The 57,671-nt window shown below is 39.0% G+C and carries 51 protein-coding genes and 1 pseudogene (1 of these 52 running past the window's edge); 32 read left to right on the top strand and 20 right to left on the bottom strand.

Annotated elements, in window-relative coordinates; genetic code table 11:
- Positions 1–396: 396 nt before the first annotated feature.
- Positions 397–1,497, bottom strand: coding sequence for a DNA polymerase IV (gene dinB, locus ACQ86H_RS25395; RefSeq protein WP_431292900.1), 1,101 nt, complete (start codon positions 1,495–1,497; stop codon positions 397–399).
- A gap of 64 nt (positions 1,498–1,561) precedes the next feature.
- On the opposite strand from dinB, the gene ACQ86H_RS25390 reads away from it, so the two are divergent.
- Entirely contained in the window at positions 1,562–1,915 is a 354-nt protein-coding gene (locus ACQ86H_RS25390; RefSeq protein WP_138819862.1) for a DUF6717 family protein, read from the top strand.
- Between the two features lie 108 nt (positions 1,916–2,023).
- Here ACQ86H_RS25390 and ACQ86H_RS25385 read toward each other — a convergent pair whose 3' ends face one another.
- Entirely contained in the window at positions 2,024–2,383 is a 360-nt protein-coding gene (locus tag ACQ86H_RS25385; RefSeq protein ID WP_138819864.1) for a response regulator, read from the bottom strand.
- Positions 2,384–2,668: 285 nt separating this feature from the next.
- Here ACQ86H_RS25385 and ACQ86H_RS25380 point away from each other — a divergent pair, with 285 nt between their 5' ends.
- The 20 genes from ACQ86H_RS25380 to ACQ86H_RS25285 all read left to right on the top strand — a co-directional run bounded on the left by ACQ86H_RS25380 (position 2,669) and on the right by ACQ86H_RS25285 (position 31,153).
- Positions 2,669–3,679 carry a LacI family DNA-binding transcriptional regulator gene (locus ACQ86H_RS25380; RefSeq protein WP_138819866.1) on the top strand — a complete coding sequence of 337 codons (1,011 nt, stop codon included), beginning with the start codon at positions 2,669–2,671 and terminating at the stop codon, positions 3,677–3,679.
- 435 nt (positions 3,680–4,114) lie between these two features.
- On the top strand, positions 4,115–7,090 hold the full coding sequence (locus tag ACQ86H_RS25375) for a SusC/RagA family TonB-linked outer membrane protein (RefSeq protein ID WP_138819868.1): 2,976 nt from the start codon (positions 4,115–4,117) through the stop codon (positions 7,088–7,090).
- Between the two features lie 73 nt (positions 7,091–7,163).
- The gene (locus ACQ86H_RS25370) at positions 7,164–8,693 is read left to right on the top strand and encodes a RagB/SusD family nutrient uptake outer membrane protein (protein ID WP_431292899.1); all 1,530 of its coding nucleotides are present in this window, start codon (positions 7,164–7,166) and stop codon (positions 8,691–8,693) included.
- A gap of 20 nt (positions 8,694–8,713) precedes the next feature.
- Positions 8,714–9,730 carry a SusE domain-containing protein gene (locus ACQ86H_RS25365; RefSeq protein ID WP_431292898.1) on the top strand — a complete coding sequence of 339 codons (1,017 nt, stop codon included), beginning with the start codon at positions 8,714–8,716 and terminating at the stop codon, positions 9,728–9,730.
- A 63-nt stretch (positions 9,731–9,793) separates the two neighbouring features.
- The gene (locus tag ACQ86H_RS25360) at positions 9,794–11,710 is read left to right on the top strand and encodes a glycoside hydrolase family 13 protein (protein WP_431292897.1); all 1,917 of its coding nucleotides are present in this window, start codon (positions 9,794–9,796) and stop codon (positions 11,708–11,710) included.
- A gap of 89 nt (positions 11,711–11,799) precedes the next feature.
- Entirely contained in the window at positions 11,800–12,450 is a 651-nt protein-coding gene (gene pgmB, locus ACQ86H_RS25355) for a beta-phosphoglucomutase (protein ID WP_431292896.1), read from the top strand.
- Positions 12,451–12,597: 147 nt separating this feature from the next.
- On the top strand, positions 12,598–14,916 hold the full coding sequence (locus ACQ86H_RS25350) for a glycoside hydrolase family 65 protein (RefSeq protein WP_431292895.1): 2,319 nt from the start codon (positions 12,598–12,600) through the stop codon (positions 14,914–14,916).
- Between the two features lie 181 nt (positions 14,917–15,097).
- Positions 15,098–16,246, top strand: a complete 1,149-nt coding sequence (locus tag ACQ86H_RS25345; RefSeq protein WP_431292894.1) for an alpha-amylase family glycosyl hydrolase — start codon at positions 15,098–15,100, stop codon at positions 16,244–16,246.
- On the top strand, positions 16,168–16,776 hold the full coding sequence (locus tag ACQ86H_RS25340; protein WP_431292893.1) for a hypothetical protein: 609 nt from the start codon (positions 16,168–16,170) through the stop codon (positions 16,774–16,776). The genes ACQ86H_RS25345 and ACQ86H_RS25340 overlap by 79 nt, the downstream gene beginning before the upstream one ends.
- A 124-nt stretch (positions 16,777–16,900) precedes the next feature.
- Positions 16,901–18,277 carry an MFS transporter gene (locus tag ACQ86H_RS25335; RefSeq protein ID WP_431292892.1) on the top strand — a complete coding sequence of 459 codons (1,377 nt, stop codon included), beginning with the start codon at positions 16,901–16,903 and terminating at the stop codon, positions 18,275–18,277.
- Positions 18,278–18,427: 150 nt separating this feature from the next.
- A complete protein-coding gene (locus ACQ86H_RS25330; RefSeq protein ID WP_431292891.1) occupies positions 18,428–19,252 on the top strand; it encodes a hypothetical protein in 825 nt (274 codons plus the stop codon).
- A complete protein-coding gene (locus tag ACQ86H_RS25325; protein ID WP_431295474.1) occupies positions 19,213–20,358 on the top strand; it encodes an alpha-amylase family glycosyl hydrolase in 1,146 nt (381 codons plus the stop codon). Before ACQ86H_RS25330 ends, ACQ86H_RS25325 begins: the two co-directional genes overlap by 40 nt.
- 179 nt (positions 20,359–20,537) lie before the next feature.
- Positions 20,538–21,092, top strand: coding sequence for an RNA polymerase sigma factor (locus ACQ86H_RS25320; protein WP_138819882.1), 555 nt, complete (start codon positions 20,538–20,540; stop codon positions 21,090–21,092).
- A 613-nt stretch (positions 21,093–21,705) separates the two neighbouring features.
- On the top strand, positions 21,706–22,779 hold the full coding sequence (locus tag ACQ86H_RS25315) for a FecR family protein (protein WP_431292890.1): 1,074 nt from the start codon (positions 21,706–21,708) through the stop codon (positions 22,777–22,779).
- 186 nt (positions 22,780–22,965) lie between these two features.
- Entirely contained in the window at positions 22,966–24,078 is a 1,113-nt protein-coding gene (locus ACQ86H_RS25310; protein WP_431292889.1) for a carboxypeptidase-like regulatory domain-containing protein, read from the top strand.
- Between the two features lie 61 nt (positions 24,079–24,139).
- A complete protein-coding gene (locus ACQ86H_RS25305) occupies positions 24,140–24,340 on the top strand; it encodes a hypothetical protein (protein ID WP_431292888.1) in 201 nt (66 codons plus the stop codon).
- A 31-nt stretch (positions 24,341–24,371) separates the two neighbouring features.
- Positions 24,372–26,225, top strand: coding sequence for a hypothetical protein (locus ACQ86H_RS25300; protein WP_431292887.1), 1,854 nt, complete (start codon positions 24,372–24,374; stop codon positions 26,223–26,225).
- Between the two features lie 39 nt (positions 26,226–26,264).
- A complete protein-coding gene (locus ACQ86H_RS25295) occupies positions 26,265–27,860 on the top strand; it encodes a SusD/RagB family nutrient-binding outer membrane lipoprotein (protein WP_431292886.1) in 1,596 nt (531 codons plus the stop codon).
- Between the two features lie 328 nt (positions 27,861–28,188).
- Positions 28,189–29,748 carry a S10 family peptidase gene (locus ACQ86H_RS25290; protein ID WP_431292885.1) on the top strand — a complete coding sequence of 520 codons (1,560 nt, stop codon included), beginning with the start codon at positions 28,189–28,191 and terminating at the stop codon, positions 29,746–29,748.
- A gap of 442 nt (positions 29,749–30,190) precedes the next feature.
- Positions 30,191–31,153, top strand: a complete 963-nt coding sequence (locus ACQ86H_RS25285; RefSeq protein ID WP_431292884.1) for an acetyl-CoA carboxylase carboxyltransferase subunit alpha — start codon at positions 30,191–30,193, stop codon at positions 31,151–31,153.
- Between the two features lie 197 nt (positions 31,154–31,350).
- On the opposite strand, the gene ACQ86H_RS25280 is transcribed toward ACQ86H_RS25285, so the two are convergent.
- The 5 genes from ACQ86H_RS25280 to ACQ86H_RS25260 form a co-directional block, all read right to left on the bottom strand.
- On the bottom strand, positions 31,351–31,905 hold the full coding sequence (locus ACQ86H_RS25280) for an REP-associated tyrosine transposase (RefSeq protein ID WP_431292883.1): 555 nt from the start codon (positions 31,903–31,905) through the stop codon (positions 31,351–31,353).
- 227 nt (positions 31,906–32,132) lie between these two features.
- Positions 32,133–34,859: a DUF2723 domain-containing protein gene (locus tag ACQ86H_RS25275; protein WP_431292882.1), complete on the bottom strand. Its 2,727-nt coding sequence runs from the start codon at positions 34,857–34,859 to the stop codon at positions 32,133–32,135.
- Complete coding sequence (locus ACQ86H_RS25270; protein WP_431292881.1) at positions 34,853–35,170, bottom strand: glycosyltransferase family 117 protein; 318 nt, start codon at positions 35,168–35,170, stop codon at positions 34,853–34,855. Before ACQ86H_RS25270 ends, ACQ86H_RS25275 begins: the two co-directional genes overlap by 7 nt.
- A gap of 214 nt (positions 35,171–35,384) precedes the next feature.
- Positions 35,385–38,114, bottom strand: a complete 2,730-nt coding sequence (locus ACQ86H_RS25265) for a glycosyltransferase family 117 protein (protein ID WP_431292880.1) — start codon at positions 38,112–38,114, stop codon at positions 35,385–35,387.
- A complete protein-coding gene (locus ACQ86H_RS25260; RefSeq protein ID WP_431292879.1) occupies positions 38,092–38,412 on the bottom strand; it encodes a protein O-mannosyl-transferase family in 321 nt (106 codons plus the stop codon). Before ACQ86H_RS25260 ends, ACQ86H_RS25265 begins: the two co-directional genes overlap by 23 nt.
- Before the next feature lie 369 nt (positions 38,413–38,781).
- Between ACQ86H_RS25260 and ACQ86H_RS25255 the strand changes: the two genes are divergently transcribed.
- The 3 genes from ACQ86H_RS25255 to pth all read left to right on the top strand — a co-directional run bounded on the left by ACQ86H_RS25255 (position 38,782) and on the right by pth (position 41,233).
- Positions 38,782–39,723 (top strand): ribose-phosphate pyrophosphokinase, encoded by a 942-nt coding sequence (locus tag ACQ86H_RS25255; RefSeq protein WP_029278327.1) that lies wholly within the window; start codon positions 38,782–38,784, stop codon positions 39,721–39,723.
- Between the two features lie 146 nt (positions 39,724–39,869).
- Positions 39,870–40,454: a 50S ribosomal protein L25/general stress protein Ctc gene (locus ACQ86H_RS25250; RefSeq protein WP_138819897.1), complete on the top strand. Its 585-nt coding sequence runs from the start codon at positions 39,870–39,872 to the stop codon at positions 40,452–40,454.
- A 218-nt stretch (positions 40,455–40,672) separates the two neighbouring features.
- Positions 40,673–41,233 carry an aminoacyl-tRNA hydrolase gene (pth, locus tag ACQ86H_RS25245; protein WP_121287706.1) on the top strand — a complete coding sequence of 187 codons (561 nt, stop codon included), beginning with the start codon at positions 40,673–40,675 and terminating at the stop codon, positions 41,231–41,233.
- A gap of 554 nt (positions 41,234–41,787) precedes the next feature.
- On the opposite strand, the gene ACQ86H_RS25240 is transcribed toward pth, so the two are convergent.
- Positions 41,788–42,453: a tetratricopeptide repeat protein gene (locus ACQ86H_RS25240; RefSeq protein ID WP_121287707.1), complete on the bottom strand. Its 666-nt coding sequence runs from the start codon at positions 42,451–42,453 to the stop codon at positions 41,788–41,790.
- 123 nt (positions 42,454–42,576) lie between these two features.
- A complete protein-coding gene (locus ACQ86H_RS25235) occupies positions 42,577–42,798 on the bottom strand; it encodes a hypothetical protein (protein WP_431292878.1) in 222 nt (73 codons plus the stop codon).
- A 292-nt stretch (positions 42,799–43,090) separates the two neighbouring features.
- Here ACQ86H_RS25235 and recF point away from each other — a divergent pair, with 292 nt between their 5' ends.
- On the top strand, positions 43,091–44,194 hold the full coding sequence (gene recF, locus ACQ86H_RS25230; protein WP_138819901.1) for a DNA replication/repair protein RecF: 1,104 nt from the start codon (positions 43,091–43,093) through the stop codon (positions 44,192–44,194).
- Positions 44,187–44,477 carry a DUF721 domain-containing protein gene (locus ACQ86H_RS25225; protein ID WP_090504909.1) on the top strand — a complete coding sequence of 97 codons (291 nt, stop codon included), beginning with the start codon at positions 44,187–44,189 and terminating at the stop codon, positions 44,475–44,477. Before recF ends, ACQ86H_RS25225 begins: the two co-directional genes overlap by 8 nt.
- Before the next feature lie 98 nt (positions 44,478–44,575).
- Here ACQ86H_RS25225 and ACQ86H_RS25220 read toward each other — a convergent pair whose 3' ends face one another.
- The 3 genes from ACQ86H_RS25220 to ACQ86H_RS25210 form a co-directional block, all read right to left on the bottom strand.
- Positions 44,576–44,752 (bottom strand): hypothetical protein, encoded by a 177-nt coding sequence (locus ACQ86H_RS25220; protein ID WP_168202555.1) that lies wholly within the window; start codon positions 44,750–44,752, stop codon positions 44,576–44,578.
- Positions 44,753–45,014: 262 nt separating this feature from the next.
- Positions 45,015–45,788, bottom strand: a complete 774-nt coding sequence (locus ACQ86H_RS25215; protein WP_138819904.1) for an FKBP-type peptidyl-prolyl cis-trans isomerase — start codon at positions 45,786–45,788, stop codon at positions 45,015–45,017.
- A gap of 133 nt (positions 45,789–45,921) precedes the next feature.
- A complete protein-coding gene (locus ACQ86H_RS25210) occupies positions 45,922–46,341 on the bottom strand; it encodes a nucleoside-diphosphate kinase (RefSeq protein ID WP_025144153.1) in 420 nt (139 codons plus the stop codon).
- Positions 46,342–46,583: 242 nt separating this feature from the next.
- Here ACQ86H_RS25210 and ACQ86H_RS25205 point away from each other — a divergent pair, with 242 nt between their 5' ends.
- The 6 genes from ACQ86H_RS25205 (at position 46,584) to ACQ86H_RS25180 (ending at position 49,800) form a co-directional block, all read left to right on the top strand.
- Positions 46,584–47,594 (top strand): DHH family phosphoesterase, encoded by a 1,011-nt coding sequence (locus ACQ86H_RS25205; protein ID WP_138819906.1) that lies wholly within the window; start codon positions 46,584–46,586, stop codon positions 47,592–47,594.
- Positions 47,595–47,640: 46 nt separating this feature from the next.
- Complete coding sequence (locus ACQ86H_RS25200) at positions 47,641–48,141, top strand: FKBP-type peptidyl-prolyl cis-trans isomerase (RefSeq protein WP_431292877.1); 501 nt, start codon at positions 47,641–47,643, stop codon at positions 48,139–48,141.
- Positions 48,142–48,178: 37 nt separating this feature from the next.
- On the top strand, positions 48,179–48,634 hold the full coding sequence (locus tag ACQ86H_RS25195) for an FKBP-type peptidyl-prolyl cis-trans isomerase (protein ID WP_431295473.1): 456 nt from the start codon (positions 48,179–48,181) through the stop codon (positions 48,632–48,634).
- Positions 48,635–48,833: 199 nt separating this feature from the next.
- A complete protein-coding gene (locus ACQ86H_RS25190) occupies positions 48,834–49,097 on the top strand; it encodes a hypothetical protein (RefSeq protein WP_431292876.1) in 264 nt (87 codons plus the stop codon).
- Positions 49,079–49,318, top strand: coding sequence for a hypothetical protein (locus tag ACQ86H_RS25185; RefSeq protein WP_431292875.1), 240 nt, complete (start codon positions 49,079–49,081; stop codon positions 49,316–49,318). Before ACQ86H_RS25190 ends, ACQ86H_RS25185 begins: the two co-directional genes overlap by 19 nt.
- 149 nt (positions 49,319–49,467) lie before the next feature.
- Positions 49,468–49,800 (top strand): FKBP-type peptidyl-prolyl cis-trans isomerase, encoded by a 333-nt coding sequence (locus ACQ86H_RS25180; protein WP_431292874.1) that lies wholly within the window; start codon positions 49,468–49,470, stop codon positions 49,798–49,800.
- 53 nt (positions 49,801–49,853) lie between these two features.
- Here the strand turns inward: ACQ86H_RS25180 and ACQ86H_RS25175 are convergent, their stop codons facing one another.
- The 8 genes and pseudogenes from ACQ86H_RS25175 to ACQ86H_RS25140 all read right to left on the bottom strand — a co-directional run.
- Positions 49,854–50,324, bottom strand: a complete 471-nt coding sequence (locus ACQ86H_RS25175) for a CYTH domain-containing protein (protein WP_138819912.1) — start codon at positions 50,322–50,324, stop codon at positions 49,854–49,856.
- Between the two features lie 50 nt (positions 50,325–50,374).
- Complete coding sequence (locus tag ACQ86H_RS25170) at positions 50,375–52,324, bottom strand: beta-N-acetylhexosaminidase (protein ID WP_138819914.1); 1,950 nt, start codon at positions 52,322–52,324, stop codon at positions 50,375–50,377.
- Positions 52,325–53,396: 1,072 nt separating this feature from the next.
- Positions 53,397–53,786: an STAS/SEC14 domain-containing protein gene (locus ACQ86H_RS25165; RefSeq protein ID WP_138819916.1), complete on the bottom strand. Its 390-nt coding sequence runs from the start codon at positions 53,784–53,786 to the stop codon at positions 53,397–53,399.
- Between the two features lie 2 nt (positions 53,787–53,788).
- Positions 53,789–55,153: an aldehyde dehydrogenase family protein gene (locus tag ACQ86H_RS25160; protein WP_431292873.1), complete on the bottom strand. Its 1,365-nt coding sequence runs from the start codon at positions 55,151–55,153 to the stop codon at positions 53,789–53,791.
- 81 nt (positions 55,154–55,234) lie between these two features.
- Entirely contained in the window at positions 55,235–55,948 is a 714-nt protein-coding gene (locus ACQ86H_RS25155; protein ID WP_431292872.1) for a gamma-glutamyl-gamma-aminobutyrate hydrolase family protein, read from the bottom strand.
- A gap of 122 nt (positions 55,949–56,070) precedes the next feature.
- On the bottom strand, positions 56,071–57,219 hold the full coding sequence (locus ACQ86H_RS25150; RefSeq protein WP_431292871.1) for an iron-containing alcohol dehydrogenase: 1,149 nt from the start codon (positions 57,217–57,219) through the stop codon (positions 56,071–56,073).
- Positions 57,220–57,465: 246 nt separating this feature from the next.
- Positions 57,466–57,546, bottom strand: a complete 81-nt coding sequence (locus ACQ86H_RS25145; protein ID WP_431295472.1) for a hypothetical protein — start codon at positions 57,544–57,546, stop codon at positions 57,466–57,468.
- Positions 57,547–57,556: 10 nt separating this feature from the next.
- Positions 57,557–57,671: pseudogene (locus tag ACQ86H_RS25140) on the bottom strand (glutamine synthetase family protein); it runs 814 nt beyond the window's last position.

Here is a 57,671-nt window from a genome sequence, read left to right as displayed (position 1 = left end):
GGTGTCTCACCGACCGAAGTAAAAGATATCTTATTAGGAAATGAGTGACTTGTGGTTCCTGGCTGGTTTTGTCCCGCCATTCGCTATAGCTCCGATAGAAAACCTGTGAAACAGGCAAGCACACCAAAATATAACATAAATCGGTGCTTAATCGGATGCTGCCGCTGCTGTCGGGTTTAGGAACAATAGTTTCTGCACCCTGCAACCCCGAAAATGAAATACTATTTTGCCCAATAGCCCCGGTTGAAGCGGTACCCTGCAACGACCGAGGTACGAGGAAGTGAAGCGTACAAGCGTAAAACGGGAAGGCATTTATTGCTCTGCAGAGGCCTTGCGCTTCATATAATGGAAATAGGCACTTTTAAATTACGAAATTCATGTATTAAACATCAATCATTAAAACTCAAACTCCAGCTGATTACTTTCTGGCTTTTCTATCTCCACATCATCATAAAACCGCGATAAGGTAATACCCAACAACCTGACTTGTGTTACGCCAATAGCTGCCTCTTCCAGAAGTTTAATCGCCTCTGCATAAATTACCTCAGCTTTGTTTATCGGTATAGCAAAAGAACGGCTGCGCGTAATGAGTTTAAAATCGGCGAACTTGATTTTTAGGGTTACCGTTTTCCCACTTAGCTGGTATTTTTCCAAACGTTTGGCCACGGTTTCACTAATCTGTTTCAGCAGATCGTGCATCACCGAATCTTCATTGGTATCTTCTGAAAAGGTATCTTCTGCACCTACTGATTTGGTTTCGCGGTTTGACTGAACGGGGCGTTCATCAATGCCACGTACAATTTTATAATAAAACCTTCCCGATTTTCCGAACTGGGCAACAAGCTGGGCTTCAGTCAGTTTTTTTAAATCTGCACCCGTATTAATTTGCATGGCCTTCATTTTGGCGCCGGTAACTTTGCCTACACCAAAGAATTTCTCTACCGGGAGTTTTTCCATAAAAGCTTCAATCTTCGATGGACCAATGAAAGTCAAACCATCAGGTTTGTTCATGTCTGAAGCTACTTTAGCCACAAATTTATTGATCGATACACCTGCTGAAGCCGTTAGGTTTAACTCATTTTTAATTGCATCCTTAATCGATTGTGCTATATCAATGGCCGATCCAATTCCGAGTTTGTCTTCTGTTACATCAAGGTAAGCTTCATCCAGCGAAAGGGGTTCTATGACATCCGTATAGCGGCTAAAAATTTCCCTAAGCGCTTTCGAAACCGCAGTATAAGCATCAAAACGAGGATAGACGAAAATTGCTGTCGGACAAAGCTGGTAGGCTTTACTGCTCGACATCGCAGAGCGGATTCCATATTGCCTGGCTTCATAACTGGCTGTAGAAACGACACCACGACTATCTGGCTTACCACCAACCACTAAAGGCTTTCCACGGTATTCCGGAAAATCGCGTTGCTCTACAGATGCATAAAAAGCATCCATATCGATATGAATTATTTTTCTTAAAACTGGTGGAGTTGAATCAGACATGCAATGATCTAAATTTCGTGATTTTTATCAGGATTATTGATTTAGATTTTTTTCTTTACAAAATATGGAGAGAGCAATTCGTTTTTATAAAAATGCAAAACACGAATGGTATGCCGATATACCTGAATGGGGAGGGGCTATTGAAGATCTACAAATGGTAGAGGGTGCCGACGAACTGTTAAACTGGATAGCTGCTGCCGAAAATGAATGTAAATTATTAATGGCCGATGAGCAAATACAAAATGCCGAAATTTTAGATCTTGTTTATGCACGCGAAGAGAATTTAGGCGGGGGTGGCGACTATCTGTTAGAAAAATTTAGAGGAGAATTTAAGAACCATAAAATTTGGCTTTGCCATGTAACGGAGTTTGTTTTTAAACAATTGCCTGAAAGGATTTATTTTAAGGAAATTGAATAACAAGATTTTGAGCGAGGCTAAATTTATGGAGGCAGCGCTCTCCATTTCGCTTCAGTTGGTATAACGATCGTTCCGGAAAGCCATACATGCTAAACCTTATGCCTTTATCTAATCCAACAATGTTTCTACCCTATTCAGTAAAGAATCCATCTCAAATGGTTTTTCCATAAAATCATTTGCACCAGCATCCAGTGCAGATTGTCTGATGTCTCTGCTAGCCGAGATCATTAAGATAGGAATTTCCTTAAATTGAGGGTCGTTTTTAAGCTGCTTGCAGATATCTCTCCCATCATGACCGCTCATCCAGATATCGAGCAGAATCAAATCTGGCCTATTTTTTACCGCATCTATTACTGCTCCGCCATCATACGTAAAGTCAACATCATAACCCATCACTTCCAAAATCATTGTTATAGCATCAACAATCCCTTCGTCGTCATCGGCGATGAGTATTTTTTTGTTCCCCATTTTGTAATTTTATTTCAAATAGTTTTGTTTTTCAATCGGTTAATGAGAAGATGATTAATATCGATAGATTATTAATGCGGCAAAGATGCTTTTTGTTTTAAAAAAACGAATATTTATTTAAAGAATTTTATGGCAAATATTGACTATTGTCAATTGATAAAGTATAGCTGTTTTATTCCCGCAGTAGTGAATTAACTGATAATTTATTTTACATGCCAGATATTCGTACATTAATATTTTATATTTACAGCGTTTATTCAAATTAATTGGGTTTAATAGCCAAAAATGGATAGTATTAATATTAAGAAGTTAGCAGAGGCGTTAAATTTATCTACTTCTACAATTTCGAGGGCTTTTAGGGATAATAGCGACATTAATGGCGCTACGAAAGCGCTTATATTAGCCAAGGCGAAAGAGTTAAACTATCAGCCTAACCATTATGCCAGTAATTTAAGGGAGCAAAAAAGCAAAACTATTGCCGTTATTGTACCCGAGCTCGCCAATAATTATTTCTCGCAGGCCATTCATGGTATCGAACGTGTGGCAAGAGAAAATGGTTACCATATTTTGATTTACGTAACCGATGATGATTATCAAAAGGAAGTAACTTTCATTCGCCACTTACACAATGGCAGAGCCGATGGCATTATCATGTCCGTTTCCGGAGAAGCCAATGATCATAATTACCTCAATAAATTTGGCACTAAAAGGCTGCCGCTGGTATTTTTTGATCGTATTTATGAAGACATAGCTACCCCAAGGGTAATTACAAATGATTATAACAGCAGTTTTCTGGCAACGGAACACTTAATAGAGCAGGGTTGCAAAAGAATTGCTTACCTGGTGGTGAATAAAAGTTTATCTATTGGTAAAACCCGTATGCAGGGCTACCTTGATGCACTGGCCAAACATCAGATTCCTTTCGAAGAAAATTTGATTGTAGACTGCAGCAACAGTTACGAAGAAAACAGCATTATCATAAAACATGCTTTAATGCAATTGAAACCTGATGGTGTTTTTACCTCGGTAGAGCGTTTGGCCTTTGCCACCTATTATGCTTGTTACGATCTCCACATCAACATTCCCGGAGATTTAAAGGTGATCAGTTTCTCCAGTTTGGAAATTGCTCCTTTGTTAAATCCTTCACTTACCACCATCACCCAACCCGCAATTGAAATTGGAGAAGAAGCGGCTAAATTATTGTTTACTGTTTTGGATGATCATGCCGATAAAAACCAGGCAAATGAGGTGGTTTTAGAGTCCAAAATTATCAAGCGGAATTCGACCAATAAATAGGTGAAAAAAGGCCAGGAAAACCACCTTGTTTTTGGTCTTAAATTTTCAAAAAGATCTTCACTTAGTGTAAAATAAGCAGAATTGCGACTCATTTTCGGGAACGTTCCCGAAAATGGCTTAAATTTTTATACAATTTTTTCGGGAACGTTCCCGAAAAATACTCCAAAAAGGCTTAGTGTAATAATTACACTTTAAAATCAAATTTAATGTTTGTAATATATTTATAATCAATAAATTAAGTAATTAACAATTAATTAATGTGGTTTTTTAGGTTTGTCTAAAAGTCTGATTTTGCGAAGTTTTTGAAGCCCCGTTTTTTATCCGAAATATATTTTTTAAATAAATTTTGAAATATCATTAACAGCTGTAAATTAGGCCTATGTGTAAATCACTATAATATTTAACCAAATTTTTATACTTAAACGAGCTTCAAATATGAGAGTATTTTACCTGTTAAAACAGGGGCTTTTGGTGCTGTTAGTTTTTTCAGCATTAATGGTAAAAGCACAAACCGGATCGGTATCTGGTAAAGTGCTTGATGAAACCGGCCTGCCACTACCTGGCGCTTCTGTAGTTGTTAAAGGAACAACAAGAAGTACATCAACCGATGCCAATGGTAATTTTAAACTGGCAGGGTTATCGGATGGTTCGATAACGCTATCAGCAAGTTTTATCGGCTATCAAACCCTTGATAAAGCCGTAAGCATTTCAGCAAATGCTACTGTTAATTTTCAATTGGTGCCTGATGCACAAAAACTGAACGAAGTGGTGGTAATTGGTTACGGTACGGCTGAAAAGAAAAACCTAACCGGTTCTATCACTACCGTAAATTCGAAAGATTTTCAAAAGGGTACCATTACTACACCTGAACAATTGATTCAGGGTAAGGTAGCTGGCGTAAACATCATCTCAAATAGTGGTCAGCCAGGGGTAGGAAGTACCATCCGTATCCGTGGAGGTGCTTCACTTAATGCCAGTAACGATCCGCTTATCGTAATTGACGGGGTTCCCTTCAGTGGTAACTCTATTGGTAATGCGCCAAGTCCATTATCATTGGTTAACCCTAACGATATCGAAACCTTTACCGTTTTAAAGGATGCAAATGCAACAGCTATTTATGGTTCGAGGGCATCAAACGGGGTAATTTTAATCACCACCAAAAAAGGTGCGTCAGGTGCTCCGGTGTTTAACTTTAGCACCAACAATTCTATTGCTACGGTTGCTAAAAAGGTTGATATTCTTTCTTCAGGTCAGATCCGCGATTTCGTAAACGCGAACCCAAATGCAAGTTATGATGATGGTAAAAAATTCACCTCATTATTGGGCGGCTCGAATACCGATTGGCAGGATGAAATTTATCAGAATGCATTTTCTACTGATAATAGTTTAAGCATTGCAGGCTCGTTTAAAGGCGTTCCTTACCGTGTTTCTGCTGGTTATTTAGATCAACAAGGTCTTTTAATTAGCGATCATTTTTCTCGTGGTACCGGTGCAATCAGCATTTCGCCAAAATTATTCCAGGATCATTTAAAAATCGACTTAAACTTAAAAGGTGCTTTAACCCAGTCGCATTTTGCTAATGCTGGTGCTGTTGGCGCAGCTATTCAGTTCGATCCAACACAATCGGTAAACGCAAACAATAACTTTGGTAACTATTTTGAATGGTTAAGAAGCGATGGTACGGTAAACCCGAATGCACCGCGGAATCCGGTAGGTTTAATCAGGTTGAACGATAATAACGGTAATGCCGAAAGAAGTTTTGGTAATGCACGTTTCGATTACTCTTTCCACTTTTTACCAGAATTGCATGCCAATTTAAATTTAGGTTACGATCTGTCTAAAGGTTATGGTGAGGTTCGTATCCCGGTTTATGCCGCACAAAGCATTTCAACTTCAGGATCATACACCCATTCTTTGAATACAGAAACAAACAAACTTTCTGAGTTTTACTTAAACTATGCACACACGGTAGAAAGTATTAAAAGCCGTTTTGATGTAACTGCAGGTTACGGATATTACGATAACTCAAAAACCGGTTTCAACTTTACTTCTTACAAAGGAACCGGCGAAGTTTTGGTAACTCCTGTTTTCCCTTTCTCTACCGATCGTGATAAATTGCTTTCTTACTACGGAAGGTTTATTTACACTTTGGCCGATAAATATATTTTATCCGGAACATTAAGGGCTGATGCTTCTTCTAAATTCGCAGAGAAAAACCGTTGGGGTTATTTTCCTTCAGCTGCTTTTACCTGGAGAATTTCGAACGAGAATTTCCTGAAAAACAGTACATCAGTTTCTGATTTAAAACTCCGTTTAAGTTACGGTCAAACAGGTAATAAAGATGGTATCGGTTATTACGATTACTTATCTAAATATTATGCCAACAGCAATACCGGCCAATACCAGATCGGCAATACTTTTTACAACTATTATACGCCTGCAGCTTACGATCCTGATCTGAAATGGGAAACGACTACTACTTACAATGCAGGTTTAGATTATGGTTTTATGAAAGGTCGTTTATATGGAAGTATCGATGTGTACTACAAAAAAACCTCTGATCTTTTAAGCAAAATCAATATTCCGGTAGGTACAAACTTTAACAACGAGTTAACTACAAATGTGGGTAATATGGATGTTAAAGGTGTTGAGGGAAGTTTAAACTTCTCGGCAATCAAAACCGAAAACACCAGTTGGGATTTTGGTGTAAACATTGCGTACAACAAAAGGAAAGTAACCAATTTAACCTTAAATCCTGATCCGGCTTCTAAAGTTGGTGCGGGCGATATTACAGGTGGTACCGGTGTTACCTTAAAATACAATGCGGTTAACCAGATTCCAGGATCTTTTTTCGTATACAAACAGGTGTATAACGCGGATGGAAAACCTTTAGAAGGTGTTTATGAAGACTTGAATAAAGATGGCGTGATCAATACCAGCGATCAGTATTTTTATAAATCACCAGATCCAAACATTACCCTGGGTTTCAATACTTCTTTCTCTTATAAAAAATGGAGTTTTACAACATCACTCAGGGCAAACTTTGGCAATTACATATATGATAACGTTTCTTCAAACTTTGGTGTAAGGGCGAATATCTTGAGTCCGGCAGGTGTGATCAATAACGCATCTACAGATTTTCTGGCAACCAATTTCCAGAACAACCAGTTTTTAAGCGATTATTATATTAAAAACGCTTCATTCCTGAAAATGGATAATGCAGGTATTTCTTACAACGCCGGCAAGTTATCTAAAACCGGAACAGCCTCGTTAAGGATATCGGCAAACTGTCAAAATGTTTTTACCGTAACGAAGTATAATGGTATAGACCCTGAATTGAGCGGTGGTATTGATTATAACCTATATCCGCGTCCACGCACGTATACTTTAGGTTTTAATGTTGGTTTTTAATAAGGAGACAAAAAATGAAAAACTCATTTAAAATAATATTGGCATCAGGTGTTTTATTGTTGTCATTAAATTCATGCAAAAAGGAGATTTAAACGTATTGCCCACCAACGATGTTACTGCGGCAACCGTTTATGCTACTCCGGCAGGTTATAAACAAGGTTTGGTTAAACTATATGCAGCTTATGCATTAACCAGTTCTACCGGATCGGATAATAGTGATATTGGTGGATTGAACTCGGGTTTTGCAGATTTCCTGCGTTTATTCTGGACTTCACAAGAGCTGGTAACCGATGAGGCGATCTGTGCCTGGGGAGATACTGGTATTCCGGAATTGGATTATGGTACACCAAGTGTGGATAATCAATTTTTAAGGGGATTATACTCGAGAAGTATTTTACAGATCACGGTTTGTAATGAATTTCTTCGCGAAAGTACACCTGAGAAATTAGCTTCGCGCAACATTACGGGTACCGATGCTGCAGATATTGCCAAATACCGTGCAGAAGCCCGTTTCTTACGTGCTTATCAATATTGGGTGCTTTTAGATGCCTTTGGTAATCCGCCTTTTGTTACCGAAAATGATGAAATCGGTAAAGTAGCCCCAAAACAAATTCAGAGAGCGGCTCTTTTTACTTATATCGAATCAGAACTAAAAGCAATTGAGGGTGATTTAGCCAATGCCCGTGGCAACGAATATGGTCGCGCAGATAAAGGTGCTGACTGGGCGCTACTGGCCAGGTTATATTTAAATGCACAGGTGTATACCGGCACTGCAAAATATACCGAAGCCGTTACTTACTCAAGCAAGGTAATTGCTGCAGGTTATAGCTTAAAATCCAATTATATGGATCTTTTTAAAGCAGATAACAACATCAACAATACCGAAAACATCTTAACTATTAATTATGATGGCATAACAGGTACCAATTATGGAGGCACCACATTCCTGATCAATGCAGGCATTAATGCCGATATGGGTACAGCCTCTTATGGTGTGCCAAATGGTGGTTGGGGCGGTAACAGGACCCGTCAGAATTTGCCTGCACTATTCCCAGATGCAAATGGAACTTTAGATAAACGCGGTACTTTTTTCGGTGCGAAAAATACAGTGGATGAAATTGGTGTGTTTACAGATGGATTGCGTGTTACAAAATTCAAAAACATCATTGGTACAAGTACCATACCGCCATCATTAAATGGAACATTCAGCTCTTTGGATTTTGCCATTTTCCGTTTGGCTGAACAGTATTTGATTTACGGAGAAGCTGTTGCCCGTGGCGGTTCAGGTGGCGATGCAGGGAAAGCACTCGAATATGTTAATGCCTTACGTCAACGTGCTTATGGCAATGCGTCAGGTAATCTGACTCCGGCTGCCTTAACTGTCGATTTTTATTTGGATGAGCGTGCCCGCGAATTATACTGGGAAGGTCACCGCCGTACCGATTTGGTGCGTTATGGTAAATTTACCGGTGGTACTTACTTATGGCCGTTTAAAGGTGGGGTTAAAGCCGGAACTTCCATTCCAGCTTACCGCAACATCTATCCGATTCCGGCGGCAGATTTAATTGCCAATCCGAATCTGGTTCAAAACACAGGTTATTAATCTTAATATTTTAATAAGATATGAAATCAATATTTTTCAAAACCTTGGCCCTTTGCTTTATAGCACTATCGCTTTGGTCGTGTAAAAAAGACGAAACCCAAACGGTTTCAACTATTGGGGCAGCAGGCACACTAACTGCTTCTACTACTAACTTAAGTTTAGTGCAGGCAAACGGTGCGCAGGCCGCATTAACATTAAGCTATCCACTGGCTACTTCATCAGGTTATGTGGTGCCGGTTAACTCCACCCTACAGTTCGCTTTAAAAGGCACCAATTTTGCTGCTCCAAAAGAAGTAGTGGTTAACACAAAAACCTATGCCCCAACCGTAACCGAAATCAACAACATGATTTTGGCTTTAGGTGGCAAAGTTGGCGTTGCTGCCCAGGTTGAAGTGAGGTTGAAATCGGGCGCAGCCGTAAACGATTTAACTTACTCAAACGTGATCACTTTAACCGCTACACCTTATTTAGCTTCAGCATGGATTTATGCTCCGGGAGCTTATCAGGGCTGGGATCCTAACACTGCTGACAGTTTAATTTCGTTATCAAGCAATGGTATATACACCGGAATGATTGCTTATACTGCCGGAAACCTGGAGTTTAAAATTACACCTGCCAAAAAATGGGATGTTGCCTATGGCGACGCAGGTGCGGGTAAAATCAGCAGTAGCGCAGGCGATAACCTAAAATCACCAGATGCTGTAGTGAAACAGGTTACAGTTGATTTAAATGCTAAAACCATAGTTTTTTCAACACCGAACGAATGGTCGATTATTGGAGACGCAACTTTGGGCGGGTGGAACAATGATACGGATATGAAAGTGGTAAATGATGGAAAATCAAATAATTACTCCATTAAAACAACCTTAACCACTGGTGCATTGAAATTCAGGTTCAAACACGATTGGACCGTTAATCTTGGTGGTAGCATAACTGCTTTAACCAATGGAGGCGATAACATTGCCGTAACCGCTCCCGGAACTTATACCATCACTTTAGATGTAGCTGCAAAAAAAGCTACAATGGTTAAAAACTAATTCTTATTACCTGCCCTGCAGTTAAGTACTGCAGGGCTTTTTTTAAATCTTTAAAGTTTTAGCATGAACAGATCTCATACCCATCCAAATTATCCGTTTCCAGTTCATAATCATACTAATACTTCCTTTTTAAAAAGGGTAACAACCATTTTGACCCTTCTGGTTGTCTTGCTAACAAACAATCTCTTTGCCCAAAAGCTGGAACGGGTAGAACCGATGTTCTGGTTTACAGGCATGCACAATCCAAAATTGCAATTGCTGGTTCATGGCGAAAACATTGCTTCAAGCTCGGTTTCCTTAACTTATCCGGGAGTAAAACTCGTAAAGGTTAACAAAGTTGAAAACCCGAACTATATATTTCTTGATTTAATAATTGCTCCCGCGGCCAAAGCCGGAAAATTCCCGATTAACTTTGCCGTTAATGGAAAAAAGATATTTACTTACACCTACGAATTAAAAAACCGTGATAAAAGCGCGGGCAGGATTCAGGGTGTAACCAACAAAGATTTTATTTACCTGCTCATGCCCGATCGTTTTTCGAACGGCGATAAAAGCAACGATATGGTGCAGGGCTTAACCGAAACCGCATTAAACCGCGACAGTATGTATTACCGACATGGTGGCGATATCCAGGGCGTAATCAATCACCTCGATTACCTGAAAAATTTAGGAATTACGACCGTTTGGATGACGCCAGAGATAGAAAATGACATGCCACATGCTTCATATCATGGCTATGCGGTAACCGATCACTACAGAATAGATCCACGTTATGGTACTAACGCACTTTACAAGAAATACGTAGAAGTGGCGCATGCCAAAGGACTAAAAGTAATAAAAGATATTGTACACAACCACATTGGTACCCAACATTGGTTTTATAAAGATTTACCAATGAAAAGCTGGTTAAACCAATGGCCAAAATATACACAGACCAGTTACCGCGATCAAACGGTAATGGATATCCATGCATCAGCAGCCGACCGCAAGCAGATGTTGGATGGCTGGTTTGTACCTTCAATGCCCGATTTAAACCAACGTAACCCTTTCGTACAAAATTACCTGACCCAAAACCACATCTGGTGGATAGAATATGCTGGTATTGATGGTTTACGTTTGGATACTTATGGATACAATGATCCGGCTTACATGGCCGATTGGGCTGTAAAAGTGCAGGCAGAATTTCCACACTTATCTGTTTTTGGTGAAACATTGGTAACCGCGGTGGCTAACCAGGCTTTCTTTACTGGTGGCAATACCGTGAACCGCGGTTTCGATACCCATTTACAGGGCATTACTGATGCTACTTTAAAAGATGCGATTTATGAAGGAATAAACGGCAAAAATGGTTGGGTAGATGGCATTAACCGTTTATACGCAACTTTGGCGCATGATTTTCTTTACAAAAACCCAAACACCAATTGCATCTTTTTAGATAATCATGACATGAGCCGTTTCTATTCGATGGTTGGTGAAGATTTCGATAAATACAAAATGGGAATGAGTATCTTGTTAACTATGCGCGGCATTCCGCAAATGTATTACGGAACCGAAATTTTAATGAAAAATTTCTCCAATCCAGATGGATTAATCCGTTCTGATTTTCCTGGGGGATGGGAAGGCGATAAAAAAGATAAATTCATAGCCGATGGCCGTACAAACAAAGAAAACGAGGCTTTCAACTTTGTAAAAACCTTAGCTAATTTCCGCAAAAACAGTCCGGCATTGCAAACAGGTAAATTGATGCAGTTTGTGCCACAGGATGATATTTATGTTTATTTCCGTTACAATGCAGAACCAAAAGGCACTGTAATGGTTATTGTAAACAATACAGAGAAAGAAAAGCCATTAAATACAGATCGCTTTGCAGAAAGAACAACAGGAATTACTTCCGCGAAAAATGTAATTACAGGCGAAAACATCGAATTTAAAAACATTAAAGTACCCGCTAAAACAACGTTGGTATTGGAATTAAGATAGCGAAAAGTAAAAGATTGAGGTTTTTAAGACGTAGAACTTACATCTTGATACTCAATACTCATTACTTGATACTAAAAAATATAACAAAGATGCAAGATAATATCCACTCAGAACCTTCCTCCTTACATCTTACACCTTCTGCCCCAATAAAGGCTTGTCTTTTCGACCTTGATGGTGTGCTGGTAGATACTGCGGTTTACCATTATAAAGCATGGAAACGTTTGGCTAATACCATGGGTTTTGATTTTAGTGAAGAGCAGAACGAGCAGTTGAAAGGTGTTAGCCGGGTAGAAAGTTTGAACAAGATTTTGGCCTGGGGCGGCGTAGAGAAAACTGATGATGAGAAAGAAGAACTGGCCACTTTGAAAAACAGTTGGTATGTAGATATGATTACAAAAATGACGCCTGCTGAAGTTTTGCCCGGAACGGTTGATTTTTTAACCGAAATACACAAAGCAGGTTATAAACTGGCATTGGGCTCAGCAAGCAAAAACTCAGGAATCATTTTAGAAAAAACAAATCTAGCCCATTTCTTCGATGAAATAGTTGATGGAAACATGGTAACCAAATCAAAACCAGACCCCGAGGTATTTTTAAAAGGTGCCGAACTTTTAGGTTTTAAACCTGATGAATGTGTGGTTTTTGAAGATGCCGTTGCAGGCGTAGAAGCAGCAAAAAGAGGCGGAATGAAAGCCATCGGTATCGGCGAAAAAGCGTGCTTAGCCAGGCAGATCTGGTAGTAAGCGGATTAGATAAATTAACAGTTAAAGACCTAGAAGAATTGTAAAGGAGTAGCAAGTATTAAGTAGTAAGTATCAAGTAGTAAATTTATCTTGATACCCGATTCTAATTACTTGATACTAGTTACTCGCTACTTGATACTAAATATGAAAAACTACATTAAAGCAGATGAGTGGAATATTATCGAAGAAGGCTTTGATCCACATTTAAATAAAATTTCGGAAAGTATTTTCAGCCTGGGCAATGGTCGCATGGGGCAGCGAGCCAATTTTGAAGAAACCTATACCGGAGAAACTCTGCCGGGCAATTATGTTGCAGGTGTTTATTATCCCGATAAAACCCGTGTGGGATGGTGGAAAAACGGTTATCCGGAATATTTTGCAAAAGTGTTAAATGCAGCAAACTGGGTAGGTATCGAAGTGAAAATCGATGATGAAATCCTGGATCTGGCAACAGCTGAAGTGAGCGATTTTAAACGTGTGCTGAACATGCATGCCGGATATCTGGAGCGTAGTTTCACCGCGAAATTAAAAAGTGGTAAAACCCTAAAAGTTAAATCGACACGTTTTTGCAGTATAGCTGATGATGAAGTTGGCGCTATCCGTTACAACATTACGCCGCTGGATTTTGATGGAAAATTAACTTTAACACCTTTTATTGATGGTGATGTAAAAAATCAGGACAGTAACTACGATGAAAAATTCTGGGACATGGTTGCTGATGAAATTTCAGGAACGGAAGCCTACATCAAATTAAGGACAAAGAAAACTGAATTTGAGGTTTGCACCGGAAGCAACATCGAACTGTATAAAAATACAGAGAAATTAGACATTAACCCAGAAGCTGTCCGCAAAGAGAAATTCGTCGGACAAACTTTTTCGGTAGAGGTTAAACTTAACGAAGAAATTACTTTAATTAAAATTGCGGCGAATTTATCTTCAGAAAATTACCCTAAAGAATCACTTTTAAAAGAAACCAAATCAGTAATTGCCAAAGCATCTGCTAAGGGGTTTAATACTTTATTAAAAGAACAAGGCGAAGCCTGGGCAGGCAAGTGGGAAGAAAGCGATATCATTATCGAAGGCGACGTTTCAGCTCAACAGGCTATTCGTTTTAATATTTTTCAACTTTTTCAAACCTATACCGGTAAAGATGACCGATTGAACATTGGTCCGAAAGGTTTTACCGGAGAGAAATATGGTGGCTCAACTTATTGGGATACCGAAGCTTATTGTGTGCCTTTTTACCTGGCAACTGCTCCACAGGAAGTAAGTAAAAACCTGTTGGTATATCGCTATAAACAATTAGGTAAAGCCATAGAAAATGCGGAGAAATTAGGTTTTAAAAATGGTGCGGCATTGTATCCAATGGTAACGATGAATGGTGAAGAATGCCATAATGAGTGGGAAATTACTTTCGAGGAAATCCACCGTAATGGTGCCATTGCCTTTGCCATTTTTAATTACATCCGTTATACTGGCGATGAAAGCTACCTTTCTGATTTCGGTTTAGAAGTATTGATTGGTATTGCCCGTTTTTGGAAACAACGCGTTAACTGGAGCAACGATAAACAGCAATATGTAATGCTTGGCGTAACCGGACCAAACGAATATGAGAACAATGTAAACAACAACTGGTACACTAACATTTTGGCAACCTGGTGTATGAAATATGCTACCGAAGCCGCCGAAATTGTAAAGGCACAACAGCCAGAAAAATATAACAGCTTGTTAAAAAGTTTAAACTTCGATCAAAAAGAATTTACCGATTGGGCTGATATTATCGACCAGATGTATTATCCGCAGGATGAAAAACTAGGTATTTTCTTACAGCAGGATGGTTATTTAGATAAGGAACAAACTTTGGTGAAAGATCTGCCAGCGAGCGAAAGGCCGATTAACCAAAAATGGAGCTGGGACAGGATTTTACGTTCGTGTTTTATTAAACAGGCTGATGTTTTACAGGGCTTATATTTCTTTGAAGAAGATTACGATCTGGATACATTAAAACGCAACTTCGATTTTTATGAGCCGCGTACGGTACACGAAAGTTCGTTATCACCTTGCGTTCACAGTATTTTGGCAGCCAAATTAAACGACGAAGCCCGCGCTTACGAATTCTACTTACGTACTGCACGTTTAGACCTTGATGATTATAATAACGATACTGAGGATGGTTTACACATCACCTCGATGGCAGGAACCTGGATGAGTGTGGTAGAAGGTTTTGCAGGCATGCGTGTGCGCGACGGTAAATTGCATTTTAATCCTTTCTTGCCAGGCAAGTGGAAGTCTTTTTCGTTTACCATTGGCTTCAGAGGAGCTACCTTAAAAATTAATATCACCGAGAGCGGCATCAGCATTAAAAACCACGCAGCTATTGATTTGGAAATCGGTATCAGAAACCAGCTTTATAAATTGGCCGGAAATACTGAAATTGAAGTAAATAATACAGAGTTGGTATGAGAAAGGTAAAGGGTGTAAAGGTTGAGGGTAGAGGGTTAAAATCTAAAACTTTATCTGATGGAAGATGTTATTCTGCTCAAAGCTTATCCGTATTTGGAAGTAATAAAGAGTGGCTATTTACACTTTTTTTACCTTTATAATACTCTCTATACCATCTTTTGCACAAAAAAAGCGTACAAAAATGAACGATAAACAGATCGTTATATATCAGTTACTGCCCCGTTTGTTCGGGAATAAAAATACTACTAATACACCTTACGGAACCATCGAACAAAATGGTTCTGGCAAGTTTAACGATATTACCGATAAAGCTTTAGATGGTATAAAAGAACTCCATGTAAATTACGTTTGGTATACAGGAGCCATTGCACACGCCAGCCTAACCGATTATTCTGCTTACGGAATTAAGGTTGATGATGCTGATGTGGTAAAAGGCAGGGCAGGTTCGCCTTATGCCATCCGTGATTATTATGATGTGGATCCTGATTTAGCTGTTGATGTTAAAAACAGGATGGATGAATTTGAGGCTTTGATTAAAAGAACACATGCCAAAAACTTAAAAATTTTGATCGATTTTGTACCCAACCATGTCGCCAGGAGTTACCATTCTTATTCAAAACCGGATGGCGTAGTTGATTTTGGGGCACAGGATGAGGTAACCAAAGCATTTAGCCCTAAAAACGATTTTTATTATATACCTGGTCAGGCTTTGGTGGTTCCTGCAAATGGGCAAAAAACACCACTTTCGGCACTTCAGGATGCAAAGTTTAAAGAGAATCCAGCAAAAGCAACTGGGAACAATGTGTTTTCTGCTCAGCCTAAATACGATGATTGGTACGAAACCATCAAGTTAAATTATGGAGTAGATTATCAAAATGGGGAGAAAAAATATTTCGATCCCATTCCACCGGTTTGGCTAAAAATGCGTGATATTTTAACCTTTTGGACCAATAAAGGGATTGATGGTTTCAGATGTGATATGGCCGAAATGGTTCCTATTGCATTTTGGAACTGGGTCATTCCTCAGGTTAAAAAAGTGAATCCTGATTTAATTTTTATCGGAGAAGCCTATATTCCACAAGTGTACAAACAATATTTAGACGAAGGTAAATTCGATTACCTGTACGATAAGGTAGGTTTATATGATGGTTTAAAAAGATTGGTCAGGAATGAACCAAACGCAGATGTAAAAGATATTAGTTTCGTTTGGCAGAAAGAGAGTGCTGGTTTTGGCCAACGCATGTTACGCTTTTGGAAAACCATGATGAAGAACGCATCGCATCTGCAGGATTTGCAGGCAAGGCCGAACTGGCTCTACCTGCAATGGTAGTTACGGCAACTTTAGGTGGTGGTCCGGTGATGCTTTATTTTGGTCAGGAAGTTGGCGAACCCGGAAAAGGGCAAGAGGGTTTTGGTGAGGACGATAATAGGACCACCATTTTCGATTATTGGGGCGTTCCGAATCACCAGAAATGGATGAACGGCGGCTTATTTGATGGCCATAAATTAAATGCTGCACAGCAAAATCTAAGGGCTTATTATAAGCAATTATTAAAAGTAACCACAACAAGTGATGCTGTAATTAATGGCAGAATTTATGAAGTGCCAGCTACCGGCAATATGAATAAGCGCATGTACGCTTTTATCCGTTATTCAGGTAAACAACGTCTATTGATCGTGGCCAATTTTAATCGAACAGAAGCTTTAACTGCCAACATTCAAATCCCAGAGGAGATTTTAAAGGTTAAAAGTTCATCGCCCGTTACCGAGCTGTTAACAGGTAAAAAATTAAATATTCCCGCAGGAACAAGCATTCCAGTAACCCTGGCACCGGTTAGTGCACAGGTGATAGAATTTTAAGAACAATGAATTAACCGCAAAGAACGCTAAGTGTGGCGCAAAGGAAGCAGAGGTCGTATTTTAATTTCCACTTTATGTCTCTTTGCCTCTGTGCCCTTTGCGGTTACAAACTAAACCAGATATAATGACGTTAAAAACAATATTCGAGAACCCCAAATTAACACTCGCACAGATCATCAACATGAGCGTTGGTTTTTTCGGGATCCAGTTCGGTTGGGATTTACAAAGGGCCAATATGGGGCGTATTTACGAAAACCTGGGCGCCAATCCCGATCAGGTTCCATTATTGTTTTTGGCAGCACCTTTAACCGGATTGCTCGTTCAGCCTGTTATTGGTTACCTGAGCGACCGTACCTGGCATCCAAAATGGGGGAGAAGAAGACCTTATTTTATGCTTGGAGCTATTGTAAGTAGTATTGCCTTAATCTTTATGCCACATAGCAGTGTATTGTGGATGGCAGCCGGACTGCTTTGGATTCTGGATGTTTTTGGAAACATTGCCATGGAACCTTTCCGCGCTTTTGTTACTGATAAATTGCCTGATAGCCAGGTGAACCGTGGTTTTATTATGCAGAGTATGATGATTGGTTTGGGTGGGAGTGTTGCATCAGCCTTGCCCTGGATCATGAACAATGTTTTCCATTTAACTAATACGGCAGCGCAAGGTAATATCCCCGAAAATGTAAAATTTTCTTTTTATATCGGTGCATTTTTCTTTTTCGCTGCAGTATTATGGACGGTGCTTACCACTAAAGAATACCCGCCTCAGGATGTAGATTTCAAAGAAAAAGTAAAAGAAAGCAATAAAGGTTTTGGTGGTGGTGCAAGAGAGATTTTTCATGCCTTGAGGAATATGCCAAAAAGGATGCAGATTGTTTCCCTGGTTCAGTTTTTTACCTGGCCAGGTTTATTTTTAATGTGGTTTTATTACACTACAGCCGTTGCTGTTAATGTTTTTGGCGGTAAAGATGCTGCTGATCCGGTTTATGCACATGGTGCAGATTTTGGCAGTTTAACACTCGCTTATTACAGTGTAATTACTTTTCTGTTTGCCCTGGTACTACCAAAAATTGCCGATACATTGGGCCGCAAAACCACCCATTCCCTTTGTTTAATCTGCGGAGCAATCGGTTTGATCAGTGTGGCCTGGGTGCACGATAAAAATATGCTGTATTTATGCATGACAGGCGTGGGTATTGCCTGGGCCAGTATCCTTTCTATGCCTTATGCTATGTTAAGCGGATCGCTGCCTAAAGATAAAATCGGGATTTACATGGGGATTTTCAACTTCTTTATTGTATTGCCAGAAATTATTGCTTCGCTTGGTTTTGGGTGGCTTATGCGTAATGTGCTCAATAACGACAGGCTTTTGGCGGTACAATTAGGCGGTGGATTGATGATTTTAGCGGCAATAATCTGTTATTTATTTATCCGTGAACCAAAGAAAGCAGATGAAGTTTTAACTTCCAAACTGGAAGTAGAAGAAAATAGATCGGTCTAAAACACTACTCTATGGTCTGTGTCCTCACAGACCATTATTCATATTTCGGCCTGTGGGGACACAGACCGAGGTACATAAAATATTTATTTTCAGTGCGCTCCGTGATAACTCGGTGTTCTCTGTGGTAAAACCAATAATAATCCTAACCAAATGAAAAGAATAATTAACCACCTTGTTTCGTGTGTGTACGAAACAAAAAGAGTCAAAACCATTGTTTACCTTTTACTATTAGTAATAATATGTAGTACGGCCTGTAAAAAAGCATCAGATGGTGTTTTAGAACCTGCGCCAACTGATCAAAAAGCTGATCTGCCTGCAGGAGCCAAAGATGGTGTCGCGTTTATCAATAATGGGACATCGGCCATTGTGACCTTGTACTCGCCCGGTAAAAAATCGGTTGCACTGATCGGCGAATTTAACAATTGGTCAACCAGCGCAACACCGATGAGAAACACAACCGATGGAAATTACTGGTGGATCCAGGTTGATAATTTAAACCCAGCTACAGAATATGCCTATCAGTTTTATGTAGATGGAAGCCTGAAAGTAGCCGATCCCTATTGCGAAAAAGTGCTTGATCCGGATAATGATCAATATATTTCTGCGGCGACTTACCCAAACTTAAAAGCTTACCCAACAGGTAAAACTACAGGAATTGTGAGTGTGATGCAGGCCAATCAACCCGTTTATACCTGGAAGAATAGCGGCTTTACGCGTCCAGATAAAAATAACCTGGTGATTTATGAATTGCTGATCCGCGATTTTACCTCCGATCATAATTATGCATCAACCTTGGCCAAACTCGATTATTTAACTGGTTTGGGTATCAATGCTATTGAGTTAATGCCGGTAAATGAATTTGAGGGAAATTTAAGCTGGGGTTATAATCCTTCTTTTACTTTGCCCCCGATAAGTATTATGGTACTAAAACCGCTCTGCAAAACTTCATCGATGAATGCCATGGCCGCGGAATAGCCGTAATTATGGATATGGTATTAAATCACTCTTTTGGTCAATCGCCTATGGTGCAATTGTATTTCGATGGCTCAAAACCTACTGCAAACAGCCCATGGTTTAATGTTGATGCTAAACATCCATTTAATGTAGGTTACGATTTTAACCATGAAAGTTCGGCGACTAAAAAATTCTCGAAAGACGTGATGAAGTTTTGGATGCAGCAATATAAAATTGATGGTTTTCGTTTTGATCTGTCAAAAGGATTTACACAGAAACAATCAACAGATGATACACAGTTCAGGTTATACGATGCTGGTCGTATCGCCATCTGGAAAGACTATAATGGCTACATTAAAAGCTTAGACCCTAATTTTTATGTGATTTTAGAACATTTTGCCGAAGAATCAGAAGAAAAGGTATTGGCTGATGACGGTATGATGATTTGGAATAACCTCAATTACAATATGAACGAGGCCACAATGGGCTGGCTGGATAATTCCAATTTTCAGTGGGGCTTTTATGCCAATCATGGCTTCACCAGGTCTGATGGTCTGGTTACCTATGGTGAAAGTCACGACGAGGAACGTCTGAACTTTAAAAATATCACTTATGGAAATGCTTTAGGCAGTTATGTGATTAAAGGAAACCTGGCCACTTCCTTAAAAAGAGAAGAACTTGCAGCAGCATTTTTGTTCAGTATACCCGGACCGAAAATGGTTTGGCAATTCGGAGAACTGGGTTATGATATCAACATCGATTTTAATGGTAGAACAGGCGAAAAGCCAATTAAATGGGATTATTATACTGATCCAAACCGTAAAGCCCTGTACAATGCCTACGCTAAATTTATCAAATTGAAAAAGAATAACAGCATTTTTAATTCAGGCAATTCAACTTATAACCTGGCGGGAGGCGTTAAATACATCAAGTTAACCGAAGGGAGCAATACTGTTGTGGTTGTAGGTAATTTTGATGTGGTGAGCCAAACGGCAAATATCGATTTCGGATCGGCTGGAACCTGGATCGATGCGGTTGGAAATGGTGTTAACTTTTCGGGCAGTACGTATACGAAAACGTTGGCGCCTGGTGAATATCATATTTTTAGTAGCGTAGCTTTAAAATAAATTACAGACCCCGCAGGTTCAATTCGTGGCTTATATTGTTTTTCAATGGTCTCATTGAGGGTTACGCTGTTTAAAAACCTGCGAGGTCTAAATTTCAACTCAGTTCGTGTTGCACGAACTGAAACTTAGTAATAATCTTATTGTTTTTAGTTAATATTGCGATAACAACTAACAACTTAATGGATAACAAATTAGCGCATCATTTATTATGGGAACGATTACGGACTGGCGATAAAGATGCATTTTTTGATCTCTATACGGCACTTTATTATCCATTGGTTAATTTCGGGATCAGGGTTTGTGCCGATGCCGATACGGCCAGTGAAGCCACCGACCTCGTTTTTACCACTGTATGGGAAAAGCATGAAAGTTTAATCCGGGTTGACAATGTTGAAGCTTACCTGCGCACCTTCTTAAAACGGAAATTGCTCAGGATTCTCGAAAGAAAGCGTAAAATTAATGATGCCCTTTTTAATGCAGGTGCAGATGGCGATTGGATGGAGATGAGCTACGAAGAATTTATTGTAAAGGTGCAAAGCGACGAACTGGTACAGCACCAACTCAAAAATGCATTGGAAAAACTCACTTTTCGCCAGAAACAACTGATCCATTTAAAGTTTTTTGAAGGCTTAAGTTACGAGCAGATTGCCGAACAGAGCAACCAGACGATAAAAACGGCCTACAATACCATTTATGATGCCCTTAAAATCCTGAGAAAGGAATTTAATGCATAATTTTAGTTTCGTCATTTCGACCGCAGTGGAGAAATCTAATTGACAGAAAAATTTTCTAAATTTTTCCTGCTAAAACGTAGTTTATTTAGGGATATTTTTGTTTTGGAAACGAACATTCGTGTCTCCGTGGGGACTGTAGCCCCGTTATGCACTCCAATCTTTTTATTGCAATTTAACGCTACAGGCAATAAGTATACTTTAATCATGATTATAGGCAATAAAAAGGATTTCCGTTACTACCGGGTTTAGGGAATTAAGTTTGTAGTCCTTGGCGGCCTAATCGTCTGCACCCTGCACTCCTCAATAGTAATACAGCCTGGGCCATCTAAACCTGATTGCAGCGGTAGCTCCCGATTTTTTCTAATCGGGACTACAAGCGAAAAGCAGGAACATTTTTTGCTAAATGCTTCTGTTCTTGCTTTCCAAAAAATGTGCTTAACTATTTTCAAGCCTGAGAAATCAGCCTTTTTAACCTCAAAATCCATATTATTACAAATTAAATTTCTTCATTCTGCTGGCATTCAGGGCATATATTTCGTCATGTTAAAAAAAGTTAAAATTTCCTTAGGAAAAAATAAAGCTTTTGGGCACTGTTATATAAAAGGCAAAAAGAATGGTTGATAGAAGTAAATTCAATGCAGAAGACTTTCTTGTTGACAGCACTTTCCAGCAATACTGCGCTGGAACAGATAAGCTATGCATTGGATATTGGGAGAAATACATTAATGCACACCCCGAACAGGAAGCGGTAATTGCAGAGGCAAAAAAACTTTATGTGATATTGAGCGGTAACAAACGCCCGCTGGTTAAGCAGGTAGAACAATTTAAAGAAAATATGTTTCCTGCCACTGAAGAAAAAGTCCTTAAACTACAGCGTTATTTATGGTTAAAAATTGCCGCTGCCATAATTTTGGTGCTTGGTGGGGTTTTAATTTATAACACCTATTATAAAAGTACAGGTACAAATAACGTAGTACCCGATGTTTACACTTTCGCTACAAAAAATGGTGAACGTAAAAAAATTATGTTGCCTGATGGCACCTCTGTGCTGTTAAATGCCATGAGTATTTTAACCATTGCTAAAGATTTTAATGATAAATACCGCGAAGTTACTTTAACAGGTGAGGCGTTTTTTGATGTGAAACATAATAAGGAAAAACCTTTTAAAGTACATACCAACGATTTTAACATCAATGTACTGGGTACCGCTTTTAATGTAAAAGCTTATCCGGATGAAATCAGCTCAGAAGCCACTTTGATTCGCGGTTTAATTACCATGGAAGGCGTAAACGGAAATGGCGGTGTAATTACTTTAAAGCCAAGTCAGAAGGTTACGTTTTACAAAAGCGTAGCTCCGCAGCAAAAGAATAAATTGGTCAAACCTGCAGCACCACAGCCCGAAATTACCATTAACCATTACACCAAAATAAAGGACAGCACTATTGTTGAAACCGCGTGGACACAAAACCGGATCGAAATTTACGATCAGGATTTTAGCGAGATCAAAAATGTGCTGGAGAAATGGTACAATGTTGAAATCAGTTTCACTGACCCGACGCTTGAGAAATACCGTTTTACGGCAACCATTACCAATGAGACCATTGAAGAAGTATTACATGCATTAAAAGCAACCGAAAATAATTTTAAATATGAGATAAAGGGAAAACAGGTAATTATCTCAAAATAGGAAGAAAAAAAGGACGGTGTTGGAGCACCGCCCTCTTGAATTTCTTTTTTGATCAATTAATGGCAGTTTATGCGCAAACAGATTGCTGCCAAGAACTTATGCAACCAAAAAAACAAAAATATGATTTATTATTACTTACTGCAAGGGCGCCCAAAATATAAAGCGCTCCTAAAATTCATTATGCTAATGAAACTAGCCTGTATTATGGTTTTCATTACCTGCCTTAATGTTTCTGCATCGGTTTTTTCGCAGGAAAAAATTTCACTGGATGTTAAGAAAACAAAACTGGCCAGGGTTTTACAGATTATTGAGCAGCAAAGCAGTTACCATTTTGTTTACAGCTCTTCCTACGTTCCCGTAAATAAGGATATAAGTATTACTGTAACCAATACTTTGGTTACCGATGTTTTGGCAGCCATTTTAAACAGAACCAACCTGAAATATTCTGTTTCTGATGGCGGCTTAATTGTCATTAGCAAAAATAAAGAAGTCCCCATTTCCGGAACAGTAAAAGATGCGCTTGGCGGTACTTTGCCGGGAGCCAGCGTGAGGGTTAAAGGAACAGGAATAGGTACATCTACCGATATTAATGGTAAATTTTCTCTTAATGCCCCGGAAAATGCAGTTTTGGTGGTTTCTTATGCAGGTTTTCAAACCAAAGAAGTAGGTATAGGCTCACAGACCAGCATTACTATCGTTTTAACGGAAGATACCAAACAGCTTACCGATGTGGTAGTTACGGCTTTGGGTATTAAAAAAGAAAGAAGGGCTTTAGGCTATTCGGTTACGCAGGTAAGTGGCGAAACCTTAACCCAGGCCAGGGAAAATAATGTGGCCAACTCGTTAGTAGGTAAAGTGGCTGGTTTAGATATTAGCTCAACATCAGGTGGTGTGGGCGCGGCAACCAGCGTAACCATCCGTGGGGTTTCCAGTTTAAGTCAAACCAACCAGCCTTTATATGTAATTAACGGTGTACCCATGGAGAATAAACCAGTGGGTTTAAATAACCTGAATGGTAATGGGAACTCAGGTAGTCAATATGATAACGCACCTGATTTAGGAGATGCCGTTGGGAACTTGAATCCAGATGATATTGAAAGTATTTCGGTGTTAAAAGGTGCCGCTGCAGCGGCCTTATACGGTTATCGTGCAAAAGCCGGGGTAATTTTGATCACCACTAAAAGTGGAAAGGGCAACAGCATCGAACTTAATTCCAATTATGTTGCAGAACAGGTAATGGACAGAACCAATTGGCAATATGTTTACGGACAGGGCGCCAATGGGGTAAAAGCCAATTGATGCAGCAGCTGCTGCACAGGTAGGCGGATCTAGCTGGGGAGCAAAATTAGACGGTTCTAACGTGATTCAGTTTGACGGGATAAGCAGACCATATTCTGCGCAGAAAAATAATATTGAAGATTTTTACCGCACAGGGGGCACATGGTCTAATACCCTTGCTTTAAACAAAAGTTTTGATGGTGGTACCATCCGTTTATCTGCCAACGATGTACATAACAATTCAGTTGTGCCAAATTCTGGCTTAAACAGACAATCTTTTTAACCTGGTCGGTACTTTTAACCCAATTAAAAGGTTGACCATTGATGCTCGCATGAACTATATTTTAGAGCAGGCTAAAAACAGACCGATGGTATCAGATGGTGCAGGTAATGCCAATTATAACGTGGCATTTTTACCAACCAGTGTAAGCGTAAAAAACCTCGATCCATGGAAAGATGCCAATGGAAATGAAATTCAGTACAATAAAGGCAATGCTTATGCAACCAACCCCTGGTTTGCGGCAAACGAATTCGTAAACGATACCAAACGCGATCGTTTGATTAGCTCTTTTAATGCCCGTTATACTTTTGATAATGGTTTGTTTGTACAAGGTCGTGCTGGTCGCGATGCTTATAACGACACCTATAAAAATGTAGTTCCATCAGGTACAGCTTATTATGCGCCCGGTAAAATTGTTGAGCAGGCCACCAAATTTGCAGATGTTAACGTCGATGTATTAATCGGCAAGCCTTTTAAAGTAGATGAAGATTTCTCTGTTACTCCAAATATCGGTGCGAGTTACCGTAGAACAAATGTAACGCAAACCACCAATAGCGGTGCCGATTTCGCCGTTTCCGGCGTTTATAATATTCTTAACGCTAAAAATAAATCGGTGGCGTATGTCGCATCCGAAGCCGAAACACAATCGGTATATGGTACACTTGAACTTGCCTATAAAGATATTTTATATTTAACAGGTAGCGGACGTACCGACTGGTTTTCTACACTGGCAACGCCTGGTAAAGACAATAAGTTAAATGTGGTTTATCCTTCCATTAGCGGTTCATTTGTTTTCTCAGAACTTTGGAAACCATCATTCTTAAGCTTTGGTAAAGTTAGGGCAGGTTATGCAGTAGTTGGTCAGGCCACAGATCCTTATCAAACTTTGTTAACCTATAGTTTAAGAAGTGAGGTTTTAAACGGATTGCCATTGGGTACCATTTCCAACGTAAATATTCCTAATTCTGCATTAAAAGCTTCAAAAGCATCAGAATTGGAGATCGGAACGGAAATGCGCTTCTTCGGAGATCGTTTAAACCTCGATTTTACCTGGTACAAAAAAATATCTAAAGATGAAATCACGTTTGTAACCACATCTACATCGACTGGTTATAGTGGTGCGGTTTTAAATTCTGGTAAAATTCAAAATAAAGGAGTAGAGCTGTTGTTATCGGGTCAGGTGGTAAAAAACAAAGATTTAGTATGGACTTCTTCTTTGAATGGATCGTATAACGACAATAAAGTAATCTCACTTGCTGATGGTGTTACCTCAAATCTTATTGCCACTTCAAGATCTGGCGTTGGCTTTTTACAGAATATCCCGGGCAAAGCCGCCTCTCAGGTAATGGCTTACGATTATAAATATGATGCTTCAGGAAATATTATGCTGGGTGCAAATAACGCCCCACAGCGTGGTGATCTGGTTGCTTATGGTTCTGCATATAATAAATGGTTTGCAGGCTGGAATAACGAGTTTAATTATAAAGGTGCAACCCTATCTTTTTTGATTGATGGTAAATGGGGTGGAAAAGTATTCTCTGCAACTGATTATTATGGTTATGTTTTTGGTTTACACCAGGCTACGCTCGAAAACCGCGAGGCATTGGGTAACACGGCCGCAACTTACTATCAGCTATCGGCAGATAATGTGTCTAATAAATTTGTGCAGGATGCAAGTTTCATCAAGTTCAGGCAGATGACCCTGGGTTATAATTTTCCTGCAAAAATGTTCAACAACAAAATACATGGCTTAAATGTGAGTCTTGTAGGCAGGAACCTGTTTATCCTGATGAAAAAACGGATAATATCGATCCTGAATCGAGTTATAATGCAACCTTTCCGGGATTGGAACTGGGTGGTGTACCTCCGGTTAGAACATTTGGTGTAAACCTTAGTGTGAAGCTTTAAATTTTAAACAGACAAAACAATGAAAACGAACATATTAAAAAAATATAGCCTGTTACTTTGTACCGGCATGTTAATGATCTCGGCTTGTACCAAAAATTTCGAGGATATCAATACCAACCCATCTGCTTATGGCGCAGCAACTTTTGATCCCAATTATACGTTAACCACTGCTCAGCTTACCTATACCGGCAGTATCGATTTCGCTTACGATACCTGGAGGGGAAATTTAATCTATTCTTCTACCATGATGCAGGGACTTTCTACTGTGGTAAGTTATTGGGCGGGTGATAAATATTTATTGAATGAAGGTTATACTGCAGCATACTGGGGCAGCACCACTGTAGGTGCTTATGTAGAGCAGGTTAAACCAATTGTAGATATTGTTGAATTTACAAAGGGATTACCTAAATATAATAACGTACGCCAGGTGGCCCGTTTGTGGAAAGCACTGATTTTTGAACGTATTACCGATCTGTATGGCGATGCACCTTATTCTGAAGCAGGACAAGGTTATTATACCGGTAATCTGGCCCCAAAATATGATAAACAACAAGCCATTTATACGGATTTATTAAAAGAAGTAGAAGAAGCCACCAATGCATTGGATGTAAATGGTGATAAAGTTACCGGCGATGCCATTTATAAAGGTGATATCAACAAATGGAAAATGTTCGGAAATACATTGCTGTTGCGTATTGCCATGCGTTTAACCAAAGTGGATGAAAACACAGCCAAAGCCTACGCCCAAAAAGTGATCGGTAAAACCATGCTCAGTAATGATGATAATGCTTTTGTTAAACATGATGTATCTGGTGCAAGGGTAACGCAAAATAGAAATAGCCAGGTATTATCGGGCGATGGTGGTCAGGAAAACTATTATGTTAAATGGTCGCAAACTTTCATTAATAAATTAAAAACAGCAAACGACCCGCGTTTAGCAAAAGTTGCCGTTACAGGCCTTTATCTGGATGAAAACAGTAAAACACAAAACCCCAATTACAGTGCCGATCCGCTTCTGCAAAAAGGAATGCCTAATGGAAAAGACCTGAGTGGTATAGCAGGCAGAGATGTTCGGCAAGATGCTTCTTACACCACATTTCCGGCTTACTCTTCGCCAAATCCGGCAATGATTAAAAAAGACGGCGTTACATTTATTTTAACCTATACCGAAAGCGAACTTTTATTGGCGGAGGCGGCGCAAAGATGGGCAATAGGCGGTTCGGCTGCTACTCATTATGCCAGTGGACTATCTGCAGGTATCACTTTCTTATCGCAGTATGATGCAAGTTTAGCCATTTCGGGTACAATAGCTGACGCTTATGCTGCTGCCAATCCTTACGTTGCTGCCAATGGTTTAGAAATGATCAATACCCAATATTGGTTGCATACCTGTACCATGCTCGATTTTTATGAAACATGGTCTAACTGGCGTCGGTCAGGATTTCCGGCTTTAACCCCAGTGGTTTATCCAGGTAATGCCACCAATGGTACCATTCCACGCCGTTTCCCATACCCGGTTGAAGAAGCGGCCAAAAATAACGCCAATTACAAAGCAGCCTCTTCGGCTGTACCTGGGGGTGACAACCTCACTGGCAGGGTTTGGTGGGATAAATAAAATAAATCATCCCGATTTATACCTGGCCGGCAGTGCAGCATGCATTGTCGGCCTTTTTATGTGATCTGATTTATAGCAAACGTTTGTGCAGTATTTTATTGTAAAGATCTGATATTTAAAACATTAACTTCGATATAGCAGTGTCAGCAAGTGCAGAAGATGTTGTGATTTAATTGATAAAATGATAAGACCTACTGCTTTATTGCAGCTTTTTTTGCAGAACCGGCATTGCCAAAAGCTTTGCTGGTTTTTTTATGGTAACATTTCTAATCGGTTTTTTGATTAACGGTGCATTAATTTGATATTTATATATCAAACCAAACTTTAAATGAAATTCAGATTTATACTTACCACCTTTTTGTGTGCAGGTTTTTTTGTACATGCACAACAAACGCCAAAAAAGAGTCAGTCAAAAGAAACGGTAACCACCACACAGGTTACCGTTAAAGATGAACCCAAATCATCATCAAACGAAAGAAACATAAAAGTAGAAAGCTCGGTAATCACCAATCATTCAGTAACGATTGATGGAAAAGCCGTTCCATATAACGCCACTACTGGTACATTACCGGTTTGGGACGAAGACGGGCAACCCATAGCCGGCTTGTTTTATACCTATTATGAACGCAGCGATATACAAAACCGCGATAAAAGACCCTTGGTAATTTCTTTTAACGGTGGACCAGGTTCTGCTTCGGTTTGGATGCACATTGCCTATACCGGTCCGGTAGTGCTGAATATTGATGATGAAGGTTATCCTGTACAGCCTTACGGTTATAAAGAAAATCCATATTCTATTTTAGATGTGGCAGATATTGTATACATCGATCCGGTTAACACAGGCTATTCCAGAGCGGTGAGCAAAGATATTCCAACCAATAAATTCTTTGGTTTAAGGGCCGATATTAAATACCTGGCCGAGTGGATCAATACTTTTGTAACCCGGAATAACCGATGGGCTTCGCCAAAGTTTTTAATCGGCGAAAGTTATGGCACCACACGCGTTTCTGGCTTAGCTTTAGAGCTGCAAAACAGTCAATGGATGTATTTAAACGGTGTGGTATTGGTTTCGCCAACCGAACTCGGTATTGAGCGTAGCGGCCCTGTTGATGCAGCTTTGCGCTTACCGTATTTCGCTGCTACTGCATGGTACCATAAAGCTTTGGCAGCCGATTTACAAAGCAAAGATTTAACCGCCATGCTCCCTGAAGTAGAAAGTTTTACCATTAATGAGCTGATTCCGGCCATTTCGCAGGGAGGAATGTTGAGTGCTGATAAAAAGAAAGGCATTGCCGTAAAAATGGCACGTTACTCAGGTCTTTCAGAAAAAGTAATTTTAGATTATAACCTTAATGTACCAACCGATTTCTTTTGGAAAGAACTATTAAGAGATAAAGGGTTTACTGTTGGGAGGTTAGATTCGCGCTATCGTGGCATAGATAAAATGGGTGCCGGAGAAGCGCCTGATTATAATGCAGAACTAACTTCCTGGTTGCATTCTTTTACACCAGCTATCAATATGTACATCCGCAACGAGCTGAATTATAAAACCGATTTGAAATACAATATGTTCGGTTCAGTTTATCCATGGGATAAATCTGGAGATCAGACCGGAGATAATCTCCGCCAGGCGATGGCACAAAACCCGTATCTACATTTATTGGTGCAATCGGGCTATTACGATGGAGCCTGCGATTATTTTAATGCCAAATACAGTATATGGCAGTTAGATGCAGCTGGTAAATTGCAAGACCGTATGAGCTGGGAAGGTTACCGTAGCGGACACATGATGTATTTACGTAAGGATGATCTGAAAACGGCCAATAACCATATCCGTAAGTTTATCAAAAAAGCATTGCCAAAAGCAGGCGAGGCCGCTAAGTTCTAAAAAATTAGAGTTGACAAATTCCTATGCACATTGCTATTAATTTGTCAACTATTTTAGGTTTATTGGGCGCAGTTGAAGAACAATAATTATCGTTCGTCCTGCTTTGCATTGTAAGTCCGTCCCGATGAATCGGGATACTTCGCTTGCGTGCTTTCCATTGCAATCAGGGCTAGGTAGGTTAGGGCGGTGGCATGGAAACCCCGCATAATGCAGAAACCAGAATAAAATAAACCTGATCGTACGGATGCCACTTTTCGTGGCTGGAGGGAGAGCAGGACGGAACCCAACCAAAGTGCCACTGCAATTGCTTTCCAAAAAAAGAAATAAATCGTATTTACAGCGTTCTTTTACCTGTAAAGCCAAAGCAATTCCCCTCCAAAAACGTAAACGAAAAACTGTTGGTTACAAACTAAAAATAATTACTTATTTTTGTGGTTCAATTATGCAGCAAATAAAAACATCATTCGATTTTGAAAAACCTATTGCAGATTTAGTTCAGCAGATAGAAAAGGTTAAGCAAGTTGCCGAAAAAACTAAGGTAGATATGTCTGCCACTTTAGACGAGCTTGATGGTAAATTAGATGAAACTACCAATAACTTATATAAAAATTTAACCGGTTGGAACAAGGTTCAGATGAGCCGTCACCCAGATCGTCCACAAACCCTTGATTATATTAACATGATCTGCGATGATTTTATCGAGATGCATGGTGATAGAACGGTTAAGGATGACAAGGCGATTATCGGTGGTTTTGCTTCCATCAATGGTCAAACAGTAATGGTTATCGGTCACCAGAAAGGTAAAAACACCAAAGAGCGTCAGTTTCGTAATTTCGGTATGGCCAACCCGGAAGGTTACCGTAAGGCATTGCGTTTAATGCGTTTGGCTGAAAAATTCAATAAACCGGTTGTCTCTTTTATCGATACGATGGGTGCTTACCCTGGTTTAGAGGCAGAAGAGCGTGGACAAGGTGAAGCTATTGCCAGAAACTTATTGGAAATGTCTATTCTGCGCGTACCAATTATTTGCATTGTTGTAGGTGAAGGTGCTTCGGGTGGTGCTTTGGGCATCGGTATCGGCGATAAAGTTTATATGTTAGAGCATACCTGGTACTCTGTAATTTCTCCGGAATCTTGTTCATCTATTTTATGGAGAAGCTGGGATTTTAAAGAGAAAGCTGCTGAATGTTTGAAATTGACTTCTGATGATATGTTTGGCAACAAACTAATCGATGGCATCATTCCTGAGCCGCTTGGTGGTGCACACCAGGATCCGGAATTGATGGGTAAAACATTAAAAGAGTATATCGTTAAAGATTTAACTGCTTTAGGTAAATTAAAAACGGATAAGCTGATCGAACAAAGGATTGAAAAATTCTGTGCGATGGGTGTTGTAAACGAATAATCATTAACTAAAATAAATTTGAATCCTGTTCGGCAATGCTGAATGGGATTTTTTTGCGCGCTCACGCTCGTTTCTAACGAGCGTGTAAATAGGATACCGTATTTTACGGTGTTAGTTATCAATATCTTTAGCTTGCTTTACGATATAATCGTAAAGCAATTGCTGCACTCGAAACGAGCGCAAGCATTCAATAAATATTAATCAATGTCTAGTAATTCAATTTCTATTAGTCCTCTAAGCCCATGATAATTAGTCGCGGAACTATAAATATAATGTTCGGGCTCTGATACAATTCCGGCTCTAACTGGATTTTGATGAATGTAATTTAGCTTTTGAAATGTAAAATCTCGACTGATTAATTCAATAGCATGGTAACCATCTTGCCAAACCTTATAATTCTCAATTCTTGTCAAGTATTTGCCTGCAAATTCAAATTTATTTAGCAGCCACTTTTTCCTGCTTTCATTTCCTGAAGTAATCTCTTTGATAATCGCCCTATTCGTAAACTTTTTAAAATCTCTAATAATTTCAAAAAGCTTTACATCTCCACTCGCAGAGGCAATGAGATGTATGTGGTTGGTCATCATGCAATAGGCGTAAAGTGTTAACCCTGTGTTGGATTGGCAGTGTTTTAGTGAATTAATAATAATTTCTTTATACGATGATCGGGTGAATATATCTACCCAATCTACAATCGTAAAAGTTAAAAAATAGATGCCTTCCGGATCTCTTGCTTGGTATTGATCTGACATTTAATAAAAATATTTATTTATTCAGAAAAATCATAATTGCTCATGCTTGTTCCAACGAGCATATAGATAGTTGGTCATATTTACGACTTATATCCTAAATTTAAATTTATATCATCTTTTACGATGAAATCGTAAGGCTATTACTGCGCTCGTTAGAAACGAGCGCAAGCAAAAAAGCAGCTACAAATTAATGCAGCTGCTTTGTAAGCTATTTTTAAATCCGTTTATTACTGCGGGCTTTGTTGTGGGAAGAACATTGATAAACGGCCTTCGAGGTTGTTGAATGTTTTCTGCAGCTTCTCGCTCAACTTATCCTGACCTGCAGCTTTACTGGTTTTAATCATTCTGTCCAGATAATATAAGCCGGTTTGAATATTCTGAGATCCGGTTAAACCTTTTGATTGTGAAATATCAGCCAGATAGTTTAATTCCTTATTGATATAATCCCCAGATTTGTCTAAAATATCATTCGCTCTGGCAGTTTCTCCTAGTTTATATAAGTTTTCAGCCATATAGAATTTCACTACAACGGTACGGATGCCGAAGAATTTATCAGGCATTACCGCGAAATATTTATCTACTACTTTTTTAGCTTCAGCAATTTTACCTTCTTTAATTAAGCTGTTGGTTAAGCTACTGAAGAGGTTCGTAAAAATGAAAGTATCATCTGATGATTGCGGATCTAAATATTTAGCAGTTTTCATATTTCCCCACTTAAATTTAGTCATCACATTATTATATAAAACAGGCGTGTTCAATTGCTCTGGTCTATCTTCAGATGCTGTTGTGTCAGCTTTAAGCGGTAATAAACGCATGGCCAAACCTTCACTGTATAAATATTTATCCAAACCATTATATTGCTCAGAAGGTACAGTAGAAGCGAAATAAATCGGACGTTTCCAGTTGTTATGTGCAAGGATATCGAACATAGCCAAAGTTCCTTTAGTAACATAACCTTTATTGAATTTCCAATCCATTGTGGTAGTAATTTTTGAAGCATCAGCTGCAGGCACTGTTCCTGTGCTGATTACTTGCTGAGGATCTACCGTAATTTTAAGGTTTTTAGTTGGCAGAAAATTAGATTTTGATCCATCTTGCATGGCTACTTTATCGCTCTCATCGTTTGATAACAATAAATCAACTACATTTTTAAGCTCAACATTACCTGCAATTTTATAATCATCATAAGGCATTACATCTCTTTCACCCTGTACATATTGTTCAGGTTTCATGGTAATTGGCAATGGAGCCGATTCATTTTGTTTTTGTCTTAAACCGTTGATGTACCAATCTGTATCAAATAAACTTAAGTTTACAATGCGAACATCAGGACGAACATTCTCTACCTCCTGGATATACCAAAGCGGATAGGTATCATTATCGCCATAAGTAAATAAAATGGCATTTGGTGCACAGGATTGTAAGTAATCCAGCGCGATATCATGAGGGACCAGTTTCGTAGAACGGTCATGGTCATCCCATCCCTGCTCGGCCATAATTACCGGAGCAGCCAATAAACCGATAACCGTTGCACCAATGGCACCGGCAGTTGGAGTTAGTTTTTTAAACAACCACTCTTTAATGGCCAGTGCCCCGAGCCCAATCCATATCGCAAAGGCATAAAAAGATCCTACATAAGCATAATCCCTTTCACGAGGTTCCAGAGGCTTTTGGTTTAAGTATAATACAATCGCGATACCCGTAAAAAAGAATAACAAAGCCACTACGCCAGCATCTTTCTGGTTGCGTTTAAAGTGCCAAAGTGCGCCAATTATTCCCATAATCAACGGTAAAAAGAAGAAACGATTGTATGCTTTATTATCAACTGTTGATGGTGGCAAATGACTTTGATCTCCACGTAACCAGCTATCAAACGGTTTAATACCACTAATCCATTCTCCTTCAAATCCGCTTCCCTGACCTTGTTCATCGTTCTGGCGACCAACAAAATTCCAGAAAAAGTAACGCATATACATGTAGCCGATCTGGTAGCTGGCCAAAAAGCCAACATTATCAACTAAATTCGGGTGTTTACTATCATCCAAATGCATCCACTCTTTATAAAAACTGGCATGTTTAGGGTCGTCGCTATACATACGTGGCAATAAAGTGTTGTTGCTGTATTCGTAATCGGTTTTTTTACCCGCTACCTCGTATTTGTCTTTTCCTTTTCTCCAGATGGTTTTACCTTCTGTTACACCTGTTCTTTCAGAGTTATAATTAGGACCGTAACCCAATGGCCTATCGCCATATTGCTCACGGTTTAGGTAACTTAAGAAAGAGAAAGCATCTTTAGGTGCACTGTTATTTAAATTCGGATCTGCTTTTGCCCTGATGATGATCATCGAGAAGGATGCATAACCGAAAATGATTAAAACGGTAGAGATTAAACCTAAGTTTAATAATTTCTTTTGATGCTTGATCGAATAACGGATCCCCCAAACCAGGGCACCGATTAATAAAATGGCGAAGAATAAAACGCCGGTTCCAAAACCAAGACCTAATGTATTTACAAAGAACAGATCGAAATACGCACCGAACGAAACCAGGTATTGGATAATACCATATTGGATTACTGCTAAAATTAAGATACCAACAATAAGTGTTTTGAATATACCTGCTGTGGTTGCTTTATCTGTTCTTTTGAAATAATAAATAAAAGCAAGTGCCGGGATGGTTAATAAGTTTAACAAGTGGATACCGATTGATAAACCCATAATATAGGCGATAAACAGTAACCAACGATCGGCGCGTGGCTCATCGGCATGCGCTTCCCATTTAAGGATAGCCCAGAATACAATGGCTGTGAATAAAGAGGATTGCGCATAAACCTCTGATTCTACAGCCGAAAACCAGAAACTATCAGAGAAAGTATAAGCCAGAGCACCAACGGCACCCGCACCCATAATACTGATCAATTTACCGGTTGTTAATCCTTCACCAGCTTTTAACACCGTTTTTTAGCCAATGCAGTGATGGTCCAAAATAAAAATAAGATAGTTGCCCCGCTTGAAACAGCCGAGCCTACGTTCATCCAGTAAGCAATTTTGGTTAAATCTCCAGCTGCAAAAATGGAGAAGAAACGTTGGATCATTAAGAATAAAGGCGCACCAGGCTGGTGAACAACCTGCATTCTAAATGCCGATGCGATAAATTCACCGCAATCCCAAAAACTGGCAGAAGGCTCTAAGGTTAAAACGTAAGTTAGTGTAGCAATTAAAAAGCAGATCCAGCCTACTATATTATTAACTTTTGAATAATTCATTGGTTTGTTTAATGATATTAAAAATTGTTTTCACATAAAAATGCTGCCGAAATTAACTATTCTAGTCGATAAAACAGGTAAATTTTTGCATTGATTTAACAATTTTTAACGGCTTAAGGCCTTTAACATAAAGGATTTTAATTTATTGGAAAGCAAAAACCCACAAGCAGAAATGTAAAATCTGCCTATGGGTTAAATTTAGAATGTTTTTTGCCTATCCTGCGGCAAACGGGGTAAACCTTACAATCAGATCGTTGTATTGTTTCTCAAGGCTTTTGCTCAGTGCTGCTTGTTTAAATACCTCTGTTAATTTTACCATTTGCCCTAAATAACTAAGATAGAAACGTACATCCTGTTCTGATGACAGCTGATTTTTACTCTCTGAAACATCGGCCAGGTGGGTAAGTTCCTTGCCCACATAATCGGCCGTTTTTTTGATCATTGCATTGGCACGATTTAAATCATTTAACCGATACAGGCTTTCGGTAAAATAATAAGTGCTCATTACCTGGCGCATACTGTAAAATTTAGATGGGATTACCGCAACATACTTGTCCGCTACTTTTTTGCTCTCCGCAATTTTGCCTTCGTTGATCATGCCGTTTAATAAACCATTAAACATATTCGATAACATGGTTACATCATCAGCAGATTGCCTGTCTAAATGATTGGCATTTTTGATATTACCAAAACCATACACATTCATCAGGTTGTTATACAAAGGTTTAATGTTGATGCGCTCATAATCTTCTGTAATGGCTGTATCGGGTTTTAATGGAAGCAGCCTTTTGTTCAATCCTTCCGAATAAAGGTATTTGTTCAATCCTACGTATTGCTCATCTGGCATGGCTCCGGTAAAATAAATCGGCCGTTCCCAGTTGTTATGCGCCAAAATATCAAATAAAGCCAGTGTACCTTTGGTTACGTAATTTTGGTTAAATGTCCATTCCATGCTGCTCGCAATTTTGCCTGCATCTTCTTTGGGTATCGTACCTGTATCCAAAACCTGTTGTGGACTTACCGCAAGTTTCAGATTCTTAGTCGGTAATACATTGTATTTCGAGCCATCGTTCATGGTTACCTTATCTTCATCGTGATCGGAGAGGAGTACATCCAAAATTTGCTGTAATTCGATATGTTGTGCAATCTTATAATCCTGGTAATACATAATGTCCCTCGTCCCTTCAACATATTGCTCAGGTTTTAGGGTGATAGGAAGTGGTGCCGATTCATTTTGCTTTCTGCGCATGCCATCGATATACCAATCGGCAGTAAATAAACTCAGGTTTACCACCCGCACATCCGGACGTACATTTTCCACTTCCTGCGCATACCAAACAGGGTAGGTGTCGTTATCGCCGTAAGTAAATAAAATGGCATTGGGCGCACATGATTTAAGGTAATTGACTGACATATCCCTGGCTACGTGGCTATCAGAACGGTCGTGATCGTCCCAGCCCTGGTTGGCCATAATAATCGGTGCACCGAGCAAAGCAATAACCGAAGCAAAGATACTTGCACGTACAGGCGTTAGTTTTTTGAAAATAAAGTCTTTTAATCCAAATACACCTAACCCTATCCAGATGGCGAAGGCATAAAATGAGCCTACATAAGCATAATCCCTTTCGCGGGGCTCAATCGGTACAGAATTTAAGTAAACAACAATCGCAATTCCGGTAAAAACGAATAATAAACCGATAATGCCGGCATCTTTTTGGTTGTGTTTAAAGTGCCAAACTGCACCAATTAAACCGATGATTAAAGGTAAAAAGAAAAACCTGTTATAGGCTTTATTCTCTACAATAGACGGCGGCAGATTTTTTTGACTGCCAAGCCTGATGGCGTCTACTGGTTTAATGCCACTTAGCCAATTGCCATCTTTTCCGCCAAACTGTCCATCTTCGTTATCCTGCCGGCCTACAAAATTCCACATAAAATAACGCATATACATCTGTCCGGTCTGGAAAGAGAACAGATATTTTAAATTATCGATAAGTGTAGGTTTATGTGCATCATCAAAACCCATATAACTTTTGTAAAACCTCACATGTTCAGGTTTATCACTGTACATCCGTGGCATTAAAGTTTTATCGGCAAAAACATAGGCTGATTTTGTTCCAGCCGGTTCGTATTTTTTGTCGCCTTTACGGATAATTTTGCCCGTTTCTTTAATGTCGATTTTTTCTGAATTGTAATTCTCCCCATAAAGTAAAGGCCTGTCGCCATATTGGTCGCGGCCCAGGTACCTCGAAAGCGAGAATACATTATCCACGTTATAATTGTTCAGGTTAGGTTTGGCCTGTGCTCTGATAACCAATAACGCAAAAGAACTGTATCCAAATAAAAGTAATACAGTGAATAACAGGATCAGGTTTAAAGCCCTTTTGTTTTTAAGGATGGAATAACGGATACCATAAACTAAGCTTCCGATCAATAAAACAGCAAAAAATAATATCCCCGAACCAAAGCTAAGGTTCATGGAATTTACAAAAAAGTAATCGAAGCTTGCTGCAAGCGATACCACGTATTGGATGATACCAAATTGCACCACAGCTAAAGCTGCGATGGAAACAAAAAATATTTTTAGAACACCTTGCCAGCTTGGCGATGGATTCTTTTTAAAATAATAAACAAATATTAATGCAGGAATGGTAAGCAGGTTTAAAATATGCACGCCGATAGAAAGTCCCATAATATAGGCTACAAAAAGTAACCATCTGTCTGCTTTTGGTTCATCAGCCTGCGATTCCCATTTTAAGATACCCCAAAATACGATGGCGCTGCAAAGCGATGACATGGCATAAACCTCAGCCTCTACTGCCGAAAACCAGAAACTATCAGAAAAAGCATAAGCCAGCGCGCCAACCAGGCCGGCACCCATAATGCCAATGATTTGCTGTTTGCTGATTTCTTCCCCTTTTTTAATCACTGTTTTCTTTGCCAAAGCGGTAATGGTCCAGAATAAAAACAAAATCGTTCCTGCGCTTGCAAGGGGCCGAAGCAATATTAACAAAATAGGCTACTTTAGTTTTATCGCCAAAAGCCAGGGCAGAGAATAATCTCTGGATCATAGAAACAATGGGTGCTCCAGGCTGATGCACGACCTCCATACGGAAAGCTGAGGAGATGAATTCCCCACAATCCCAGAAACTTACGGATTGATCTAAAGTTAAGATGTACGTGAGTGCGGCAACGCTAAAACAGAGCCAGCCTCCAATGGTGTTGATCCTTGAGTAATTCATAGTTTAATTTTAGTCTTTGATAATAAATGATTTAAGTGGTTAGCGGTAAAAAAGTCGTAGAAAAAAATAAAATGTTGCACCGGATATGATCATTTTTTTATCTTTGCATCGCAAACAAAGAACAGCAGGAAAGAAATTGAAAATATTTTAAAATCACTCTTGCATATTTAAAATAAGGTTCCTACATTTGCATTCCCTTTCGAGGAGAATATCCTTGAAAAGTTTTTGTCCGATAGTATAAGGGTAGTACAACGGTTTTTGGTACCGTTTGTCTTGGTTCGAATCCAGGTCGGACAACTACAAATTTAATAACGGATCATGTTTTAAATAGACATGATCCGATTTTTTTAACCGTAACTACACGAACCCATGCCATTGCAGTTTAACCCGGTAAAGCTTTTTTCCGGAACAGGTTCTAAGGGATTATCACTTAAGATTGCCGAGCACTACGGCAAGCCACTTGGTAGCGTCACCATTCACAAATTCAGTGATGGAGAGTTTCAGCCTTCCTTTGATGAGTCAATCCGTGGTAGTGATGTTTTTCTAATCCAGTCTACTTATCAGCCCAGCGATAATTTAATGGAACTTTTGCTAATGGTTGATGCGGCTAAAAGAGCATCAGCACATTATATTACAGCAGTGGTTCCTTATTACGGTTTAGCCCGTCAGGATAGAAAAGACAAACCGCGTGTAGCAATCGGTGCCAAATTGGTGGCTAACTTATTGAAATCAGCAGGTATTCACCGTATTATGACGATGGATTTACATGCTGCACAGATACAGGGTTTCTTTGATATTCCGGTTGATCACTTAGATGGATCGGTAATCTTTGTTCCTTATATCAAAAGCTTAGGCTTAAAAAACTTAACCATTGCATCGCCAGATATGGGCGGTTCTTACAGGGCGCGTACTTTTGCAAAGTTTTTTAACGCTGAGGTAATTATTTGTGATAAACGCCGTAAACGTGCCAACGAAATCGAATCAATGTCGATTATTGGTGATGTAACCGGACAGGATGTTGTATTGATCGATGATATCTGCGATACTGCCGGTACCTTATCAAAAGCTGCGGCTTTGATTATGGAAAACGGTGCAGCAAGTGTAAGAGCGGTTTGTACACATGCTGTATTATCGGGCAAAGCAATCGAAACCGTAGAAAATTCGGTATTGACAGAACTGATAGTAACCGATACGATCCCGTTAAAACAGGAGAGTCCGAAAATAAGAGTGCTAAGTACAGCCAGTTTATTTGCAAGGGCAATTGCCAATGTAAACGAACACGGGTCAATTAGTGATCTGTTTAGAGTGTAGTGCAAAGCGTTTAGCGATAAGCGGTTAAAACGCCAAACGTCAAACAACAAGAAGAGCATAATTAAGGTTGAAGGTGAAAAGTTAAAGGCGTAAGGCTTTTACTTGATACTCGATACTTACTACTAATAAATAAATATAAATAAAAAATGAAAACAATCGCAATTAGCGGTTCTCCAAGAGAGAACGTAGGGAAACGCGATGCCAAGGAACTTCGTTACGAAGGTAAAGTTCCGGCGGTATTGTATGGTGGAAAAGAGCAACAACACTTAGCTGTAGTTATTGCTGATTTAAGAGATGTTATTTATACCCCGGAAGTTAACTTTGTGGAAATTGATGTAAACGGTACTAAAACTAAAGCTATTGTTAAAGATACTCAATATCACCCACTTACCGACGTATTAATGCACATCGATTTTCTTCAGTTATTCGACGAGAAAGAAATCGTTATGGAGATCCCGGTTAAATTAACAGGAACTTCTCCAGGTGTTAAAATGGGGGGTAAATTAATTCAGAAATTACGTAAACTACGTGTTAAAGCATTACCAGCTGATATGCCACAAAACGTAGAGGTAAGCTTAGAGAAATTAGAAGTTGGTAGCTTATTCCGTGTTCGTGACCTTAAAGGTGATAAATACGTAATCACTAACACTCCTGAAGATACTATCGTTTCTGTTGCAATGTCTAGAGCATTAAAACAAGCAGAAACTGAAGCGGCTAAAGGTAAAAAATAATCAGGATTCTTAGGATTTTCCTGATTTTAAGATGAAGCGTTCCGATTTAAGTCGGAACGCTTTTTTGTTTTTAAAGAGGTCAATTTGCCAACGCTAACCGCTAAGTCCTTGATAGTATCTGGACTTGGGACTCAAGAATTCGGATTTCCGACTCCCAACTTTTTCACCTTCAACCCTCCAGCCTTCCCGCCCTCAACCTTTTTATTTATCTTTGCCCCATGAAATATCTTATAGTTGGCTTAGGAAATATCGGACCGGATTATGCGCACACCAGGCATAATATTGGCTTTGATATTGCCGATGAACTGGTTAAAGGTTTAGGTGGTAGCTTTGATAATATCCGTTTGGCCTATTATGCTGAAGTGGGCTTTAAAGGCAAAAAACTGCATGTAATTAAGCCTACTACTTTTATGAACCTGAGCGGTAAGGCCGTAAACTATTGGATGAAGGAACTGAAAATAGCACCAGAAAATGTACTCGTTATTGTTGATGACCTTGCATTGCCCCTGGGAAAGCTAAGATTAAAACTGCAAGGCTCTAGTGCCGGCCACAATGGTTTAAAAAGTATTGAAGAGGTTTGCGGTGGTCAAAACTATGCACGCCTTCGCTTTGGCATTGGTAATGATTATCCGAAAGGCAGACAAGTAGATTTCGTTTTGGGTTTGTTTGATAAAAATGAACAATTGGAGCTTCCTGCATTGATTGATAAAAGTGTAGAGTTGATTAAAAGTTTTGTTACGGTTGGGCCCGCTCATACCATGACGGCTTTTAATAAGTAGGTGGGTTAATTGGTTAACTTCATGCTGTCATCCTGAGCGCAGCGAAGGATCTTTTATAAGCCAAGAATATATAACCATATAAGTAACTATAAGAACATTTAAGCTTATGTGCCCTTAAATGCCTTATATGGTAAATAGAATAGGTAGTTAGATTTTTTGCTCCATACAACCCAAAACAGCAGCACTGCCCTTGCCACCTAAACCTGATCGCAGTGGTTCCGATTTTTCATCGGAAGGAACGGAGAGCGGGGCTGTACTAACCTAAAAGCATCTGCACCTGATTTCCAAAAAAAAGATAACATTATTGGCGCGTTAGTCTCGGAGTGTCGTCATTTCGAGCGGAGTGCAACGCAGTCGAGAAATCTATTTTCCAATTTAATCTGGCTCATAGATCTCTCCGTTCCGCGATGCTCCAGTCGAGATGACGATCTTTCTATAAGAATCTGTTATTGATAACTTAGTCAAAAGGCCAGCGCTTGCAATTACGAAAAGCTACTAAACAAAAAAAGACCATCTTTCGATGATCTTTCATGTAAATATGTTTCAGTTAGTGTTTATTTAACTTGTTCTTGAGCCCTTGCAATATAAGCATCAATTAATTGTGCTTCTGCGCTCTCCGGATATTGAGTTTTAACTTTAGTGTAAGCATCAACTGCACCTTTAAAATCTTTCAGGTTTTCGTTAACCAATCCTAATTTCTTTAAAAACATTGGTGAAGTAAATTTACTTGCTTTATCTGCTGCTTTTTTATAATATGTAGAAGCTTGTTTGTAGTCTTTCAACTCGCTATAGGCATCACCTAATAAACCTAAAGCCAATGGGTCTGCAACCGGGCTGCCGGTAGCGCTATATTTGTTCAATGACTCTATAGCTTGTTTATATTCGCCTTTACGTAAGTAAATGCCGCCCAAATAAAGGTTGGCTAAGTTTGCCGATTTTGTGTTATCGTACTCTTTAGCAATCTGCTCCAAGCCTGGGTAACCACCTTCACCTTTAACAGCTCTGTTCGACAATGAATCTACTCCAACAGATTGCTCTGCTTTGTACATTTTGCTGGCGGCTTCTTCAGCACGACCTTTTAAATACACGCCTTGATACCAAAGATATATTAAAACTAATAAAACTACAGCACCTGCAATAAACAGTAAGCTTTTATTATTCTCTTGTAAAAATGAACCTTTTTTAGTTGGTTGAATTGTCTGGTTATCTGTTGTAGACATGTTTGTTTAAAAAATTTAAGATTGCAAAAATACATTTTTCAATCAAAGTATCAATCTTTATTTTGAAGTATTTGATTAAACATTAGTTATTTAGGCCTGCAGATCGTAAAATCATCACGATCATTAGCGTAACAAGCTAATTAGTGTATTAAACCAGGTTTGGTTATCGCTAAAAATACCTGTGTGGTTAATGACCAGGTATACCGTTTGACTTTCCGATCGGCTCAGGGTCGATCGGATTCTAATGGGCTGCCAGAATGCACCGAAGTTTTTTGCGGATGAAGCTGGGAATAAATCGTCGAAGCCCATATAAACCTCTTCTATATGTGATAATGAAAGTTCCAATTGTTCATCTCCGGTAATAAAAAAGACCGTTGGAAGCCAACAAGATATCGCCCTCGTGATTGTGAACTGGTTTTAAAAACGAAAATAAACCTGCGATTTTTTTAATCCAGTTCGAATTTTTATCATTGGTCAGTTCGTGATCATAAGACCATAGAACATTCCCTTCTAACATTTTTTGTGCAACCATTTATTTTTCCTTGCGATGAAAGTACAGTTTTTTTAAATGTTATTAACGTTTATTTTAAACAATGAATGTTAAGAGGCTAAAAAAGGGTAAATTTGTGACATATTTATGTGGTTAAAAAATATTACCCTTCTAAATTTTAAGAACTATACCGATGCAGATCTCCATTTCTCGGAAACGGTAAATGTTTTTACCGGTAATAATGGCTCTGGCAAAACGAACATGCTTGATGCGATTCACTACCTGTGTCTATGTAAAAGTTACTTTAATCCCATCGATAGCCAGCAGATCAAAACCAATGAAGAGGTTTTTATGATCCAGGGCGATTTTGACCGCAACGAAAAAAACGAAAAAATTTCCTGCGGCGTAAAACGCAATCAGAAAAAGCAATTCAAGCGCAATAAAAAGGAATACGATAAACTGGCCGATCACATCGGACTTTTCCCGGTAGTGATGGTTTCTCCCTATGATGTAAACCTGATTATGGAAGGCAGTGAAGAGCGAAGAAAGTTTATCGATAATGTGATTTCGCAAACCGATGCGCATTACCTCGATCAGCTGATTACCTATAACCGTATTTTGCTAAACCGGAATGCTTTGCTAAAGCAGATCGCCATTACCCGAAAATACGATCCAACATTGCTCGAAATTTTGGATGAACAATTGGTTATTGCCGGCAATAAGATATTCTCCATCCGAAAAGCTTTTATGGATCAGTTTATTCCATTGTTTAACCAATATTATACCTACCTTACCGAAAATAAGGAAATCGTTGAGTTGAATTATCAATCGCAATTGAATGATGCGACCTTTGAGGAGCTATTGAAAAAATCTGTAGAAAAAGACCGTGTGCTGGAGCGTACCACAACTGGTATCCATAAAGATGAGCTGGCTTTTATCATCAGCGGAATGCCTTTAAAAAAGTTTGGCTCGCAAGGACAACAGAAGTCTTTTTTAATTGCCTTAAAACTTGCACAATACGCTTATCTCGCTAAAAACAAAGGGTTTAAGCCCTTGCTTTTGCTGGATGATATTTTTGATAAGTTAGATGATAACCGTGTTCAAAAACTAATGCAAATGGTTTCCCACCATGATTTTGGGCAGATATTTATTACAGATACAGGAAGAGAAAGAGTAAAATCAATTTTTGAAAAAATAGAAGTTGATGTAACTTTGTTCGAAGTAGATAACGGAGCGATACAAAATGCGTAAACCCAATGATGTTACCGTAAAAGATGCCATCAGCAAAATGCTGGATGTGTATCGTTTGCGCCGTAAGTTTGATGAAACTTCAATCTTGTCTATCTGGCCAGAAATTATGGGCACTGCAATTGCCAACCGAACCAAACAGATTTATATTCATGATAAGAAATTGTTCTTAAGGATAGAATCTTCCGTAATCAAAAATGAATTGATTATGGTACGACAAGGAATAATCCAGAAGTTAAATGAACACGCAGGCAGCGAGGTGATTACCGAAATGGTGTTTTTATAAGGCATAATAAAAGGGCAAAAGTTAAAACTTACGCCCTTTATATTTTACCAGGGACGATAATCCCGACTAAAGACTGTAGATTTCGGACTCAAGCTAAACTAACTTCTTCCTCCGCCAAATATCTTTGCCAAAATCCAGATCACCAGCGCAACCACTACTACAACTACAATTACGCCTACCCAAACGCCGGCTTTAAATATACCTTCTACTAGTTCACAACTACTTAAGGTAGTGCATAAAAATGCGATCAGTGCTAAAGGGAATGCTTTTTTCATATTTATGTTAATTTGTAATAGCTAACATCGAATATTCAAGAAAGTTTTAATTGTGGGTTTATTTAGCTCGATTCTAAAAGAAATTCCTGTTTAGTGGTGTCAGATGTTATCATCTGACACAGTATTCATCACTTTTTTGATAGGATTATTCAATAAAAAAACAGTCAGATGGTAACATCTGACTGCACATTAAAGGATTATTCTAAAGAAATTCGTCATTCCCGACTTCGTTGCACTTCGCTCGAAATGACGAATAGAGTTTTTATTTTCCGTTAACCTTTAACAGCTCAACTTCGAAGATTAAAGTGCTGTAAGGCGGAATATCCTGTCCTGCACCGCGTTCACCATAAGCCAGGTTGTAAGGGATAAAAAATTTGTATTTTGAACCTGCAGGCATTAATTGTACACCTTCTGTCCAGCCTGGAATCACACGGTTTAGCGGAAAAGAAATCGGCTCGCCTCTGTCGTAAGAGCTGTCAAATTGTTTGCCATTTAATAACGTTCCTTTGTAGTGTACCAGCACCGAATCCGTTGCCTGTGGTTTAACACCAGTACCTGCCGTTAAAACTTCGTATTGTAAACCACTTGCAGTTGTTTGTACACCTGCACGTTTTTTGTTCTGTTCTAAGAAATCTTGTCCTTCTTTCATAATTGGTGCGTATTTAATTTTATTTGCTGCTTCTTCAGCTTTGTTTTTTACTGCAGATGCCTTTGCTAAAGCCTCATTAATACATTGTTGTGCCTGCTGTTGGGTTAAAATAACCTTGCCACCTGTAAATGCATCTTTTAGTCCTTTTAACAATACTTCGTAATTTAAGGTAGAAAGGCCGGTTGTTTTCAAGCCTGCACCAATAGAAGTACCGAAGGCATAACTGGTAGAATCTAAAGTAGATTTTAAACCAGTTGTAAGGGGTGATGTTTTACCTGAGGCTGCAGTCGGTTTTTTGGCAACAGGTTTCTTTGCTGTTGTTTTGGTTTGTGCATAAGATGCAACAGCGATACCGGATAGACATATCGCTAAAAAAAATCTCTTCATTGATTATTTTATGTAATTAATTCCAACAGGATTAAAATGCTGGATTATATTTTAAGGCCGAAAGATACAAAATAGATAAAACAATAAAACCCCGAATATTCGGGGTTTTATTGTAATTTTTTTGTGTTGGGAACTAGAAACGTTCGTCTGCTTTGAAGAAGAAGTTACCTTCAATTTCTGCATTTTCATCAGAATCTGAACCGTGAACTGCATTTGCATCGATTGATTTTGCATATTTCTGACGGATGGTACCTTCTGCAGCCTCAGCTGGGTTAGTAGCACCAATCAATTTTCTGAAATCTTCAATCGCGTTGTCTTTTTCTAAAATAGCAGCAACAATAGGTCCTGAGGACATAAAGCTTACTAAATCTTTGTAAAAAGGACGCTCAGCGTGAACAGCATAGAACTGACCAGCAGTTTCGTCTGTAAGTTTAGTATATTTTAATGCAATAATTTTGAAACCAGCATTAGTAATGTCGTTAATGATTGATCCGATATGGCCGTTTGCTACTGCATCAGGCTTGATCATGGTAAAAGTTCTGTTAGTGCTCATTGTGCTTTTGATATCAATTTTCTGCAAAAATACGTTTTAATTGATGAATAATCAATACAACTTGTTTTTCAGTTGCGAATGAATGATGATAGGGATTAAAATAGCCAATTAACCTTGTTTTGTAGCTAATCTTACTATGCTTATATTTAATATTTTTTAAACTATAATCCTGCTCATTCTAAAATCTTTAAATCCTAATCAATCCTAATCTAAATTTACTTAGCTTTGCAGCGCAAAAATATATGCTTACATTAACCGAATTAAAAACATTATTGGCTACGCCACAACGAATTGTGATCACTACGCATCACAAACCCGATGGCGATGCAATGGGGTCATCTCTGGGTTTATATGGATATTTGATTCAAAAAGGCCACCATGTTAAGGTAATCACCCCAACCGATTATCCTACTTTTTTGCATTGGATGCCAAATAATAGCGATGTAATTATTTTTACGGAAGCACAAGAAAGGGCGGCAAAATTGGTTGATGAAGCATCGCTCATATTTTGCCTTGATTTTAATACCCTAAGCCGCATTAACGAATTAGGCGAATTGGTTAGGGCTGCAGGTGCTAAAAAGATCATGATCGATCATCACCTGGAGCCAGAGGATTTTGACGATTACCGTCATTGGGATATCAATGCATGTGCTGCTGCGCAATTGGTTTATGATTTTATTGTAAATCAGTTACAGGATGGCGAGCTGATCAATAAAGATGTAGCTTCTTGCCTTTACACGGGTATAATGACCGATTCGGGATCTTTTCGCTTCTCATCAGCAACCTCGGAAGTATACCGTATTGCTGCAAATCTGATCGATTTAGGGGCCGACCAATCGAAAATCCACGAGTTGGTATACGATAACTCGAGCGAAAACCGACTGCGCTTTTTAGGCTATTGTCTATCTAATAAACTAGAAGTTTTAAGAGATTACAACACAGCCATCATTTCGGTTACTAAAGAAGAATTGGCGCAGTACCACAGCATTACCGGCGACACAGAAGGAGTAGTAAACTATGCCCTTTCCATCAATGGTATCCGTTTGGCCGCGTTAATTATAGAACGTACTGATAAGGTTAAATTATCTGTTAGGTCTACAGGCGATTTCCCGGCTAACGAAATCTGTAAAAAATATTTCAATGGTGGTGGTCACAGAAATGCGGCTGGTGGTGCAGCAGAAAAACCTTTAGCTGATGTAGTAAATGAATTTAAATCGATATTAGCAGAATATAAAGAACAATTGATAGCTTAGAAAAAAGAAATACAACAATAAAAATTTAAAAAAGTCAAATTAATAAATGAAAAAGGGAATTATTATTCTAGCAGCAGCCACTTTAGGTTTAGCAGCATGTAAACAAGAGAAAAAGGGAGCTGGTGGCTTACTATATACCATTCACCACTCGGCAGGTAACGAAAAAATTAAAGAAGGCGATATTGTTAAAATGAATTTTATTCAGAAAAACGATAAAGATTCAGTTTTATCAAACACTTTCGATAGCGAAACACCTGCAGTATTTCCTGCACAGAAAAAAATGTATGCTGGTGATATGAACGATGTTTTAACATTGTTTGGAGAAGGCGATAGCGCTACGTTTAAAGTAAACCTGGATACTATGGCATTTCATAGTAAACAACCTAAACCAGAGCAATTCAAAAATGATAAATACATCACTTTCACGGTGAAAATCGAGAAAGTATTCAAGAAAAAACTGGCGAAGCTGACTCTACTTTTAACAAGAGAGCTCAGGAATTTTTCCAGGCTGACTATAAAGCTACTTCAGAAAAAAGAAAGCTGCTGAACCTGCTAAGTTAAAAGCTTATTTAGATGATACTAAACTGGCAACCAAAACTACTGCAAGTGGTTTACACTACATTATCGAAAACGCTGGAAGTGCAGAAAAAGCAGCTTTAGGCGATACCGTACTAATTGAGTATACTGGTAGAGTAACTAAAAAAGGTAAAGATGGTAAATACAAAATTTTCGATACAAGTGATGAGAAACTGGCTAAAGCAGAAAACGAATTTAAACCAGGTAAACCTTATGGCCCTCAAAAAATGCCGGTTGGTGGTACTATCCCAGGATTTACTGAAGCTTTACAGTTAATTGGTAAAGGTGGTAAAATTAAAGTAATTATCCCTTCTAACCTAGGTTACGGCGAGCAAGGTGCACCACAGGTTGGTATTATGCCTTTCAGCCCGATTGCTTTCGATTTAGAAATTAAAGATATCATAAAAGGAAAACCAGCTCCGGCAACTTCAGCTCCGGTAGCGGCTACTCCGGTTAAGAAGTAATTTCTTAAAATATAATTTTAAATCCTGCTTATTCAGTTAGGCAGGATTTTTTTTGTCTGATTTTTTTGACGCAAAACCAAGAAATAAAACTTTACAAAGATTCGTAAAAACTTATTATAGCCTATCTTTGTATGATCTGATAAAATAGCCAGTCATCCAAAAATTGGACTAAAGGTTAATTTTTTAATTAATATATTAAATGAAAAAAGGAATAATTATTCTCTTGGCAGCAGCATCGGGACTATGTGCCTGTAACAAATTCGAAAAGGGTGAAGGAGATATGACTTACAAGATCTATAAAAGTGAAGGTAAGCCAAAAATTCAGGATGGCGATTATGTAAAATTAAACGGCGTTCAAACAGTAGAAACCAATACCAATCCCGACTCGGTAATGGTAAATACCTACGATAATGAACGTCCTGCTTTTTTGCCATTAGCAAATCGATGTTTAAAGGCGATTTAGCCTCTGGATTGAAACTACTTGGTGAAGGAGATAGCGCCGTTTTTAAATTGAACCTCGATTCGATGGAGAAATATTCAGGACAGCCGAAACCAAAAGGATTAAAATCGAATATTGCCTCCTTTACCATTAAAATTGAGAAGGTTTTACACAAAGGGAAAGATCCCGATTCTATTTTTGAGGCAAAGAAAAGACTTTTTTTGAAGCTGAATACAAAGCGTTAAACGAGAAAAACAAAACGGTAGAACCTGCTAAAATAGCCAAATACGTTGAAGAGAATAATCTGAAAGTAACTACTGCGCCATCTGGCCTGCAGTATGTAATTTCTGCACCAGGAAATTCTGAAAGGGCAGCTTTAACAGATACGGTATTAATGGACTATACTGGTCAGTTTACCAATAAAAAATCGAACGGAACATTAAATGTTTTTGATACTTCTGATGCTAAAATCGCGAAGGAGGCTGGAATTTTCTCAGAAAGCGTACAATATGTTCCACGCAGTTTACCATTGGGGCAATTGCCACAGGGCGTTATTCAGGGCATTCAGCTGATCGGGGTAGGCGGTAAGATTAAAATGATTTTGCCATCGAAATTAGGCTTCGGTGAAAATGGTGGCGGGCCAATTAATCCATTTACCCCGTTGGTATTTGATGTGGAGTTGAAAGGTATTATTAAACCAGCTGCGGCAACGCCCGTGGCTAAATAGAATAATTTAGACCTTATAGGTTTTCAAAACCTATAAGGTCTCTTTATGTAAATCTAATTCCAATCTTTAAAAGGCTTAACCGTTAAATTGGAGTTATAATATTTTTCTTCTTCGGTTACTTCTTTACCTATCCAATCAGGCAAATCGAAAGTTTCATCTTCGCTTCCCAGTTCAATTTCTGCAACAATTAATCCTTTATTGTCACCTAAAAATACATCCACTTCCCAAAGTTTGCCGTTAAATGTAATTTCATAGCGTATTTTAGAAAGTTCAGAAACAGCAAAATTGTCTAATAATTCCGTGGCTTCATCAACTGGGATTTCATATTCATATTCTAACCGTGTGGCGCCAATGGTTTGACCTTTTATGGTTAAAAAACCTTTAGTTTCTGTTGTCCTTACGCGTATGGTTTTATCTTTATCAGTGAGTAAATAACCCTGCCTGAAAAGTTTTCCTTCCGGTTTATCCAGGTTATCCCACTTTGGCTGATCTATTAAAAACTTGCGCTCTATTTCTTTTCCCATGGTAGGTATTTCGTCTTTCCCGCGAAAGCGGGAATCTTAATGCTGATTGGTTAACGTGCCCTTTTTTGTAAATCTGCAACAGGCATGCTGATCAATCTTCCGATAGGCTGCTTACCACGATAGGTAATTACGCGCAACATGCTGGCATCTTTAGGTACCTGTAACGCGGCTGTATATTTCGGGTAGAAGCGATCGGGCGTAGAGTTGTCAAAACTGTAGTAAATGTCCAATCCATCTATTTCCGTGGTCAATTCTATCATCAGTTGTTTATCTGCGCTGCGTTTTACCGTAAAAATCGGATCGTAAATGGCAGGTGAGTATTTAATCTCTGCAAAATCTAATCTTTTGAAATGCTGTTGTGTACGATCAATAAAATTTGTCCAGTTTTTCTTTTCAATCGGACTCCATATTGATTCGGCAATGGCAAATGCACGTGGATAAACCATATATTCAACCTGGCGGAAAGTGAAAATCTGTTCTGTCCAAAGGTTGGCTTGTGCGCCAATAACATACTGTGCATTTACGCCAGCCGGAACCGGGTTAAACTGATAAGCTTTGTTTAATCTTAAAGAGGCATAAACCTTTGGTTCGGTAATAGGATCCGCTTGCATATAATCCAAATAGGCAAAATCAGTTGGACTCATTACCACATTGTGCTTATCGTTAGCCGCCTGAATGCCATATTTCATTCCCCTCCAACTCATTACGGCCGCTGTAGGCGATACGCCACCTTCAAGGATTTCGTCCCAGCCCATAAATTTTTTGCCTTTCGAAATCACAATCTGTTCTACACGTTTTTCGAAGTACGCCTGAACCTGTGGAATGGTTTTTAAGCCTTCGCGAAGCATTAAAGCTTTAACCTGATCGTTCTTTTCCCAGAAATTATGAGGGGCTTCATCACCACCCATGTGGATATATTCGAAAGGGAAAAGTTTGGCTACTTGCGTCAGTACCGAGTCTAAAAAGACATAAACTTTTTCGTTTGCAGGGCAAAGGGTATTATCAACTAAGGCTGTTGGTGGTGCACCACGGCTCCAATCCATAATTTTTTCGCCCGAACGGACTTTATAATTCACGGCATCTGGCGTACATGATAATTCTGGATAAGAAGCGATAATGGCTAAACTATGCCCTGGGACATCAATTTCGGGTAAAATGTTCACGAAACGTTCTTGTGCATATTGTACCAATTCTTTAATATCTTCCTGTGTATAAAAACCACCATAGGTACGGGGTTCATCAGGGGTTGGTGGGGTAAAATCACCAAAAGTTCCGGTTTTTTTAACGCTCCAGGCACCAACTTCAGTTAATTTAGGCAAGCCTTTAATTTCGATCCTCCAGCCTTCATCGTCCGCTAAGTGCAAATGCAGTAAGTTAAATTTATAGCGAACCATGTCATCGATAAACTGTTTTACTTCCTGTTTGGTGAAAAAGTGACGGGCCACGTCGAACATTAAACCTCTCCAGCCTAATTTTGGATAATCTACCACATCAACACAAGGAGCTTTCCATTTCACATCCTTCACCAGTTCTTTGCTCTCTATCTCGGCAGGAAAAAGCTGAAGTAAAGATTGTACACCATAAAAAATACCAGCTGGCTGGTTTGCGGTGATGACAACTTGGGTAGGATTAACATTTAATTTGTAACCTTCTTTACCCAATTGTGCATCTTCCTGGGCGTTTAAAATCAATTTGATAGTAGGATGGGTCGAATTGCTTACGGTGCTTACAAATTTACCTGTTGCTGTGGTAATCCGGTCAGACAAATAAGTAATGGATTGCTTTAACTCTGCGCTTTTAACCGCCTGTAGAATTACATTTTCGGGTAAGGTAAAGCTTCCGGCTTTTTTTACCAATGAAACTGGCTCTGGAATAATGGCAATTGGTGTTTGTACAACAGCACCTTCTGAGTCGCCGATTTCAGTTTCTGTAACAATAGATTGAGCGAAAGTATTGGCTGTAAAAAAACAGCAGGAGATAATCAGGAATAATTTTTTCATTAAAATAATTAAAACGGTTTAGCCGGATAAGTATAATCCGCAATTTATTAAAAAAGATTTAATGGGTGATATTTGTTTCCGTACTTTTTAACCACAAAGAGGTCACAGAGAAAGCACGAAGAGCAAAAAGTTAGGGATTGATAAGCCAGAGATTTGTCAATCTGAGCGTAGTCGAAGACTAATGGAGTTACTACCTAACAACAAATCTATCTGTATCATATTCTTCTTGCATTACCAATAGACGGATTTAAAAAAATCGATCTTCATCTCGACTGTAGCGCAGCGAAATGGAGAGATCTATCTTGGCAGATTTAGCTTCGTTGAGCAATCGTGGTTCCCGGCTACGTTGCACTCCGCTCGAAAGGACGGTAACTCGAGCGAATTTTTACGTATAGATTAACTGCTGTCATTCATATTACCTTTTATGCAATAAATTATACCTATCAATGATGGAATTCCTATAATACGTCCGTCATTCCCACGCAGGCCTATCGTATGGACACATCTTTTGGTTTGGATTTTTTATGCGTTTTGCTGGCTTGCTTTAATAAATTACAAGTTGTACCGAAGAACGCCGTCAATCCCAAGGGCCAGGAGAATCAAAAAACAGGAGTAGTTCACTACAATTGGCACGAACAAACCTGAAACGCAGTGGTTTTGTGTTCGTAATCACTGAATTTAAGCTCAAAAAAGCATTGAACACAAAACAAAGTGCCTCTGTTTTTTTGATGTGCATGAGATTGTGTAAAGGGCCCATTGCTGGATCCGATAGCCATCGGATGACAAAGCGCTTTGGGTACTTTGGTGCTCCAAAGTACCATGCCACCGCGGCATAGAGCGAAAAAAATCAACATTTATCTCCAAAGTATAGTCTTTAAGATATCAAAGCTTGCTATTAGCAGGAAAGATGCTGATCACGCAGTAGCTACAAGACAATTGAAAACACTAACTTCTACTTGTAAAATAAATTCAGCATGACGATTCCTCACAGTCCATGATTGATGAAAAAACTGTCACTTATATCGGTTTCACGCAATAATTTAAACTGAGGATAATATCTTTTTGATTCAAATTACAAAAACTGCGTCAACCATTCCATCGCTTTCTTATCATCTGTAAATGATTTCATCGGTATAGGCGGGTTTTGAAACTTAAAAAGTATTTTCATAATTAATTGTGCCAAACCCGGTTTCGAAACCATGGCCATTGCGGTATAAATTTGGGGCAGCTGCTGAGTCGAAAATTTTCTTGTTTCTTTATCCGGAACCGGCGAATTTTTCAAATAAATTAACAACGGAACTTTCTTGTTATCGGTGATTTTTTTCACCAGCGCAACATTGGCCGAAATATTTTCTACGGTACGTAAAATATTTTTGCTGTACGCAATCAGTATTCCGGTATCTGTTAATAAATAATCGGCTATTTCGCCTTCGATAAGGTTATTATCTCTATCGTTTCCCATATTTAATCCCTTAAATGATAACCTTTTGGTTTGGTAAGAGCCCTTAATCCCTGGTGGGATAAAGTAGCACCGATACCTGAATATTTTCTTCCACTCCAGGGTAAAGCAGCACTCACCCGGTCGCAACAGTTCCAATAACCCGAACCTGCATCAAGCTGAGACAGTATTTTTTTAGCCCTTGCCTGATCTGCAGTATAAACTGATGCCGTTAAGCCATAATCAGTATCTTTCATCATATTAACGGCTTCAATGTCGTTTTTCACCTTCATAATGCCGATGATAGGGCCGAAACTTTCCTCCTGCATCACCAGCATATCGTTGGTTACATCCGTTAAAACTGTTGGCTCAAAATAATAGCCTTTTCCCTCTACAGCCTTCCCGCCTGTTAATAATCTGGCACCTCTATTTAAAGCATCTTCAACCTGAGTTTTTAATACCGCTATTTGTTCTTTCCTCGTTAAGGGTCCAATATAAGTGCCGTCGGCTATAGGTGAACCACTTTTCCAGCTTTTAACTTCGGTAACAAAGGAATTTAAATAATCGTCGTAATTTTTCTCATGCACATAAATGCGCTCAACGGAACAACAACTTTGTCCGTTATTGTAAAAAGCGCCATCAGCTGTACCAACCGCTGCAGCGGCTACATCGGCCACGTCATCAGCAATATATAAAGGATCTTTTCCACCTAACTCCAACTGACAGGGAACCATTTTTGAAGCTACTTTTTCGTAGATGAATTTCCCTGTTTTATATGATCCTGTAAAAAAATAACCATCTAAGTTCATTTCTAATAAAGCTGCGCCTGTTTCTTTCGCACCGATGGCGATCTGGAAAATATCATCAGGTACACCTGCTTTCTTCAACAGTTTTTCGATCTGTAACCCGGTTAAAGTGGCATATTCTGATGGTTTGTACATCACTGCATTACCACTTAAAAGTGCAGGGATAAAAACATTTACGCCAACCAGGTAAGGATAATTCCACGCCGAAATGTTACATACGACACCCAGCGGCTCGTATTTAATGATTTCTTTCAAACCTGGTTCATCAACCATCACCTCATCACTTAAATATTTTTCAGCATTATTAAGCATCCATTTAATACGGGCTCTTGCACTATTAATTTCATTACGCGATTGTTGTAAAGGTTTGCCTACTTCGCTGGTTAATACCGAGGCCAGTTCTTCTATCTCAGTTTCCAATAAACCACTGAACTTAGCGATCACTAAAATCCTTTCCTGAAGGGTTTTATTTGCCCATAGCGGCTGCGCTTGTTTTAAAGTGTCAAATTTTAGATGAAGCGTGGATGAATTATCCTCCTCCAAACTGGTAATGATTTCTTCTGTTGCTGGGTTGATGATTTGCATATTCTTTGTTTTTGCCACAGATTTTCACAGATGAACACAGATTTTAAATGTAATAATCATTAGGATCTGTATTTATCCTTTTTATCTGTGGTTAATATTTAAGTTTATCGCATGAATAAAAGCCTCGTGTATGTTTTTGCTAAATGGACTGTGCTGATCTTGCAACCGCTCGGGATGCCATTGTACAAATAACAAAAATGATTTTCCTTCCGGTTCCAATCGTTCCATGGCTTCGGTAACCCCATCAGGAGAAATTGCGCTCACCACAAGCCCTTTTCCAGTTTTATCGGTGCTTTGATGGTGGTTGCTATTTACCAATCCTTTATCGGTATTTACAATCTGATTGAGCCATGAAGATGGATTCACCAAAATTTCGTGGTAGCGGTCTGATTTATCGTGCATTTTAGAATGATCGAATTTTCCCCAGGATGGAATATCAGGGATCAAAGTTCCGCCAAAAAACACATTTCCAACCTGCATGCCGCGGCATATACCTAAAACCGGGATTGAATGAGCTTCTGTATAAGTTAAAACTTTAAATTCGAACTCATCACGTTTTTCATCGATATCATCCTCGTAGCAATAAGGATAATATTCGGGCTGATTATAAAATCTCGGATGCACGTCTTCACCACCAGTTAAAACGATGCCATCGCATTTTTTGATCTCGTCGAAATTGTTAAGCTTGTATCCGAGCTGGATTACTTCTACATTTTTATGGTAATATAATGCCCAGTCGCGGTAAATGGTATACTTGCTGCAATCGGTAACACCAATAGTTATTTTATCAGGCATAGTCTATTATGTTTTTGCCACAGATTTTCACAGATAAACACAGATTTGGATTGTGATTTTTTATTTAAGTAATACCACCTTTTATCTGTGTTCATCCTTTTTATCTGTGGTTAATGATCACTTTAAAGAGCACTTAAATACAATTGTTTAAAATCTGCTCTGCTTACCGGTTTAGGATTGTTTGGATGTGCGAAATCTGCAAATGCTAAATCGGCAAGTATTTCAATGTGTTCACTTTTAACGCCAATATCACTCAATTTATGCGGAATATTTACTTTCGTATTTAAATCGAACAGATATTTTACAACAGCTTCTCCATTTTCCTCTTTAAGCCCGAGTGTTCGGGCAATTTTTTTAAACCGGTCTTCAAATCCCACAATGTTGAATTGCATTCCATAAGGAATATTCACGGCATTTGCCAGACCATGGTGGGTATCTAAAAGAGAAGAAAGAGGATGCGCCAACGAGTGGACGACACCTAAACCTTTTTGAAAGGCGATGGCGCCCATCATGGAAGCCATTAACATTTTGCTACGGCTTTCTAAATCGGGCTTATTGGTAGCGCGTTCCAATGAGTCTTTAATCAACGAAAGACCTTCTAAGGCAATTCCGTCGCACATCGGGTGGAAGTTTTTGGCCAGATAAGCTTCCATATTGTGTGTTAGGGCATCCATCCCTGTTGCTGCCGTGATAAAAGGTGGTAAATCCATCGTCAACTCCGGATCTGCAAAAACGATCTGCGCCATTAATTTGGGTGAGAACAGGATTTTCTTCTGGTGGGTTTCATCATCGGCAATAATGGCACTACGACCCACTTCACTTCCCGTACCTGATGTAGTTGGGATGGTAATAAAATGGGGGACATCGTTGGTTACGTAAATATCTCCACCGATTAAATCATCATATTTAAATAAATCTTCGCGGTGGTTAACACGCAGTACAATGGCACGGGCAACATCCAAAGCTGCGCCACCGCCAATACCAATAATGCTATCGCGATGGGTAGCATCCCAGGCATCGGTACCTTTGTAAACATCGCTTTTTACCGGGTTTTTGTGTATGTCGCTAAAAACCTCAACAGAAATATTTTTTGACTTTAAATCTTCTACAATTTTTTTAAAAAACGGAAGTTGGGCAATGGTTGGATCGGTAACAATTAATGGGGCTTTTAATTGATTTTTGCTTAAATAAGCTGGTAATTCTTTTACGGCACCTGCACCAAAACGGATGGTTGTGGGGAAATTAAACTGATGGATTTTATCAAATATCATGATATTCTATTTTACTATTTTAGGTATTTAAGACCTGTTCTTTTTAATTTATTTTACCATCTGAGGCTATATTATTAAACCTAACAGTCAGCGATTAACTACGGTGTTTAAGGTGACTTAGGTGGTTAACATTTTAGCTTGTTTTATTTTACCACCTAAGTCACCTAAGTCCATCTAAGGCTGGATGTTAAAAAATATACCCCTAAGGCATTAGGATTCCCAATCAGGTTGGGAATGACGACTCGGCTAAATAATTTCTAAATACCTTTTTAACTCCCAATCGGTTACCACTTTGGCGTATTGCTTACATTCCCATTCCCGTGTCATCGTAAAATGATCAACGAAATTTTCTCCCAATAATGTTTTGGCCAGATCTGAATTTTTTCATTTTTTGTGTAGCCTCGAATAAATTACGGGATAATATACCATTTGATAAATCGGTATATCCATTC

This window comes from Pedobacter sp. P26 (genome assembly GCF_050632135.1).
Classification (GTDB): domain Bacteria; phylum Bacteroidota; class Bacteroidia; order Sphingobacteriales; family Sphingobacteriaceae; genus Pedobacter.
The sequence above is the reverse complement of the archived record's forward strand: the minus strand, read 5'-3'. Positions and strand labels throughout refer to the sequence as shown.

What these genes read in the sequence shown, in the direction of transcription:
- ACQ86H_RS25240 (WP_121287707.1), bottom strand. Translation starts at nt 42,453, where the DNA reads ATGTCTACAACAGATAACCAGACAATTCAACCAACTAAAAAAGGTTCA.
- ACQ86H_RS25190 (WP_431292876.1), top strand. Translation starts at nt 48,834, where the DNA reads ATGAAAAAAGGAATAATTATTCTCTTGGCAGCAGCATCGGGACTATGT.
- ACQ86H_RS25250 (WP_138819897.1), top strand. Translation starts at nt 39,870, where the DNA reads ATGAAAACAATCGCAATTAGCGGTTCTCCAAGAGAGAACGTAGGGAAA.
- ACQ86H_RS25345 (WP_431292894.1), top strand. Translation starts at nt 15,098, where the DNA reads ATGAACGATAAACAGATCGTTATATATCAGTTACTGCCCCGTTTGTTC.
- ACQ86H_RS25180 (WP_431292874.1), top strand. Translation starts at nt 49,468, where the DNA reads ATGGACTATACTGGTCAGTTTACCAATAAAAAATCGAACGGAACATTA.
- ACQ86H_RS25150 (WP_431292871.1), bottom strand. Translation starts at nt 57,219, where the DNA reads ATGATATTTGATAAAATCCATCAGTTTAATTTCCCCACAACCATCCGT.
- ACQ86H_RS25170 (WP_138819914.1), bottom strand. Translation starts at nt 52,324, where the DNA reads ATGAAAAAATTATTCCTGATTATCTCCTGCTGTTTTTTTACAGCCAAT.
- ACQ86H_RS25280 (WP_431292883.1), bottom strand. Translation starts at nt 31,905, where the DNA reads ATGTCAGATCAATACCAAGCAAGAGATCCGGAAGGCATCTATTTTTTA.
- ACQ86H_RS25320 (WP_138819882.1), top strand. Translation starts at nt 20,538, where the DNA reads ATGGATAACAAATTAGCGCATCATTTATTATGGGAACGATTACGGACT.
- ACQ86H_RS25290 (WP_431292885.1), top strand. Translation starts at nt 28,189, where the DNA reads ATGAAATTCAGATTTATACTTACCACCTTTTTGTGTGCAGGTTTTTTT.
- ACQ86H_RS25360 (WP_431292897.1), top strand. Translation starts at nt 9,794, where the DNA reads ATGAACAGATCTCATACCCATCCAAATTATCCGTTTCCAGTTCATAAT.
- ACQ86H_RS25365 (WP_431292898.1), top strand. Translation starts at nt 8,714, where the DNA reads ATGAAATCAATATTTTTCAAAACCTTGGCCCTTTGCTTTATAGCACTA.
- ACQ86H_RS25350 (WP_431292895.1), top strand. Translation starts at nt 12,598, where the DNA reads ATGAAAAACTACATTAAAGCAGATGAGTGGAATATTATCGAAGAAGGC.
- ACQ86H_RS25335 (WP_431292892.1), top strand. Translation starts at nt 16,901, where the DNA reads ATGACGTTAAAAACAATATTCGAGAACCCCAAATTAACACTCGCACAG.
- ACQ86H_RS25225 (WP_090504909.1), top strand. Translation starts at nt 44,187, where the DNA reads ATGCGTAAACCCAATGATGTTACCGTAAAAGATGCCATCAGCAAAATG.
- ACQ86H_RS25205 (WP_138819906.1), top strand. Translation starts at nt 46,584, where the DNA reads ATGCTTACATTAACCGAATTAAAAACATTATTGGCTACGCCACAACGA.
- ACQ86H_RS25185 (WP_431292875.1), top strand. Translation starts at nt 49,079, where the DNA reads ATGTTTAAAGGCGATTTAGCCTCTGGATTGAAACTACTTGGTGAAGGA.
- ACQ86H_RS25155 (WP_431292872.1), bottom strand. Translation starts at nt 55,948, where the DNA reads ATGCCTGATAAAATAACTATTGGTGTTACCGATTGCAGCAAGTATACC.
- ACQ86H_RS25220 (WP_168202555.1), bottom strand. Translation starts at nt 44,752, where the DNA reads ATGAAAAAAGCATTCCCTTTAGCACTGATCGCATTTTTATGCACTACC.
- ACQ86H_RS25165 (WP_138819916.1), bottom strand. Translation starts at nt 53,786, where the DNA reads ATGGGAAACGATAGAGATAATAACCTTATCGAAGGCGAAATAGCCGAT.
- ACQ86H_RS25255 (WP_029278327.1), top strand. Translation starts at nt 38,782, where the DNA reads ATGCCATTGCAGTTTAACCCGGTAAAGCTTTTTTCCGGAACAGGTTCT.
- ACQ86H_RS25160 (WP_431292873.1), bottom strand. Translation starts at nt 55,153, where the DNA reads ATGCAAATCATCAACCCAGCAACAGAAGAAATCATTACCAGTTTGGAG.
- ACQ86H_RS25375 (WP_138819868.1), top strand. Translation starts at nt 4,115, where the DNA reads ATGAGAGTATTTTACCTGTTAAAACAGGGGCTTTTGGTGCTGTTAGTT.
- ACQ86H_RS25385 (WP_138819864.1), bottom strand. Translation starts at nt 2,383, where the DNA reads ATGGGGAACAAAAAAATACTCATCGCCGATGACGACGAAGGGATTGTT.
- pgmB (WP_431292896.1), top strand. Translation starts at nt 11,800, where the DNA reads ATGCAAGATAATATCCACTCAGAACCTTCCTCCTTACATCTTACACCT.
- ACQ86H_RS25260 (WP_431292879.1), bottom strand. Translation starts at nt 38,412, where the DNA reads ATGAATTACTCAAGGATCAACACCATTGGAGGCTGGCTCTGTTTTAGC.
- ACQ86H_RS25390 (WP_138819862.1), top strand. Translation starts at nt 1,562, where the DNA reads ATGGAGAGAGCAATTCGTTTTTATAAAAATGCAAAACACGAATGGTAT.
- ACQ86H_RS25200 (WP_431292877.1), top strand. Translation starts at nt 47,641, where the DNA reads ATGAAAAAGGGAATTATTATTCTAGCAGCAGCCACTTTAGGTTTAGCA.
- dinB (WP_431292900.1), bottom strand. Translation starts at nt 1,497, where the DNA reads ATGTCTGATTCAACTCCACCAGTTTTAAGAAAAATAATTCATATCGAT.
- ACQ86H_RS25285 (WP_431292884.1), top strand. Translation starts at nt 30,191, where the DNA reads ATGCAGCAAATAAAAACATCATTCGATTTTGAAAAACCTATTGCAGAT.
- ACQ86H_RS25295 (WP_431292886.1), top strand. Translation starts at nt 26,265, where the DNA reads ATGAAAACGAACATATTAAAAAAATATAGCCTGTTACTTTGTACCGGC.
- ACQ86H_RS25175 (WP_138819912.1), bottom strand. Translation starts at nt 50,324, where the DNA reads ATGGGAAAAGAAATAGAGCGCAAGTTTTTAATAGATCAGCCAAAGTGG.
- ACQ86H_RS25210 (WP_025144153.1), bottom strand. Translation starts at nt 46,341, where the DNA reads ATGAGCACTAACAGAACTTTTACCATGATCAAGCCTGATGCAGTAGCA.
- ACQ86H_RS25270 (WP_431292881.1), bottom strand. Translation starts at nt 35,170, where the DNA reads ATGAATTATTCAAAAGTTAATAATATAGTAGGCTGGATCTGCTTTTTA.
- ACQ86H_RS25330 (WP_431292891.1), top strand. Translation starts at nt 18,428, where the DNA reads ATGAAAAGAATAATTAACCACCTTGTTTCGTGTGTGTACGAAACAAAA.
- ACQ86H_RS25380 (WP_138819866.1), top strand. Translation starts at nt 2,669, where the DNA reads ATGGATAGTATTAATATTAAGAAGTTAGCAGAGGCGTTAAATTTATCT.
- pth (WP_121287706.1), top strand. Translation starts at nt 40,673, where the DNA reads ATGAAATATCTTATAGTTGGCTTAGGAAATATCGGACCGGATTATGCG.
- recF (WP_138819901.1), top strand. Translation starts at nt 43,091, where the DNA reads ATGTGGTTAAAAAATATTACCCTTCTAAATTTTAAGAACTATACCGAT.
- ACQ86H_RS25215 (WP_138819904.1), bottom strand. Translation starts at nt 45,788, where the DNA reads ATGAAGAGATTTTTTTTAGCGATATGTCTATCCGGTATCGCTGTTGCA.
- ACQ86H_RS25370 (WP_431292899.1), top strand. Translation starts at nt 7,164, where the DNA reads ATGCAAAAAGGAGATTTAAACGTATTGCCCACCAACGATGTTACTGCG.
- ACQ86H_RS25310 (WP_431292889.1), top strand. Translation starts at nt 22,966, where the DNA reads ATGAAACTAGCCTGTATTATGGTTTTCATTACCTGCCTTAATGTTTCT.
- ACQ86H_RS25145 (WP_431295472.1), bottom strand. Translation starts at nt 57,546, where the DNA reads ATGACACGGGAATGGGAATGTAAGCAATACGCCAAAGTGGTAACCGAT.
- ACQ86H_RS25315 (WP_431292890.1), top strand. Translation starts at nt 21,706, where the DNA reads ATGGTTGATAGAAGTAAATTCAATGCAGAAGACTTTCTTGTTGACAGC.